The following is a 56472-nucleotide window of genomic DNA, read 5'->3' as shown; positions in this document are numbered from 1 at the left end:
GCGCCGGCACCCCGGACTACCTGCTGACCTCCGAGGTCGCCTACGGCCTCGCCGCCGGTGACCCCGACCGCGCCATCCTGGACAAGGTCACCGCCTTCCTCGCCGCCCACACCGGCGACTACGCCTACCCGAACGGCCCCGGCCAGGCCCCCGACGCCTCCGCCGCCGCCCGCCTGGCGCTCCTCGCCGAGATCACCGGGGGAGACCCGCACGCCTTTGGCGGCCACGACCTCGTCGGCGACCTCATGAAGAACGTGTGCGCGGCGGGACCCGCGTCCGGCTCGCCCACCCCCGGCTGCACCGCCGCGGGCGACTTCCACGACGCCGGATACGCCGACGGGCAGGCGCTGGCCGTGCTCGCCGTGCTGCGCGCCGGAGTGACGCCGCCCGCCGCCGCGGTGGACCGGCTCACCCAGGTGCAGTGCGCGGACGGCGGGATCACCAGCATCCTCATCGGCCCCGGCGAGTACTGCGACGGCGACCCCGCCACCACCGGTGTGGTCGCCCTGGCGCTGCACGGCGCGGGCGGGCACGAGGACGCCGTGGCCCGGGCCCGTGCGTACCTGGACACGGCGCAGCGCGCGGACGGCGCCTTCCCCGGCTACACCGGCGCCACCACCGGCAGCGTCTACGCGACGGCGTACGCCGCCCAGGCCCTGCGCGCCCTCGGTGACACCGGGCGCGCCGACGCGGCCGTCGCCTGGCTGGCCGGGCAGCAGTTCGCCGGCGGCGGCTTCGGCTTCGAGGAGGGCGTGACCGAACCGGCCCTCTACCCGACACCGGCCGCCGTCCTCGCCGGCGCGCACACCAGCCTCGCCGCCCTGACGGCGAAGCCGGCGGACCCGACCGGCAGCGCCTCCCCGAGCGGGAGCGCCCCGGCGTCCGCGTCCCCGAGCGGGAGCGCCTCCGCGTCCGCGTCCGACAGCGCGTCGCCGAGCGGGAGCGCCTCCCCGTCCGCGTCCGACAGCGCGTCGCCGACCACGAGCGCCTCCGCGACCGGCAGCGCCTCCCCGACCGGCGGCCCGTCCCCGTCCGGCGGCGCCTCCCCGAGCGGGAGCGCGAGCACGAGCGCGTCCCCCAGCTCGCCGCCCGTCACCCCCGCCCCGGGTGACGGACCCGACCTGGACAAGGGCGCCGCCTACCTCACCAGCCCCGCCAACCTCCGCCAGGGCCACTACTATCCGGTCGGTCCCGGCACCACCCGCGCCGACTTCGGCCTCACCATCGACGGGGCCTACGCGCTCGCCGCCACCGGCCGGAACACCGGCAAGCTGCGCGGCATCGTCGACTTCCTCGACCACGGCGGCAAGGACGGCGACAAACGCACCGTCAACGACTGGACCGGGATCGGCACCGCCTACGCCGGGGGCGGCTCCCTCGGCAAGACCGCGTTGCTCGCCGAGGCCGTGGGCCGCGATCCGCGCCACTTCGCCGGACACGATCTGATCGCCGCGCTCGACAAGGCGGTCTGCGCCAGGGCGAGCACCGCGCCGGACCGGTCCTGCGCGGCCGAGGGCGCCTACACCTACGCCCCGTCCGTCTTCAGCCAGGCCCTCGCCGTGATGGCCCAGCTGCGCGCGGGGGAGAAGAGCGCCGCCGCCCGCCCGATCGCCTACCTGGAGAGCCTTGAGCAGGGCAGCGGCGCCTGGCCGAGCCTGATCCCGCCCACCGGCGACCAGGACGTCGACTCCACCGCCATCGCCGCCATGGCCCTCCACCTGGCCGGCGGCGACAAGGCGGACCGGGCCGTCGGCAAGGCCCTCGCCTGGATCGCCGCCCGGCAGCTGCCGGACGGCGGCTTCCCGGGCGCGGCCGGCGACTCGGTCAACTCCGCCGCCCTCGCCGTACAGGGACTGTCGCTGGACGCGGGCAAGTACGGCAAGCAGATCGCCCGGGCCCGCGCCTTCCTCGCCGCGCAGCAGAACACCGACGGCGGCTTCAACGTCGCCAAGGACGGCCAGCGCGGCTCCGACCTGCGGGCCTCCACCCAGGCGGTGGGCGGCGCGACCGGCGTCTCCTTCGGCACGCTGACCCGCAGCCTGGCCGGCACCGCCCCGCAGCCGGACCCGACGCCGCTGCCCACGGCGAGCGCGAGCGGCGGCGCGCCCGCCATCGTCACCGCCGGGGACACCGGGGGCGACGGCGGCACGAGCCCCACCGGCGGCGGAGGCGGCGGCCACGGCGGCGCCCTGGCCGCCACCGGTGTGCAGGCCGGCGCCTTCGCGGCGATCGCCGCACTGCTGGTACTCACCGGCTTGCGCGTCACCGTATCGGCCCGCCGCCGCGCACAGGCCGGAGGCCGGCGATGATCCGCTCACGACTGCTGCCCGCGCTCGCCCGGACGGCGGCGGCGCTCGGCCTGCTGACCGCCGCCCTGGGCGCCACCGCCTCCCCGGCGGCCGCCGACCCCCAGCCGATGGGCCGCTGCACCACCACCTCCGGAGTGGTGCTCGCCGTCGACTTCAGCCACTGGGGCGGCCCGGTCTACCGCGCCTGCGGCACCACCCCCACCACCGGCTACGAACTGCTCAACCAGGGCGGCTGGCGCACCACCGGCACCGGCCACGACGGCCCGGCGTTCATCTGCCGCATCGGCTACAGCGGCTACCAGGGCGGCCGGCAGTACCCCACCCCCGCCCAGGACGACTGCGTCCTCACCCCGCCCGCCTCCGCCTACTGGTCCTACTGGCACGCCGACCCGGGTCGGAACGACTGGACGTACAGCCAGCTCGGCGCGATGCTCTACAAGCCCAAGCCCGGCAGCGTCGACCTGTGGATCTTCGGCGGCACCGACATCCAGGGCACCGAGGGCCGGCCCAAGGTCACCCCCGACCAGCTGCGCGCCCACAACACCCGGCCCCAGGGCGACGCGGGCAAGCCCGTCTCCACCGCCAAGGCGCCGCCGCTGCCGCCCGGCGTCGACACCGGCCCCGCGCCCGCACGGCAGGCCGCCGAGCCGTCCCGGCCGGCCCCGCCGAAGCCCGCGACGCCCCCGGCCGCGAGCACCTCACCGACCGCGTCCGCTGCCCCCAGCGCCACGCCGGCGCCGAGCACCACGGCAGGGGCCGCGCACACCCCGGCCGCGACCCCCGCCGCCGGCCCCCGGGTGATCGACGCCGTGCCCGCCGCCGACGCCAAGCACGACGCCGGACCGGTCATGCCCGTCGTCGCCGGAGCCTCGCTCGTCGTACTGATCGGCGGGGCCGCCGTGTTCGTCGCGCGCCGCCGCCGCGCCCGCGCCGAGTGACCGCGGTGGCCCGTACGACCGTGGAGACGTCCGCCGCCCCGGCCGGCCCCGAGCCGGACCGGGGCGGCCGCCGCCTGCCGCGCACCCTGCACCCGCTGGCCTGGTGGATCTGGGCACTCGCCCTGGCCACCGCCGTCAGCCGCACCGACAACCCGCTGCTGCTCCTCCTCGTCCTCGCCGTCCTCGGCTACGTCGTCACCGCGCGCCGCACCGAGGCGCCCTGGGCCCGCGGCTTCCCCTACTACCTGTACCTGGCCCTGACGGTCGTGACGATCCGGGTCGTCTTCCGTGCCGTGTTCGCCACCGGCATCACTCCGCACGACCACTTCCTGTTCTCCCTCCCGCACATCCCCACCCCCGACTGGTACGCGGGCATCCGCCTCGGCGGCCCGGTCTCCCTGGAGGCCCTGCTGTCCGCGGCCACCGACGGACTGCGGCTGGCGTGCATGCTGTGCTGCATCGGCGCCGCCAACACCCTGGCCAACCCCAAACGCGCCCTGAGAGTGCTGCCCGGCGCCCTGTACGAACTCGGTGTCGCCGTCACCGTCGCCATCAGCGTCGCGCCGCAACTGGTGCAGAGCGTGCAGCGCGTCTCCCGGGCCCGCAGGCTGCGGGCCGGCCGCACCCGGGGCATGAAGGCGCTGCGCGGCATCGTCGTGCCCGTCCTGGAGGACGCCCTGGAGCGCTCGCTGCGGCTGGCCGCCGCCATGGACTCCCGCGGCTACGGCCGGGCGGGCACCGCCACCCGGCGCTCCCGCCGCGTCACCGGCGCGCTGATGCTGCTCGGCATGTGCGGGCTGTGCGCCGGCGCCTACGGGCTGCTGGACGCCACCGCGCCCGCCTTCCTCGGGCTGCCCGCGATGGCCTGCGGCGCCGCGCTGTGCGTGGCCGGACTGCGCCTGGGCGGCCGCCGCGTCACCCGCACCACCTACCGTCCCGACCCCTGGCGGGCACCGGAGTGGGCCGTCGCCGGCAGCGGGGTGCTCTCCGCGGTCCTGCTCTTCAGCGACCTGGGCTACGACCCGGCCCAGCTCAACCCCACCTTCTACCCGCTGACCTGGCCCGGGCTGCCGCTGGTCCCGACCGCCGCGATCCTGCTCGCCGGCACGGCCGGATTCCTCGCGCCCGAGCCCGCCCCCGTCCGGAGAGCCCACACCCCGTGATCACCTTCGACCAGGTCACCGTCCAGTACGACGACGCCCCCCGCCCCGCGCTGCGTGACGTCGACCTGACCGTGCGGGAGGGCGAACTCTGCCTCGTCGTCGGCCACACCGGTGTCGGCAAGTCCACCCTGCTGGGCGCGGTCAACGGGCTCGTACCGCACTTCACGGGCGGCACCCTGTACGGCCGGGTCACCGTCGACGGCCGCGACACCGCCCACCACCCGCCGCGCGAACTCGCCGACGTGGTCGGGGTGGTCGGCCAGGACCCGGCCGACGGCTTCGTCACCGACACCGTCGAGGAGGAACTCGCCTACGCCATGGAGCAGCTGGCGATCCCGCCGGCCACCATGCGCAAACGCGTCGAGGAGACCCTCGACCTGCTCGGCCTGGCCGACCTGCGCCACCGCGCCCTGCACGAACTCTCCGGCGGCCAGCAGCAGCGCGTCGCCATCGGCTCCGTCCTCACCGCGCATCCGCGCGTCCTGGTGCTGGACGAACCCACCTCCGCCCTGGACCCGACCGCCGCCGAGGAGGTCCTCGCGGCCGTCACCCGGCTCGTGCACGACCTCGGCGTCACCGTCCTGATGGCCGAGCACCGCCTCGAACGCGTCGTGCAGTACGCCGACCGCGTCATCCACCTGCCGGGCGACGCCAGCGCCCGCATCGGGGCGCCCGCCGCCATCCTGCGCACCTCGGCCATCGCCCCGCCCGTCGTCGAACTGGGCCGGGCGGCGGGATGGTCACCGCTGCCGCTGTCCGTCCGCGACGCCCGCCGGGCCGCCGCGCCCCTGCGCGCCCGGCTGGCCGGCCGTGTCCCGGACCCGGTCCGGCCGGCCCCGGCCGGTGACCCGCCGCGCCTGCTCGCCGCCCGTGGTGTCACGGTCGCCTACCGGGGCGTGCCCGCCGTCCGCGAGGTGGACCTGGAACTGCGCGCGGGCGAGGTCACCGCGCTCATGGGCCGCAACGGCTCCGGCAAGTCCTCCCTGCTGTGGGCCTTGCAGGGGTCGGGTCCGCGCCGCGCCGGCACCGTCCGGGTGACCCGCGGCCAGACCGTCGCCGACCCGCACGCGGTGCCCGCCGCCGAGGCCCGCCGGCTCGTCGGACTGGTCCCGCAGACCCCCGCCGACCTGCTCTACCTGGAGAGCGTGAAACAGGAACTCGACCAGGCCGACGCCGAGTCGGGCACCCCCGGCGAGGCCCGCCGGATCCTCGACCGGCTCGCCCCCGGCATCGACGCCACCACCCACCCGCGCGACCTGTCCGAGGGCCAGAAACTCGCCCTCGTCCTCGCCATCCAGCTCTCCGCCGCCCCGCCGGTCGTCCTGCTGGACGAGCCCACCCGCGGCCTGGACTACCGGGCGAAGACGGAACTCATCGGCATCGTGGACGTGCTGGCCGCCGAGGGCCGGGCGGTCGTCATCTCCACCCACGACGTCGAGTTCGCCGCCCGCGCCGCCGACCGCGTGCTCGTCATGGCCGAGGGGGACGTGGTCGCCGACGGACCCACGGCCGAAGTCATCGTCTCCTCCCCGGTGTTCGCCCCGCAGACCGCGAAGGTCCTCGCACCCCTGCCGTTCCTCACCGTCGAACAGGTCAGGCGGGCGTCGGCGGCGGGGGAGCGGCCGTGAAGGCGGCGATCCGGCTCTCCCCGCGCGTCGGCGTCGTCATGACCCTGGCGGCCCTCCTCGGGCTCGTCGCCTTCTGCTGGCCGTTCGCCGTCGCGCCGGGCACGTTCGGCGCGAGCTACGCGCCGCCGCTCATCTTCGGCGTGCTGCTGGTGCTGGTGCTGTGCGTGGTGCTGTCGGAGATCGCCGAGGGCGGCATCGACTCCAAGGCGCTGGCGATGCTGGGCGTGCTGTCCGCCGTCAACGCCGCCCTGCGTCCCCTGGGCGCCGGCACCGCCGGGATCGAGACCGTCTTCTTCGTCCTGGTCCTGGCCGGACGCGTCTACGGCCCCGGCTTCGGCTTCGTCCTCGGCTGCACCTCCCTGTTCGCCTCCGCCCTCCTCACCGGCGGGGTCGGGCCGTGGATGCCGTACCAGATGTTCGGCTGCGCCTTCGTCGGCATGCTCGCCGGGCTCCTGCCCCGGGCCACCGGCCGCCGCGAAGTGCTGCTGCTCGCCGGTTACGGATCGCTCTCCGGCTATCTCTTCGGCTTCCTGCTCAACCTGTCCTTCTGGCCGTTCTCCCTGGACCCGAACAGCTCCATCGCCTACCTGCCCGGCCTGCCCTTCACCGAGCAGTGGCACCGCTACCTCGCCTTCGACCTGGCCACCTCGCTGGGCTGGGACACCGGCCGGGCGGTCACCAACTTCGTGTGCGTGCTGCTGGCCGGACCGGCGGTGCTGACCACCTTCCGGCGGGCCGCGCGCCGGGCCAGGTTCCGGGCCCCGGTCCGCTTCGCCGGGCCCCGGCCCGCCCCCGGCCCCGGCCCGGAGTGAGCGCGGCCCGCGCCCCCGGACCGGCGGCCCGCCCGCCATGCGGCGTGCGGGAAAGATCACGCCGGGTGCCCGCGGTCTTGGCCTCATCCCCGGCGCACGGTACCTTCGGTCCGATATCGACGAAGGCAAGACGGAAGCCGGTGCGAGTCCGGCACGGTCGCGCCACTGTGAGCGAGCGGTCCCCGCGGGGACGGTTGGTGAGTCAGACCCGTAGCCGTCGTCCAACGCACCACCGAGATGGGACGCGAGCTCCCAGAGGAGGCCCCTGCCATGGCGCAGCATGTCGCCCAGCCGACAGCCACCACCCCCGTCGTTCCCGCCAAGCTGCCGCTCAAGGCGATAGCTCCCTGGGCGGTCTTCTTCGGCGTCCTGATGCTGATCCTGCTGTACTTCGTCGGCGCCGAGCAGGGCGCCACGTCCGTGTTCAGCGGCACGGACGTCCACGAATGGGTGCACGACGCCCGCCACCTGCTCGGCTTCCCCTGCCACTGACGCGAGGGACGCCGCACACCCATGAACTCCGCAACGGTAAGAAACCTGCTCGTCCGCGGCATGCTCGCGGGGCTGGCCGCGGGCGTGCTCGCGCTGGTCGCGGCCTACCTCCTCGGTGAGCCCAATGTCGACAAGGCGATCAGCTTCGAGGACGCCCACTCCCACGAGCACGAGATGGAGGTCGTCTCCCGCTCCCTGCAGTCCACCGCCGGCCTCGCCACCGGCGTCCTGGTCTACGGGGTCGCCTTCGGCGGCATCGCGGCGCTCGCCTTCTGCTTCGCGCTCGGCCGCGTGGGCCGCTTCTCCCCGCGGGCGACCGCGCTGCTGCTGTCCGGCTGCGCGCTGCTCGCCGTGTACGTCGTGCCGTTCCTGAAGTACCCGGCCAACCCGCCCTCGGTCGGCGACCCCGACACCATCGGCAAGCGGACCACCCTGTACTTCCTGATGATGGTGCTCAGCGTCCTGCTCGCGGTCGCCGCCACCATCCTCGGCAAGCGCCTGGCGCCCGCGCTGGGCACCTGGTGGGCGACCGTGGCCGCGGTGGCCGCGTTCGCCGTCGTGATCGGGCTGGCGTACGCGTTCCTGCCGGTCATCAACGAGGTGCCGGCGGACTTCCCGGCCGCCCTGCTGTGGCGGTTCCGGCTCTCCGCGCTGGCCATCCAGGCCGTGCTGTGGGGCGGATTCGGCCTCGCCTTCGGTGAACTGGCCGAACGGCTGCTGAACCCGAAGCCCGCCGAAGCCACGTCGGGCCGCACGGTTCCGGCCGCAGGCTGACTCCTTCCGGACACCAGAGGGCCCTTCGGAACCGTCCGGGGGCCCTCTCGCGTTCTCGAAGCGGACCACAGGACGTGGAGCGGAGGACCCCCGTGGCCAGACGTCCCCAGCCGCGCCGTATCACCCTCGGCGGCCGAGAGGCGGTCGCCCTCACCGTCGAGGAGTACGAGCAGCTGATCGCCAGCCGCCGGCAGATCGGCGGCCAGAGCGCCCGGGTGCGGGTGCTCGCCCAGCAGGCCAAGCGCACCGAACACCTGCTCAAGGACCTGGAGTCGCTGGTCGGCGCCCCGGCCGAGGACTGTCCGCACGCGGCGGACGGCGGCTGCCTGCGCTGCGCGGTGGCGGTCCTGCTGCGCCGTCACCGCGACCCGGCGGCCCCCGCGCCCCCGGCCTCCCCGGTGTCCCGGGCCTCCCCGGTGCCCCCGGCCGGCTCTGCGTCCCCGGCCGGCTCTGCGTCCCCGGCCGGCTCTGCGTTTCCGGCCTGCTCCGTGTCCCCGGCGTTCCCGGCGTCCTGAGCGTCCGGTGCCGGCGGCCGGCCCAGCCGCAGGTTCCAGCGCCCGGCCCGGCCGCTCAGCTCGGTGACCGTCAGCGGCGGTACGTCCAGCCGCCAGAAGGCGTCCACCGGCAGGCCCACCGCGTGCACCACGGCCGCCCGTACGACCTCCGGTTCGACCACGGCGAGCGTCCGGCCGGCCGTCTCCGCCAGGGCCGCCAGCCGCCGCCCGACCCGGGCGCACAGGTCCCGCAGCGACTCCCCGCCGTGCGGCGCCGCCCCCGGGTCGGCCAGCCAGCGGGCCACCGCCTCCCCTTCGGCGGCACCGACCTCGTCGAGCGTGCGTCCCCGCCAGCGCCCCACGTCCCAGCCGGCCAGCTCCGGGTCGGCCTCGCCGCCGAGCCCCAGCGCCGCCGCCGTCTGGCGGCAGCGTACCGAGGGCGAGACCACGACCCGCGCGGCCCGGGGCAGCGCGCCCGCCGCGGCCCGGGCCCGGACCGCGGCGCCGGCGTCGATCGGATCGCCGTCGTCGAACCGGGCCTGCCGCAGCGAACGGCTCGTGGCCGGCGAGACGAACAGCACTCGGGCGGTCATGTCGTCAAGTCTCCTGTCTGCGCGGCGCGATCGCTCCCGGCGTGAGTCTGCCAGAGCGCCCCTCGGTGAAGCCCGGGGGGCGGGGACGGAGACGGCGGCCGGGAGTCGGGAGTCGGGGAGGGAGCGCGGCGCTCCCTCCCCGGCCCCTTTCCCTCCCGACGGCCGCGCGCGGGTCAGGACGCGGGCAGTTCCGCCCGGACCGTGCGGGCGGCGGCGACCAGGTTCTCCAGGGAGGCCCGGGTCTCCGGCCAGCCGCGGGTCTTCAGACCGCAGTCGGGGTTCACCCACAGGCGCTCCGCCGGGATGGCCTCCAGGCCGGTGCGCAGCAGGTCGGCCGCCTCCTCGGTGCCCGGGACCCGCGGGGAGTGGATGTCGTAGACGCCGGGTCCGGCCTCGCGCGGGTAGCCGTGGGCGGCGAGTTCCCGGGCGACCTGCATGTGGGAGCGGGCGGCCTCCAGGCTGATGACGTCGGCGTCGAGGTCGTCGATGGCCTGGACGATGTCACCGAACTCGGCGTAGCACATGTGGGTGTGGATCTGCGTGTCCGGGCGTACGCCGGCGGTGGTGAGGCGGAACGCCTCGGTGGCCCAGGCCAGGTAGGCGGGGCGGTCGGCGGTCCGCAGCGGCAGCGTCTCGCGCAGCGCGGGCTCGTCCACCTGGATGACCGAGGTCCCGGCCGCCTCCAGGTCGCCCACCTCGTCGCGCAGGGCGAGCGCGACCTGCCGCGCGGTGTCGCCGAGGGGCTGGTCGTCGCGGACGAACGACCAGGCCAGCATGGTGACCGGCCCGGTGAGCATGCCCTTGACCGGGCGGCCGGTGAGGGACTGGGCGTACGTCGTCCAGCGCACCGTCATCGGCTCGGGGCGGGAGATGTCGCCGGCCAGGACCGGCGGGCGGACGTAACGGGTGCCGTAGGACTGCACCCAGCCGTGCTGCGTGGCCAGGTAGCCGGTGAGCTGCTCGGCGAAGTACTGGACCATGTCGTTGCGCTCGGGCTCGCCGTGCACCAGGACGTCGATGCCGGTCTTCTCCTGGAAGGCGATGACCTCCTGGATCTCCGCCTTGATGCGCTCCTCGTAGTCGGCCGTGTCGGTTCGGCCGGACCGCAGGTCGGCGCGGGCGGCGCGCAGTTCGGAGGTCTGCGGGAACGAGCCGATGGTGGTCGTGGGCAGCAGCGGCAGGCCGAGGTGGGCGCGCTGGGCGGCGGCCCGCTCGCCGTACGGCTGGGAGCGGCGCGCGTCGGCCTCGGTGACGGCGGCGGCGCGGGCCCGGACGGCCGGGTCGTGGGTGATCGGCGAGGTGGCCCGCGAGTTGAGGTCGGCCCGGTTCGCGGCCAGTTCGGCCGCGATCGCGCCGGTGCCCTGGGCCAGGCCCTTGGCGAGGGTGACGATCTCGGCGGTCTTCTGCCGGGCGAAGGCCAGCCAGCGCTGGATCTGCGGCTCGATGTCCCGTTCCGCGGCGGCGTCCAGCGGCACGTGCAGGAGCGAGCAGGAGGCCGCCACGTCGACCCGGTCGGCCAGGCCGAGCAGGGTGCCGAGGATGGCGAGGGACTTCTCCAGGTCGTTGACCCAGATGTTGCGGCCGTTGACGACACCGGCGATCAGGCGCTTGCCGGGCAGTCCGCCCACGGTGGCGAGCGCGTCCAGGTTGGCGGCGGCCTCGGTGAAGTCCAGGGCGAGCCCGTCGACCGGGGCCTTGGCCAGGACGGGCAGGGCGTCGCCGAGCCGGTCGAAGTAGGAGGCGACCAGCAGCCGGGGCCGGTCGGTCAGGGCGCCGAGGTCGCGGTAGGCGCGCTCGGCGGCGTTCAGCTCGGCCGGGGTGCGGTCCTGCACGAGGGCGGGCTCGTCCAGCTGCACCCACTCGGCGCCGGCCGCGCGCAGGTCGGCGAGGACCTCGGCGTACACCGGCAGCAGCCGGTCGAGCAGGGTCAGCGGCTCGAAGTCGGCGGGCACGCCGGGCGCGGGCTTGGCGAGGAGGAGGTAGGTGACCGGGCCGACCAGGACCGGACGGGCGGTCAGGCCCTGGGCGAGGGCCTCCTTCAGCTCCGCCACCTGCTTGCCGGAGTCAGCGGTGAAGACGGTACCCGGGCCCAACTCGGGCACCAGATAGTGGTAGTTCGTGTCGAACCACTTGGTCATCTCCAGCGGCGCCACGTCCTGGGTGCCGCGGGCCATCGCGAAGTAGCCGTCCAGCGCGTCCGCGTCGACGGCGGCCCGGTGCCGCTCGGGGATCGCGCCGACCATGACGGTGGTGTCGAGGACGTGGTCGTAGTACGAGAAGTCGCCGGTCGGCACCTCGTGGACGCCGGTCTCGGCGAGCTGCCGCCAGTTGGCGCGGCGCAGGTCCGCGGCGGTGGCGCGCAGCGCGTCGGCGCTGACGCGGCCCTTCCAGTAGCCCTCGATCGCCTTCTTCAGTTCCCGGTTCGGGCCCTGGCGGGGGTAGCCGTGGACGGTGGCCCGCGGGGCCGGCGTCGCTGACTTCGCTGTCACGGAGATCTCCTTCGCGAGATGAATCCCTGAGATCCCGGGGACGGGACGCGAGCGCGAAGGGGTGACGGACCGGGCGGTACGCGTGCGCGGCAGGGCACGGTCGACCGCCTGGTATGTACGCCGACCCGCCCACGAGGTCACCGGGATGTCCGCGCGCGAGTGGTTCGGGCGCGGGCAGCGGGCAGGTCTTCGGACTCGCGGGCGCGTCTCGTGTCGTACGAGACTCCTAGTGGCCGTCGCTTCCCGGACCCTGACGGGCCCAGTGCGTATGACGGCGGTCGTTCCCGCTCACCGCTGCGGGGCAGTCCCGGATTCCCACCGGGTTCCCTCTTGCGACGCATCCCGCCTGGCGGACGGGGCGAACCAGCTGCGGGGGCAAGGTTACGGGGCCGTCCGGCGAGGTGGTACGTCACGTCCGCCATTCGGATGGTGACATGAGACACGCGGCGCACGGCCGGCGGCCACGGCCGCCGGCTCGTCCACAACTGCGTACGACTGCCGGGAAGTTGCTGCGGCAAGCCGGGTGACCGGCCGCCCACCTCCCCGAACGTGCGCGACGCGCTGCCCGCCTCCCCGCCCACGTTCCACGGGCGGCCGGTCAGCCCTCGGCCGTCCGCTCCGTGAGGCTCCAGGCGTACCGCAGCCAGTCGGCCGTCACGACGGCGCCCGGCCCCGCGCACCCGCGCCGAAGGCCGCCGCGAGCACGGCGTACCCCCCGCGAGAAACCCCGTCCCTACGGTCGTAGGACCGCTCTCCGGCCGCCATGGAAGCCTCCCTGCTCTCACTTCCCCGGTGCGGCGCGGCGGTCAGTGGGCGCCGGGCCCGCCGCTGCCGAACGAGCCGCTGCCGCCCTCGTCCCAGCGGGGACGTGCGGGGGCGGGGCTCGTGCGGGTCCCCAGGTTCCCGTGCGCCTTCAGCCGGTGCGGTGTCAGCCGGTCACCGCCCCGGGGGACCTCGTCGGGTGCACGCCGCTCCACGACATCGCCGACCGGGCCCGACTCGGGCAGCCGCGGCTGCTCCTCGGGGCGCGGCGGTGCGGGCTCGCGGCGGCGGATGCGCGCGCCCATCCAGAAGGCGCCGATCAGCAGGGCCACCAGGACGAGCCCCAGGACGAAGGGCCAGATGCCGATCGCGGCGCCGTGCGCCGCGGCGATGTCCACCGATGCGTTGCTCATGGGCGGCGGGTACCCCTGGCCAGTGCCGCGAAGCGGCGCCGCGCTGCGGACCCCCCGGTCGGCTCAGCCGGACCTGGCCTGCCGGGTCCGCGAACGGTTCGCCTTGCGGATCGCGTCCAGCAGCTCGTCCTTGGACAGGTGCGAGCGCCCCTCGATGCCGAGCCGCTTCGCCGTGTCGTACAGCTGCTCCTTGGGCGCGCTCTCGTCGACGCCCTCGCCGCCGCGGCCGCCCTGCCCGCGCGGCCGGGCCGACCGCGGGTCGGAGGGGCCCTTGCGGCCGCCCTCCTTGCGCTCCCAGTGATCGCCGACCTTCTCGTACATGTGCTTGAGCGCGCCGTACGCCACCCGGTGCGCCCGCTCGCCCTCGCCGCAGGTCTCGACGGCCGCGTCATGGGCCCTGATCCAGGTGCGCCGGGCCTCCCGGGGGGAGCACTCCAGCGTCGACGGCAGCTCCTGTCGTCCGGGCCCGGGAATCCACCTCCGTCAGCCGTTCGTCCAACCGTCCGACCCGGTCGTCCCACCGGGCCCGACGAGTGCCCCCGCCCCGTGACGGAAAACGGCCGCGGCCCTTGCCGGCACCGGGTTTGGCGGGTGTGGCACCGGCAACCCGGGCGAGGTGACTACGACCGATACGACACCATCGACGACTTCGCAACAGGAACTCATACGGTTCCTGGAGGACCGGTTCGCCTGCGCGCAGGCGTGCACGGCATGCGCGCGGGCCTGCGCGCTGCGCGCCAGCCTGGTCGAACCGGGCGGCGACGAGGAGACCGAGCTGCTGCGGCGCAGGGGCATCATGTGCGCGGAGGTCTGCGACGCGACCTGCCGGGTGCTGTCGGAGCAGAACACCCAGGACGAGGCCGGGATCCGCACCCAGCTGGAGTGGTGCCTGAGCGTCTGCCTGGACACCGCCCACGTCTTCGACCGGCACCCCGGCGCCGCACAGGCCGCGGACGCCTGCCGGACCTGCGCCAAGGCGTGCGGGGAATTCATCGCGACCCTGAAGTGACCCGCCTCCGCCACCGCACCGGCCCGTCGACCGGCCGCGCGGACGGCGCTAGCCTGCCTGACGTGGAGACCATACGCACGAGTGACCCCGGCCTCTTCGGGCCGTCCTCGGTGACCTGGCAGCTGCACGCGGACCCGATGATGTGGGTGGCCGGCGTCCGCGCGCTGTACCTGCAGGCCCTGCACCCTCGCGCGGTCCGCGGGGTGATGGAGAACTCCGACTTCCGGCGGGACGCCTGGGGCAGGCTGATGCGCACCGCGAACTTCGTCGGCACCACGACGTACGGCACGACCCGCGCCGCCGAGGAGGCGGGCGCCCGGGTGCGCAGGATCCACCGGCTGCTGTCCGCCACCGACCCGAGCACCGGGCAGACGTACGGCATCGACGCCCCCGACCTGCTGCTGTGGGTGCACTGCGCGGAGATCGACTCCTATCTGCACGTGCTGCGCCGCTCCGGATTCCCGCTCACCGACGCCCAGGCCGACCGCTACCTCGCCGAGCACCGCGCGAGCGCCCGCCTGGTCGGCCTCGACCCGCGCACCGTGCCCGCGAGCCGCGCCGAACTCGCCGCCTACTTCGCGGCCGTCCGGCCCGAACTCGCGGCCGGGGCGGACGCCCGCGCGGTGGACGACTTCCTCCAGCGCCCGCCGACGCCCCCACTGCTCGCCCCGGCGCGCGACCTGCTGTGGCGGCGCGTGGCCCAGCTGGCGTACGCCTCCCTGCCCCCGTACGCCCACGAGCTGTACGGCAGAGCGGCCCCGGCCCCCGCCATCGTCACCCGCCGGCTGCGCACCACCGGCACCCTGCTGCGCCGGATACCGGCCCGAGTGCGCTGGCAGCTGCCCCCCAAGCACATCCTGCGCGCCACGGCCCGGCTCGGCCCCGGCGCCCGTCCCGCCCCGCACAAGGCCGCCCCACCTGCTCGACCTGCTCGAAGCGACAGGCCCTAGCCGCGCCACGGCCCCTGGCCGCCGCCGAACCCCCCGTGCTACCAAGAGCCATGAGCGCACACGAGGCACCCGGCACCTATGACGCGGTGATCGTCGGCGGCGGGCACAACGGTCTGGTCGCCGCCGCCTACCTGGCCCGGGCCGGACGGTCGGTGCTGGTCCTGGAACGGCTCGGCCGCACCGGCGGCGCGGCCGTCTCCACCCGCCCCTTCCCCGGCGTGGACGCCCGGCTGTCCCGCTACTCCTACCTCGTCAGCCTGCTGCCCCGAAAGATCGTCCAGGACCTGGGCCTGGACTTCCGGCTGCGCACCCGCGCCATCTCCTCGTACACGCCCGCCGACCGCGACGGCCGGCCCACCGGGCTGCTCGTGGGCGGCGGCGAGGACCGTACCCGGGCGGCCTTCGCCCGCTTCACCGGCTCCGACCGCGAATGGGAGTCCTGGCAGCGCTTCTACGGCACGACCGGCCGTGCCGCCCGGCGGATCTTCCCCACCCTGACCGAGCCGCTGCCCTCCCGGGCCGGCCTGCGCCGCCGGGTGGCCGACGAGGACGCCTGGCGGATGCTGTTCGAGGAGCCCATCGGGGCCGCGATCGAGGACCGCTTCGCCGACGACCTGATCCGCGGCGTGGTCCTCACCGACGCCCTCATCGGCACCTTCGCCGACGCCCACGACCCCGCCCTGACGCAGAACCGCTGCTTCCTCTACCACGTGATCGGCGGCGGCACCGGCGCCTGGGACGTACCGGTCGGCGGCATGGGCGCCCTGACCGACGCGCTGGCCGGCGCGGCGCGCGCGGCGGGCGCCCGCCTGGCCACCGGCCACGAGGCCGTCCGGGTGGCCACCGACGGCCGCACCGCCGAGGTCACCTACCGCACCCGGGACGGCGAGGGCACCGTCGGCGCCCGGCACGTCCTGGTCAACGCCTCCCCGCAGGCGCTGGCCGCCCTGACCGGCCAGGAACCGCCCGAGCCCGCCGAGGGCGCCCAGCTGAAGGTCAACATGCTGCTCAAGCGGCTGCCCCGGCTCCGGGACCCCTCCGTCGACCCGCGCGAGGCGTTCGCCGGCACCTTCCACATCGCCGAGGGCTACCGGCAGCTGGCCGCAGCCCACGCCCGGGCCGCCGCCGGCGAACCGCCCGCCGAGCCCCCCTCCGAGATCTACTGCCACTCCCTGACCGATCCGAGCATCCTCGGCCCCGATCTCGCCGCCCGCGGCCGGCACACCCTCACCCTGTTCGGCCTGCACACCCCCGCCCGGCTCTTCGCCCGCGACCACGACGCCGTCCGGGCGGAACTGCTCAAGGCCACCCTGGCCCAGCTCGACCGCCACCTCGCCGAACCGCTCGCCGACTGCCTGGCCACCGACGCCGAGGGCAGGCCCTGCATCGAGGCGAAGAGCCCGCTGGACCTGGAACGGGAACTCGGCCTGCCCGGCGGCCACATCTTCCACCGGGCGCTGAGCTGGCCCTACGCCGAGGAAGGCGGCGGCCGTTGGGGCGTGGAGACCCCGCACGCCAACGTCCTGCTGTGCGGCGCGGGCGCGGTGCGCGGCGGCGGCGTCAGCGGCGTGCCCGGGCACAACGCGGCCATGGCCGTCCTGGAAGCCGGTCAGCGGCAGGGCGGCTGAATGCCCCCGCCGCGGCGGGGCACTCCGACAGGGCGAGGCAATGCCCGTACGACCAGGCCGCCCCGCGGCGGCCGTACCACCCCCCACGGGAGGCTCCCATGGCCGACCTCAGCCCGATCGACCTGCAGAAGGCCCTCAGCGGCGCCGACTATCCCACCGACAGGCAGCACCTGGTGGACCGCGCCCGGCGGAACAAGGCCAACGACAAGATCGTCAGCCGGCTCGACGGCCTGAAGCAGGACCACTTCGACGGACCGAACGAGGTACAGAAGGCCGTCTTCGACAAGTGACGGCCCGCTGCGCCCGCGCAGCCGTCCACGGGCCCGCCGTCCCCCAGGGAGGGCGGGCCCCGGCACGCCGGGCGAAGCCGCCGGGAAGCGGGTGCCGACCCGGTGCTTGACCTCTCCCGGCGCCGCACCCAGGATCGACTGTCATGACGCCTGGACACGGGAGCACGGTCGACGCACTCCTGCGGCGCAGCGCCCGGCGCACCCCGGCGCGGACCGCCGTCGGGTACGGCGACCGGGCCTGGACGTACGCCGCCCTCGACGACGCCGTCTCCCGCGCGGCGGGCGTCCTGCGCGGCCTGGGCCTCGCCCCCGGCGACCGGGTCGCCGCTTACGGCCACAACTCCGACGCCTATCTGATCGCCTTCCTGGCCTGCGCCCGCGCGGGCCTCGTGCATGTGCCGGTCAACCAGAACCTCACCGGCGACGACCTCGCCTACCTCCTCGCCCAGTCCGGCAGCGCGCTGGTCCTGACCGACCCGGACCTCGCCGGGCGGCTGCCCGGCGGCGTACGGCGGCTGCCGCTGCGCGACGCGGCCGGCTCGCTGCTCGCCGCGCTGGCGGACACGGCACCGTACGACGGCCCCGAGCCGCGCGCCGAGGACCTGGCGCAACTGCTCTACACCTCCGGCACCACCGCCCTGCCCAAGGGCGCGATGATGACCCACCGGGCGCTGGTGCACGCCTACCTGAGCGCCGTCACCGCCCTCGACCTGCGCGCGGACGACCATCCCGTGCACGCGCTGCCGCTCTACCACTCGGCGCAGACGCACGTGTTCCTGCTGCCCTACCTCGCCGTCGGCGCGACGAACACGATCCTGGACGCCCCCGACGGCGACCGGCTCCTCGACCTCGTCGAGGCCGGCCGTGCGGACAGCCTGTTCGCGCCGCCCACCGTCTGGATCGGCCTCGCCGGCCGCCCCGACTTCGCCACCCGCGACCTCGGCGGACTGCGCAAGGTTTACTACGGCGCCTCGGTCATGCCGGTCCCCGTCCTCGAACGGCTGCGCGCCCGAGCACCGCACCTCGCCTTCTACAACTGCTTCGGGCAGAGCGAGATCGGCCCGCTCGCCATGGTGCTGGGCCCCGACGAGCACGAGGGGCGGCTGGACTCCTGCGGCCGGCCGGTGCTCTTCGTGGAGGCACGGGTCGCCGACGAGGACGGCCGGGACGTGCCCGAGGGCACACCGGGCGAGATCCTCTACCGCTCACCGCAGCTGTGCGAGGGGTACTGGGACAAGCCCGAGGAGACCGCGGCGGCCTTCCGCGACGGCTGGTTCCGCTCCGGCGACCTCGCGGTGCGCGACGCGGACGGCTACCACACGGTTGTGGACCGGGTGAAGGACGTCATCAACTCCGGGGGCGTGCTGGTGGCGTCCCGCCAGGTCGAGGACGCCCTCTATACGCATCCGGCGGTCGCGGAGGTGGCCGTCGTCGGCCTGCCCGACCCGCGGTGGATCGAGGCCGTCACGGCGGTCGTCGTCCCGCGCGGCGAGGTCACCGAGGCCGAGCTGATCGCCCACGCCCGCCGGAACCTGCCCCACTTCAAGGCCCCCAAGCGGGTCGTCCTCACCGACGGCCTGCCGCGCAACGCCAGCGGCAAGATCCTCAAGAGGGAACTGCGCGACCGGCTCGGCGCCCGGCCCGCCGGGACCGACGCGGACCCTGGCACTGCTACGCCGACGGCGACCGCAGATCCACGATCCGCCTGATCTTGCCCACCGAGCGCTCCAGCGACTCCGGCGCCACGATCTCCACCGAGACCGACACCCCGATGCCGTCCTTCACCGCCGCCGCGATCGACCGGGCGGCGGCCTCCCGGGCCTCTGGTCCGGCGTCGGGGCGGGCCTCGGCGCGGACGGTGAGCGAGTCCAGCCGCCCCTCGCGGGTCAGCCGGAGCTGGAAGTGCGGGGCGACGCCCGCGGTGCGCAGCACGATCTCCTCGATCTGGGTCGGGAAGAGGTTCACCCCGCGCAGGATCACCAGGTCGTCGCAGCGTCCGGTGATCTTCCGCATGCGCCGGAACACCCGCGCGGTGCCGGGCAGCAGCGCCGTCAGGTCCCGGGTGCGGTAGCGGACGACCGGCATCGCCTCCTTGGTGAGCGAGGTGAACACCAGCTCGCCCTCCGCGCCCTCCGGCAGCACCTCCCCGGTCACCGGATCGACGATCTCCGGGAAGAAGTGGTCCTCCCAGATGTGCGGGCCGTCCTTGGTCTCCACGCACTCCTGCGCGACACCCGGGCCCATCACCTCCGACAGGCCGTAGATGTCGACCGCGTCGATCCCGGCCCGCTCCTCGATCTCCCGCCGCATCTCCTCGGTCCACGGCTCGGCCCCGAAGACACCGACGCGCAGCGAGCCGGCGCGCGGATCGACGCCCTGCCGCTCGAACTCGTCGAGCAGCGTGAGCATGTACGACGGCGTGACCATGATGACCCTGGGTTCCAGACCCTGGATCAGCCGGACCTGACGGGACGTCATGCCGCCCGAGGCGGGCACGACCGTGCAGCCGAGCCGCTCGGCGCCGTAATGGGCGCCCAGGCCGCCGGTGAACAGCCCGTAGCCGTACGCCACATGCACGACGTCACCGGGCCGGGTGCCGGCGGCGCGCAGCGAGCGGGCCACCAGATCCGCCCACACGGACAGATCGCCGTCGGTGTAGCCGACCACCGTGGGGCGCCCGGTGGTGCCGCTGGAGGCGTGGACGCGGCGGACGCGTTCGCGGGGCACCGCGAACATTCCGTACGGGTAGTGCGCGCGCAGGTCCGCCTTGGTGGTGAAGGGGAAGCGGGCCAGGTCGGCGAGGGAGCGGCAGTCGTCGGGGCGCACCCCGGCCCGGTCGAAGGACTCCCGGTAGAAGGGCACGTGCTCGTAGGCGTGCCGCAGGGTGGACCGCAGCCGCTCCAGTTGCAGCGCCCGCAGCCCCCGCGCGTCGAGCCGTTCCCCCGCGTCCGGCAGCAGTGCCGCATCCGCCATCGGGACCCTCCCTCATCTGCCACGACAGCAGGGTCGAACGATCGACCGATCATTCGGTCGAGGTGCTGGAGATCAGTAATCCAGGCCGTACGGCGCCAGGCAAGAGCCCCGGCCGGGATAATTCCTTGCCGGACGCCGCCCGCGTCCGCCAGGGTCGGGCCCATGCCGATCCTCGCCGCACCGGACGGAACCCGTCTCGCCTACCACCTGCGCGGTCGGGGGGAGCCCTTGGTCGTGCTGCCCGGCGGCCCCATGCGGGCCTCCGCGTACCTGGGAGACCTGGGCGGGCTGGCCGCGCACCGGCGCCTGATCCTGCTCGACCCGCGCGGCACCGGCGGCTCCGCGTGCCCCGCGGACCCGTCGACGTACCGCTGCGACCGGCAGGTGGACGACGTGGAGGCGCTCCGCGTCCACCTGGGCCTGGAGCGGATGGACCTGCTCGGGCACTCGGCGGGCGGCAGCCTCGCCACGCTCTACGCGGCCCGCCACCCCCGGCGGGTGGCCCGGCTCGCCCTGGTCACCGCCGCCCTGCGCCCGCTGGGCCTGAGCCCCACCGCGGCCGACCGGTCGGCCGCCGCCCGGCTGAGGTCCGGCGAACCCTGGTTCGAGAAGGCGTACCCGGTGCTGGCGGCCTGGCTGGCGGGGGAGGGCGAGTACCACCCCGCGCTCACCCCTTTCTTCTACGGCCGCTGGGACGAGGCCGCCGACGCGCACGCCGGGGCCGAGGAGGAACAGACCAACGAGGAGGCCGCCGACCGCTACTTCGCCGAGGCCGCCTTCGACCCCGCCGCGACCCGGGCCGCCCTGCGCGCCCTGACCGCCCCCGTCCTCGTGCTCGCCGGCGCACTCGACGGCGGCCCCACCCCCGCACTGGCCCGCCGCGCCGCCGAGGCGTTCGGGCACGCCGAGTTCGCGGTCCAGCCCGGCGCCGGCCACTACCCGTGGCTGGACGATCCGCGGTGGTTCACGCGCCGCGTCGCCGCCTTCCTCGACGGGACCGCTCTGCCCTCGGCGAAGTGACCGCGGCCCCCGCGCCGGCCGGGGATACCGTGCCCGCCATGCACACACAGCCGCAGACCCTCGACCTCGACGGCGTCACCCTCGCCTACCGCGCCTGGGGACACGAGCAGGCACCGCCCGTCGTCCTGCTGCACTGCCGCGGAGCCGACGGCGGCGACTGGACGGCGATCGCGCACCGGCTGGCGACCGGCCCGCACCCGCGCCGGGTGTACGCCCCGGACCTGCGCGGCCACGGCGGCAGCAGCCGGTTCGGCGACCGGCCCGGCGCCTACCGCCACGAGGCCCTGCGCGACGACGTCCGCGCCTTCCTCGGCGCGCTCGGCATCGCACGCGCCGACGTCGTCGGCCACTCGCTGGGCGGGACGGTCGCCTGCCTGCTCGCCCAGCAGGCGCCCGGTCTCGTACGGCGGCTGGTCCTGGAGGACGTGCCCGCGCCCCTCCCGCTCGACCCGCCCCGGCCGCCCGCGCGCCGCCCGGAGGGGGACCTGCCGTACGACTGGGCGATGATCCGCGCCACCGACGAGCAGCGCAACGCCCCCGACCCCGCGTGGTTCGCGCACCTGGACCGGATCACCGCGCCCACCCTGCTCGTCGCGGGCGGCCCGGACAGCTTCGTCCCGCAGGAGGAGATCGCGCTCCTGGCCGAGCGGATCCCCGACGCCCGCGTGGTCACCGTCGACGCGGGCCATCTGGTGCACGCGGCGCGGCCCGAGGAGTTCCTGGCCGCGGTGGAGCCCTTCCTCACGCCCTGAGCACCGGGCCCGCCGGCCGGGTCCGTCCGAGCCCGCCGGCCGGGTCCGCCGGGCCCGCGCGCCGGTCCCGGCACCCGGCGGGCCGATCACCGGACCCCGCGCACCGCTCCCCGAAAGGTCCACGGACCACTCCCGAAAGGTCCCCCTCACGTGGCCTGTCGGCCGTGCCGCACGATCGCTAGGCTGGCCCGCGGACGACGAATCGGGAGGAGCACGGACGTGGCCGAGAGCACTGTCCAGCAGCACCCGCTCGCGGGGTGGGACAAGCCGGAGCTGGACCTCAGCAACGCCGAATGGCAGTCCAGCAGCCGTGGCCTGGGCGATGTCGAGATCGCCTTTGTCGAGGGATTCATCGCGATGCGCAACAGCGGCCGCCCGGAGAGTCCCTCCCTGATCTTCACCCCCGCCGAGTGGGGTGCCTTCGTGTCGGGGGCGCGGGAAGGGGAGTTCGACCTCACCTGAGCGGACGCGCGGGACCCGTGGGACGCGCCGGACGGGACAGGGAAGTGTGACCGGGGCTTTTGCGGACACGTGACCCCTGACAGCCCCGCCGGGCCCGGGCCCCAGCCGTGCCCGACCCGGCCGGGGAGTACCGCCGTCCGGAGATGAGGAATCCCATGAGCACTGAGCCGGTCGTCGCCGCGGTGGACGGCTCCGACGACAGTCTGCGCGCCCTGGACTGGGCCCTGGACGCGGCCCGCCGGCGCGGGGCGCCGCTGCGGGTGGTCCATGTCCGGCAGTACGCGCCCTGGGGCCAGCCCGACGTCCTGGTCGCCGGGCCGCTCGACCAGGGCGACGACCCGGTGATCGGCGAGGCCCGCACGTACCTGGATAGCCGTGACCGCGAGGGGACGGCCGTCGAGTACACGGCTCTGGACGGGCTGCCGGGTGCGCTGCTGCCCGAGCTGGGCGACGCCGCGCAGCTACTGGTGCTCGGCTCCCGCGGGCGCGGCGGTTTCGCCAGCCTGCTGCTGGGCTCCAACGGCCTGGCCGCCGCCCGCGAGGCCGCGTGCCCGGTCGTCGTGGTGCCGCCGCCCGGCCGCGAGGTCCACGGCGAGGCGGCCCCGGCCGACCCCGGTCCCCGGGTGGTGGCCGGACTGCACGTGGACCACCCCGACGACGCCGCGCTGTCCTTCGCCTTCGCCGAGGCCGCCCGGCGCGGCGCCCGGGTCCAGGCGGTCGCCGCCTATCCGCCGCCGGACCAGCCCTGGGTCGCGCCCGCGGAGCTGCCCCCGCCGGTGATCGACGAGAAGGAGGTCGAGGCCGAGGTACGGACCCTGGCCGAGGGCTTCCTCGCCCCGCACCGGGCCCGGTACCCGGAGGTGGCGGCCGACGCGTACGTCGTACCCGGCGACGCGGCCGGCCATCTGGTCGCCGCCTCCCGCGACGCCGAACTGGTCGTCGTCGGCCGACACCGCCGCCGCCTGCTGGCCCCGGCCCGCATGATGGGCTCGGTCACCCAGGCCGTACTGCTGCACGCGGCCGCCCCGGTCGCGGTGGTCCCTCCGACCCCGACGGAGACGTGACGGGCGGTCCGGTCGCGGTGGCCTGCTCGCCCCTGGCGGAGTATTGACGGGCGCCCTGGTCGCGGTGGTCCCTTCGACCGTGAGGGATTCCTGACGGCCGCCCCGGTCGGGGTGGCTCCCCCCGGCCCTGGCGGAGTCCTGACCGTCATCCCGGTCGCGGTGACCCCTCCGACGCCGACGGAGACGTGATCGTCGCCCCGATCACCGTGGCCCCTCCGGCCCCGGCGGAGTCGGAGTCCTGAGACGCCCCCGGTCTCCGTGGCCCCCTTCGCCCCACCCAACGCCCCCCAACCGAATCCTGCCCGCCTCCCCGGCCCCGTGGCCCGCGGTGGGCGCGCGCGGCTTCCTACGCGCCGGCGTGCGTAACCCCGTCCCCTCCGCGCGCCCGCCTCCACCCCTCGCACGGGCGAGCCACACGCGCCGCGCCGCATGCGCCACTTGCGCACGGAGCGCCCCCGCCCGGACGGGTGCGGGGCCGTCTGCGGCGGCCGGGTCCGCGTCGGCCGCCATCACGCGTGCGACCGCGGTGGCGGGTGAGGCGGACCGGGGTGATTCCACCCCCGTTCGCGGGCCGCCCGCACGTCGCGCGGCAGGCCGGGACACGTACCATGGCGGCATGTCGTTCCTCCGTCGCCGCAGCGCCACGCCCGCCGGGCCAGACTTCGACGTACTGGCCATGGACCCGGGCGACTGGCCCGGCAATCTCGGCGCCGGACTGCTGCCCGCGCCCGACGGCACCTGCCAGGGCGTGTTCCTGCGCTACGACCTCTTCGGTGGCCGGGGCACCGCGATGATCATCGGCAATCTCCCCGAGGGCTCCCCGGCCCGCGAGGTCGCCGAGGGCGAGGTGCCCTTCGAGGTGGCCCAGCTGCTGCTGGCCCTGGAGAACGAGGAGGAGGTCACCGTCGTCGGCACCGAGGACATGCCGGTCCTGCAAGGAGACAACCTCCTGATCGTGCGCCGCCTCAAGCTCTCCGAGACCCGCGTCTCCTGTGTGCAGTTCGACCGCAGCGACGGCGTCCTGGTGACCATCGCGGCCTGGGACCGCCCGATCACCGACGATCTGTACGCCCTCCTCAAGCCGCTGCCCGCCGAGCTGTTCCAGCAGGGCTGACCCGACCGCGCGCGAAGGGCCGGCCTCCGCCAGGGAGGCCGGCCCTTCACGTACGCTCACCCGTTCACCCGCGCGAGGACCGCACCCGCACGTCCGCCGCCCGGACGAACGCCACCCGGTGGCCGAACTGGATCTCGTAGTACCGGTCCTTGCCGACCACCACGCGGTGCGAGTCGGTGGTGAAGGTGACCGAGTAGAGGTACTCGCCCGGCACCGCGTCACCGATCGCGTACTCCTGGCCCGCGAGCAGCGTGTAGGGCAGCGGCGACACCGACTGCACCGGTACGCCCGCCGGGTACGCCTCCTTCTCCGGGTAGGCCCGCCCGTACACCGGCACACTGTCCGCTCCGGTCTTCGGCGTGACCACCAGGCCGGCCGCGTTCACCGCGGTGGGACGCTCGGCCGGGTTCAGGAACCACGCCTTCTGGCCCAGGTACCAGATCGCCGTCCAGTCGCCCTGCCGGCCGGCCACCGCGTACTGCTGCCCGGTCTCCACCCGCGAGGCCACGTCGTTGACGTCGGCCGTGGAGTCGCCGCCGTCGGGCCGCAGCCCGATGTCCTTGATCAGCGGCGAGGAGGTGTCGGGCCGCGAGTACAGCCGCACCTCGCTGGAGCCGTGCGCCGCGCAGGGCGCGCCCGCGGTGGTGCAGCCGGTGTACTCCGGCTGGTTGGACGCGTAGTCGGGGCGGATCGTCACCAGCCCGCCGCCACGGCCGGCGGTGGCGCGGAAGGGGTGGTCCAGCAGCTCGAAGTAGTGCCGCCAGTCCCAGTACGGCCCCGGGTCGGTGTGCATGCCGGGGATGGTCCCGGTGGTCGGCCCCGGCACCGTGTCGTGGCCCAGGATGTGCTGCCGGTCCAGCGGGATGTCGTACTTCCCGGCCAGGTACTTCACCAGCCGCGCCGAGGAACGGTACATCGCCTCCGTGTACCAGGCGTCCGGCGCGGCGAGGAAGCCCTCGTGCTCCAGGCCGATCGAGGTGGCGTTCATGTACCAGTTGCCCGCGTGCCAGGCCACGTCCTTGGCCTTCACATGCTGGGCGATGTGCCCGTCGGTGGAGCGCAGCGTGTAGTTCCACGACACGTACGTGGGATCCTGGACGAGGTTGATGACACCGTCCCAGCTGCCCTCGGTGTCATGGATGACGATGTACCGGATGCGCTCCGACCTCGGCCGGTCGCCCACGTCGTGGTTGCCGTAGTCGTCGGTGCCGAACTGCTGGTAGGGCGCCGGGATCCACTCGCAGGACACGGATGCCGGGCACTCCGTGCCGGACCGGGAGACCTGCCGCAGTCCGGTGCGGGCCAGTTGCGCGGTGTCCGGCGCCAGGCCCGGGCGGGCGGCCAGCACCATCCGCTGCCCGGCGTCCGTGGTGCGCCGCTCACCGGAGCGGATCACGTCGTACACGTCGTTCGCGTACGCCGCCGCCGTCGCGCTGTCGTCGGCGCCGGAGAACCGCGCCACCGCCCCGTACCAGTCGGCGGGGTCCGCGCTCAGCGGCTCGCCGAGCCGCCGCTGCGCCGCGGCCAGCAGGGCCGCGCCGCCCGCGACGTTGGCCGCCGCGTCCGCGCGCAGCCGCTCGGCCGGCAGGCCGGTCAGCCCGGCCGCCTCGGGCAGCGTCTTCAGCCGGCCGGGCAGCGCGGAGTCGGCCGGCACCCCGGCGGACGCGTCGGGCGCGGCGGGACGCAGGGCGGGCCGGGCGCCGTCGCCGCGCGGGTCCTCGGTGCCCTCGCTGTGGTGCGAGGCGCGGGCCAGCGCGGTGTGCGCGTCGGTCAGGTGCATCGGGCCGTAGCCGCCGCTCACGCTCGGGGCGCCGCCGTGCCCGTCCCAGCGGGACTGCAGATAGGAGACACCGAGGAGCACACTGAGCGGCACGTGGTACTGGGCGGACGCGCTGGTGAACGCCTGCTGGAGCCGGCCGGAGCCGCCTGCCGCCGCTGCTTTGGCGGGCGGCGCGGCACCCAGCAGCGGCAGCAGCAGCGCCGCGCAGGCGGCGGCACCGGCCGCCGTGCGCGCCCGTCCGCGGCCCGGCGTGGACATGGGTTCGGTGGCGGATCCTGGCACTGCGGCCTCCTGGAGCACTCGGGCGTGACGGAGCGTGCGGGACCGGCGTGCATCAGTGGTACCGGCTGTCCGACGATCCGTCAATCATGCGCGCAAGGAGGCGATTCCCCACGTCAAGCGGGGTCCCGGCGAGTTTCGCGGTGACGGCCCGGCCGCCTGCGGCGCGTCAGTGGAGTACACCAATGGCCGCCGCGCCGGCACCCGGGGAACCGGTGCCGGCGCGACGGCCGCGCTGGTGACGTCCCGTCACCCCTCGTCAGCGGGTGCCGACCGCCGCGCGCACGGCCCGCCGGGCCAGCTGGCAGTCGTCGTGCAGCCGCCGCAGCAGCAGCCGCTGCTCCTCACCGGAGGACAGGGCGCCCGCGGGGGCCGAGCCCGGTACGGCCGGGGCCGCCTCCTGCATCGAACGCTGCACGGCCGTCTCGTAGGTACGGATCTCCCGGGTCAGCACGAGCATCAGATTCACCAGGAACGCGTCCCGGGCCGCCGGGCCCGCCGCCTGGGCGAGCTGGCTGATCTGCCGCCGCGCCACCGGGGCGTCCCCGAGCACCGACCACAGCGTCGCCAGGTCGTAGCCCGGCAGGTACCAGCCCGCGTGCTCCCAGTCCACCAGCACCGGACCGGCCGGCGAGAGCAGGATGTTGGCGAGCAGCGCGTCGCCGTGGCAGAACTGGCCCATGCCCTGCCGGCCCGCCGCGTGCGCGATGCCGTGCAGCAGCTTCTGCAGGTCGCCCATGTCGCGGTCGGTCAGCAGCCCCAGCTCGTGGTCGCGGGCGATACGGGCCGCGTAGTTGAGCGGGGCGTCGAAGGTGCCCGCCGGAGGACGCCAGGCGTTGAGCCGGCAGATCGCGCCGAGCGCGGCCCTGATGTCCGCCCGCGGCGGGGTCTCCACCGGGTGCCGCTGGAGCGCGGCCACCCGGCCCGGGGCACGCTCGACGACCAGGGTGCAGTTGTCCGGGTCCGCCGCGATCAGCCGGGGCACACGGACCGGGGGCCGGTGCCGGACGAACGAGCGGTATGCCGCTATTTCGTGCCGGTACCGCTCGGCCCAGGCCGGCGAGTGGTCCAGTAAGCACTTGGCCACGGCCGTGCTGCGCCCGGTGGTGCCGACCAGGAGGACGGACCGCCCGCTCCTGCGGAGCACCTGCACCGGCGCGAACTCCGGGCAGATGCGCTGCACCGAGGCGAGCGCCGAGCGCAGTTGGCTTCCTTGCGGGCCGGACAGGTCCAGCCGCCCGCTGAGCGCCGGCGCGCCGAGACCCGGGGCGCGCCGCGGCCGGCCCACACCGAGGACGGCCGGCGCCGGACGCCCGGGGTCGAGGTAGGGGCCGCCGGCGCCCTGGCGGGGACGCAGCGGCCGGGGCGGGGCGGACACGGAGGACGATGCTGCGTACATGGGCGAGACAGATCCCTTCGTGTGCCTGCTGCTGAAGCGCGCTGCCCGGCCCGGTCACCCGGGTGCACCCTGGGGAATGTCCCTCGGCGACCGGGGCGGGGTGGCGCATTCCTACCTGACACCCGTGGCCCCGTGGCACACCATCTGGCGCACCCTGGCGAACCCTGGCGAATAGTCGCCCGGCAACTCTCACCGGGTCTACTGTCAACTCAGCCGAGTACCTGGGGGCTTGACGTGACAGGACAACCCAACACCCGTCTCGCGGACCTGTTCGGCCTGGCCGGCTGGTCCAAGGGGGAACTCGCGAGGCTGGTCAACCGGCAGGCGGCGGCCATGGGCCACCCCCAGCTGGCGACCGACACCTCCCGGGTCCGGCGTTGGATCGACAGGGGAGAGATCCCGCGCGATCCCGTGCCCCGGGTGCTGGCGGCCCTGTTCACCGAGCGTCTCGGCCGTGTCGTGACCATCGAGGACCTCGGTCTGGTACGGCAAGGGCGTACAGGGAAACGGCAGGGCGACGGGAACGTGGAACATCCCGACGGAGTGCCCTGGGCGCCCGAGCGGACCGCCGCGGTCCTCACCGAATTCACGGGAATGGACCTCATGCTCAACCGACGCGGCTTGGTGGGCGCGGGCGCCGCGCTCACCGCGGGATCCGCACTCAGCGGCGCCATGCACGACTGGCTGCACACCGATCCGACACTCAAGGCCGACGCCCCCCGGCTCGACCACCCCCTGCACGCCGACCCCGCCGGGTTCGACCGCTACGACGCCGCTCCCATCGGCTCGCAGGAGGTCGCGGAACTGGAACGCTCGGTGGAGGTGTTCCGGGCGTGGGACGCGGCCCGCGGCGGCGGCCTGCAGCGCAAGGCGGTGGTCGGCCAGCTCAACGAGGTGGGCGGCATGCTCGCCTACCACCACCCGCCCCATCTCCAGCGGCGCCTGTGGGGGGTCGCGGCCAACCTCGCCGTGCTGGCGGGCTGGATGTCCCACGACGTCGGCCTGGAGGAGACCGCGCAGAAGTACTTCGTCATCGCCGCGCACGCCGCGCGCGAGGGCGGCGACCGGCCCCGCGCGGGGGAGGCGCTGTCGCGGGCGGCCCGCCAGATGGTGCACCTGGGCCGGCCCGACGACGCGCTGGACCTGATGAAGCTCGCCCAGTCCGGCTCCGGGGACCGGCTCCAACCGCGTACCAAGGCGATGTTCCACACCATCGAGGCCTGGGCGCAGGCGTCCATGGGCAAGGGCCAGGCGATGCGCCGCACCCTCGGGCAGGCGGAGGAGCTGTTCGTCGCCGACAAGGGCGAGGGGGAGCCGCTGCCCTGGATGCAGACCTTCAAGGACGAGGACCTGTACGGGATGTCGGCCCTCGCCTACCGCACCCTGGCGGAGTTCCACCCGGACGCCGCCCCGCACGCCCAGCACTTCGCGGAGAAGGCCCTGGCCCTGCGGGTGGACGGACGCGAGCGGTCGAAGATCTTCGACCATCTCTCCATGGCCTCCGCCTGCTTCATCGCGGACGACCCCGAACAGGCGGTGCGGTACGCGCGCCTGGCCCTGATGTCGATGGGCTCGAACTCCTCCCGCCGCACCTGGGACCGGCTGCTCCAGATGTACCGGCTCACCGCCGAGTACGCCGGCTACCCCAAGATCCACGAACTGCGCGAGGAGATCCGGGTCGCCCTGCCCAAGCCACGCGGCAAGGCCGCCGGGAGCGCACCGGCGTAGAGGGAACGGCTGGCGTCGGCCTCCGTACCGTCGCGGACCAGCAGCGGGGCGGGGCGGCCTGCGCGTTCCGCACCGCTGAATCGGCGCGCCCGCGCTTGCGGGGCGCCGGTCAGGGCGCGGGAGCGGCCATGACGACTCTCGCACAGTGGGCGACAGCGCGTAAGGGTTTCGGCGATATCCGGGAGGATGGTGCTTCTGGCATGTGCCGGCGTCCCCGCGGGACGGCCCGGCTGCGTCTTTCGCGTACGCGCGCCTCCGGCCGGGGAGTAGGCGCGGTACGTGATCTGACGGGGGGCCGGGGATTTCGCGCGTAGCTCGGGAGTGTGTTCGACGGTCCGGCGCTCCCGGCCGCCCGGTCCGTGGGAGGCTGCGCACGCGAAAGTGATGCAGGTCACATCAATTGCCGGGCCTTCAGGCGTAATGCGAACGGCCCCTGCGAGCTCCTACATACACACGGCAGAACCGGCCGACCTCCGACCCGCAGGGGAGACCGACCATGGACATCGTCCTGGAGCAGCCCGCCCGCGCCCGCCTGATCACCGCGGACGGACAGGAACTCCCCGTGCCCGCCACGCTCCGCTACGCCTGTGCGGACCCGCTGGCCGTGCACCTGGACTTCCCGCCCGAGGCGTCCCTCGACGGCGAGGAGGTCACCTGGACCTTCTCCCGCGCCCTGCTGGACGAAGGGCTCGGCCGGCCCGCCGGGGAGGGGGACGTGCACTTCTGGCCCTGCGGCGACTCCCGTACGGCGGTGGAACTGCACTCGCGGTCGGGCATGGCCCTCCTGCAGTTCGACACCCCTGCCCTGCGCCGCTTCCTGCAACGCACCTACGCCGTGGTGGCGGCCGGGCAGGAGGACGTCGGCGCGGCCGTCGACCGGGGGCTGACCGCGCTGTTCGGCACGGTCTGAGCACGGCCGGGACCCGCCCACCGGACTCAGCGGCCGGACTCCCCGTACAGGGCCGGGCGCGGGGCGAGGGCGACCGGCACCCGGCCACCGTCCTCCAGCGAGCGGACCCCGGCCTCGGCGACGGCGGAGGCGGCGTAACCGTCCCACGCGCCGGGCCCGGTGACCCGCCCCCGCCGGGCCGCGTCGGCCCAGGCCTGCACCTCGCGGTCGTAGGCGTCGGCGAACCGCACGAGATAGTCCAGCGGCACCTCGGCGCACGCGCCGCCGCGCTCGGTGACGACCATCCCGTGCTCGTCGCCGATCCGGGCGCTGCCCCGCTCGCCCACCACCTCGCAGCGGACCTGATAGCCGAAACCGCAGTTGACGAACGCCTCCACGTCCACCAGGGCGCCCCGGTCGGTCTCGAAGACCACGAACTGCGGGTCCTGGAGCCCCGGCGGCGCCCCCGGGGAGGGCGCGGGCCGCAGCACGGTCACCGCGGTCAGCTCCTGCCCGAGCAGCCAGCGGGCCGCGTCGATCTCGTGCGACACGGAGCTGTCGATCAGCATGGCGCTGGTGAAGTGCGGCGGGGAGGAGACGTTGCGGTGCGTGCAGTGCAGCATCAGCGGCCGCCCCAGCCGGCCGCCGTCCAGCAGGGTCTTCAGGCGGAGGTATCCGGCGTCGTAGCGCCGCATGAAGCCGATCTGCGCCAGCCGTCGGCCGAGCCGCGCCTCCGCCTCCACCACGCGCAGCGCCCCGGCCGCGTCCGGCACCATCGGCTTCTCGCAGAGCACCGGCAGCCCCCGGGCGAAGGCCGCGAGCAGCGCCTCCTCGTGCGCGGGCGCGGGCGAGGCGATCAGCACCGCGCCGACACCGGGGGCGTCGAGGGCGGCCACCGCGTCCGCGTGCACCGAGGCGCCGTCGATACCGGCCAGGGCCTCCTGCGCCCGCGCGGTGTCGGGGTCGGCCACCGCGGCCACCCTGGCGCCGCTGACCACTCCATCGAGCCGTCGTATGTGATCGGCCCCCATGTGCCCGGCACCCAGCACGGCCACGCCCAGCAGCTCACCCACGTACGCACTCCCTCTCCGCCGACGCCGTCGAGCCGTAGCGTAGACGCCGGCGGAGAGCCGTCAGGAGTGCCTCAGTAGCGGAGCACCCCGGCCATGCCCTGTTCCTCCTCCAGGGTGCCGTCCGGGACGAAGCGGACCTCTGCCCCGGTCTCCAGGCACTGTTCGACGATCTCGTCCACGATGTCCTCGCGGGCGTCCAGGTCGCCGCTCCCGGCCGGGACGAGATGGCCGCCGAAGGCGTCGCGCACGGTCACCCGGTAGTTCTCCTCGACCGCCAGCAGCCGGATGCGGCCCTCCCGGGCGCTGCGCCACAGCTCGTCGACGCCCGCCGCGAACTCCTTGCGGCCGCGGGCCGCCTCCAGTTCCCGGCTGACGCCGTCCGTGTCCTGGCGGGCCCGGGCCTCCCGCACCGGCGCGACGGCCCGCCACACCGCCTCCGGGGTGCCGTGCGCCAGCCCGCCGTGCGGCACCTGCACCGCGCGCCTGGCGACCACCCCGCCGCACTCCTGCACGACCGACAGCGCGCCCGGCTCGCCCGTGACGTACAGCGGGCGCGGGTGCTCGCGCATGACCTTGCCCATCGCCGTGTCCGCCTCGCGCAGGAACTGGCGGGTGCGCTCGTCGCGGAACGTGCTCGGCGCGTCGCCGATCTGCTCCTGCCGCTCGGCGTCGAAGTTCTCGTCGAGGTCCCGGACCAGCGGGAAACCGCCGGTGCGGTCCTCGGTGACCCGGCCCCCGCCGCCGCTCCACAGCGTCATGCGGTCCGCGGAGAGCGACAGCACCCAGAAGGGGCGCTCGGCGGCGTTCGCGGAGACCAGATTGCGGGTGAGGAAGGTGTCGGAGAGCACCACCCGCTCCGGCACGCTGCGCCCGAGCGACCACACCTGGTGCTCGCCCGGCGCGGCGAAGATCAGCAGGCCGTCCTCGGCGTATGTCAGGTCCACCTCGGCGAGGGCCTGGTCGAGCTGGCGTTCGACGTCGTAGCGGCGGTCGCGGCTCACCGCCGGATCGGTCTCCAGCTGCTTCTTGGCCTCGGCCACGGCATTGCGCAGCCGGACCCGGTCCTGGGCGTTGTCGGGCTCGCGGCGGTGTGTCGGCGTCAGCACGGACACCGCGGGATAGCTGCGCGGGCGCCGCAGCTCGGCGAGGGTCGCGGGACTCAGATCGTGCTCCATGACAGCACCATAGGGCCGATTCCCATATCGGGCATTTGGAGTAATCGGCGCCTCGATGCGGGGTAGTCGGCCGCGAGGGCCCCAGTCGCCCCGGGGTTGTGTCCCGGCCGGGAGGTTGGCGAAGAATTTGCCCGTGGCCGATACCCGACGGGGGTGTGCCGGTGCGGGGCGGCTGTCCGTGGCTTTCCGCGGCCTCCCGGGTTTCGCGGAAGCAAAGCGCGGCCGAAAGCGCGAGGGTCGCGCGGTCGTTCGAGGAAGGGCCGCGTTGACCGGTCCGCCGCGGTGGCACACGCTCGTCATATACATGCTTGATACAACTGGTTCATCCGGAGGTAGCACATGTGCGGTATCACCGGCTGGGTCTCCTTCGACCGCGACCTGCGCGCCGAGACCGCCACACTCCAGGCGATGACGGAGACGATGGCCTGCCGCGGCCCCGACGACCGGGGCACCTGGGCCGAGGGACCGGCCGCGCTCGGACACCGCCGGCTCGCGATCATCGACCTGCCCGGCGGCCGGCAGCCCATGACCGCCGACACCCCGGACGGCACGGTCGCGATGGTCTACTCGGGCGAGGCGTACAACTTCACCGAACTGCGCGGCGACCTCGCCGCGCGCGGCCACCGCTTCCTCACCGACTCCGACACCGAGGTGGTGCTGCGCGGCTACCTCGAATGGGGCGACGCCGTCGCCGAGCGGCTCAACGGCATGTACGCCTTCGCCGTGTGGGACGGCCGCCACGACAAGCTCGTCATGATCCGCGACCGCATGGGCATCAAGCCCTTCTACTACCACCCGACCCCCGACGGCGTCCTCTTCGGCTCCGAGCCCAAGGCGATCCTCGCCAACCCGCTGGTCCACCGCCGGGTGACCCTGGACGGCCTGCGCGAACTGTTCACGTTCGTCAAGACCCCGGGGCACGCCGTCTGGGACGGCATGCGCGAGGTCGAGCCCGGCACCGTCGTCACCGTCGACCGCGACGGCGCGCGCACCCGCGTCTACTGGCAGCTGGAGACCCGGCCGCACCCCGACGACCGGGACACCACCATCGCCACCGTCCGCGGCCTGCTCGACGACATCGTGCGCCGCCAGCTCGTCGCCGACGTCCCCCGCTGCACCCTGCTCTCCGGCGGCCTGGACTCCTCCGCGATGACCGCGCTGGCCGCCCGCCAGCTCGCCGAGCACGGCGAGAAGGTACGCAGCTTCGCCGTGGACTTCGTCGGCCAGACCGACCGCTTCGTCGCCGACGACCTGCGCGCCACCCCGGACACCCCGTTCGTGCACGACGTGGCCCGCGCCTCGGACACCGAGCACCAGGACATCGTGCTCGACGCGCAGACCCTCGCCGACCCGGAGATCCGGGCCCGCGTCCTGCGCGCCCGCGACCTGCCGATGGGCTTCGGCGACATGGACGCCTCGCTGTACCTGCTGTTCCGCAGCATCCGCGACCACTCCACCGTCGCCCTGTCCGGCGAGTCCGCCGACGAGGTCTTCGGCGGCTACCTCCAGTTCTTCGACGAGGAGGCCCGCCGCGCCGACACCTTCCCGTGGCTGGTGCGGTTCGGACGCGACTTCGGCGAGGACGGCGACATCCTGCGCCCCGACTTCACCCGGGCCCTGGACCTGCCGTCCTACGTCGCCGAGAGCTACCGCACCGCCGTCTGCGGCATCCGGCGCCTGGAGGGCGAGAGCGACTTCGAGTACCGGATGCGGCGGATCTGCTACCTGCACCTGACCCGCTTCGTGCGGGTGCTGCTCGACCGCAAGGACCGGATGAGCATGGCGGTCGGCCTGGAGGTCCGCGTGCCCTTCTGCGACCACCGGCTCGTGGAGTACGTCTACAACACGCCCTGGTCGCTGAAGTCGTTCGACGGCCGGGAGAAGAGCCTGCTCCGGGAGGCCACCGCGGACCTGCTGCCGCAGTCCGTGTACGACAGGGTCAAGAGCCCCTACCCGTCCACCCAGGACCCCAAGTACGCGCTCGCCCTCCAGGAGCACGCCAAGGACCTGCTCGCCCGCCCCGACCACCCGGTGTTCCAACTGGTCGACCGGGAGCGGCTGCGCCAGGCGGCCCACCGCGACACCCCCGTCATCGCGCAGGCGGCCCGGCGCGGCCTGGAGAAGTCCCTGGACCTGGCGGTCTGGATGGACCTCTACCAGCCCGAGATCGTCATCGGCTGAACCGGACCGCGCGCACGGGCCCGGTGGACCAGGAGTCCGCCGGGCTCAGCCGGTGGCGTCCGGCTGCGAGTCGGGCGAGCAGGAGCTGCCGTCGGGCGGCAGGGAGCCGTAGAGCAGGAAGTCGTCCACCTTGCGGTGCACGCACCGGGAGGACCCGTACCCGGTGTGGCCGTCCCCCCGGTTGTCGAGCACCACGGCCGACGGGCCGAGCCGGCGCGCGGTCTCCACGGTCCAGCGGTACGGGGTCGCCGGGTCGCCCCGGGTGCCCACGAGGAGCATCTTCGCCGTGTCGACGTCCTTGACGTGGTCGCGGATGTATGTGGTGCCCTTGGGGCGGCCGTAGCACATCAGCAGCGCGTTGAGCCGGTACCGGCCGAAGACGGGGGAGGCCTGCCGGTACTCGGCGCTGAGCCGCCCGAGGTCCCCGGTGAGCCGCGCGGCGTCCGGCCGGTCCGGGTCGTCCGCGCAGTCGACCGCCATCAGCGCGGCCGTCATGTTGTCCGGCGGCACGTCCCCGGTGGCGACCAGGCCGCCGCCGCCCGCGCGCCGCGCCGCGCCCGGCCGGACCGGCCCTCCGGGCAGGGACACGCCACCGGAGGAGAAGGACTGGATCGCGTGCGCGTCGCCGTCCTGGGTCAGCGCGGCGACCGCCCGCTCCAGCGAGGGCCACATCGCCTTGCTGTACAGCGCCTGGCCGATCGCGCCCACCAGCTGCTGGCCGCTCAGGCTGCCGCCGAGCCCGGTCGGCAACGGGTTCTCGTCCAGCGACCGGACCAGCTGGACCACCTGATCGTCGGCCTGGCGCCGGTCCTGCCCGAACGGGCAGGCGACGTCCTGCACACACCAGTCGAGGAAGTCCTCCAGCGCCGTCTGCTGCCCCTCGGCCGCGACCAGGCCCTGCTCGGCCAGCGGCTCGGTCAGCGTGTCCACCCCGTCCAGGGCCACGCGCCCCACCTTGCCGGGGAACTCGGCGGCGTACACCGCGCCCAGCCGGGTGCCGTAGGAGAAGCCCAGGTAGTTGAGCTGCCTGTCGCCGAGGGCCTGGCGGATGACGTCCAGGTCGCGGGCCGCGTCCACGGTGCCCATGTGGGCCAGGAGCGGATTGGAGTGCCGCGCGCACTCGTCGGCGACCTTCTTCCACTCCGCGAGCGCCTTGCGGGCGGCCGTCGCGTCACCGAGGTCGGCGCCCTCGCCGTCCGGGCCCGAGCCGGCGCCCGAGGAGTCCCCGTCGCCCAGGCCGCAGCTGACCGGGGAGGACCTGCCGACTCCGCGGGGATCGAAGCTCACCACGTCGTAGCCGTTGGTCAGGTCCAGGAACTGCTTGCCGGAGGACGCGAGCCCCGCGACGCCCGCGCCGCCGGGGCCGCCGAAGTTCAGCACCACCGAGCCGCGCGACGGACCGGTGGCCCGGTAGCGGGCCACCGCCAGATCGAGGGTGCCCGCGCCCGGCCGGGCGTAATCGACGGGGACGGTGACCTTCCCGCACTGCAGGTCCGCGGGCGAGCCGGCCTCGCACGCCGCCCAGGTCACCTTCTGCCGGTAGAACCGGTCCAGGCCCGGCTGGTTCCCGCTCGCCGCCGCGGGCAGGCCCGCGCCGAGCAGCGCCAGCGTGACGGCCCCGACACCCGCACAGCGCCGGACCGCGACTCGCGTCCCCAGCTTGGCCAGCATCGATGCCTCCAGAGGCGCTCCGCCGCGGACCGGGACAACGCCCTCGCCCACGATAAGCGGCCCCCGCGTGGCGCGCCTGTCGGCCGGGAGACGGGGGACAGGGCGCCGCCGCGAACGGCCCTTCGAACAGCGGGCCGCTCGAAGGGGTGAAAGAGCGATGAGCCATAACTCGGATGGTCCGCCCGCGTTCTACCGGGTGCGGGCGAGTGCCCGCGCCCCATGTCTGGAAGGCACAGGACCTATGAAACGGGTTACCCGAAACGGCGTGCTCGCCGTCGCCGCCTCCGGCGCGATGGCGATGACGGTTCCGGTGTCCGCCGCGTTCGCCGCCGACGGCGGTGCCACCGCGGCCGGCGCGGCGGCCGGCTCGCCCGGGCTGATCTCCGGCAACACCATTCAGCTCCCGGTGGACGTCCCGGTGAACGTGTGCGGCAACACGGTCAACGTGGTGGGCCTGCTCAACCCCGCGGCGGGCAACAGCTGCGCCAACGAGTCCGCCGGCGGCGACCGGGCGCCCTCGGGCGGTGCGCACGCCCGGGGCGGCGAGAAGGGCTCCCCGGGAGTGATCTCCGGCAACGGCATCCAGCTGCCCGTGCACCTCCCGGTGAACGTCACCGGCAACAGCGTGAACGTCGTGGGCGTCGGCAACCCGGCCACCGGCAACTCCTCGACGAACGGCGAGCGCCCCGCGCCCCAGCCGGTCACGCCGCCCACGCGGACCGCGCCGCAGCCCAAGCCCCTCCCGCACCCGGTGCCGCACCCCGCGGCCACCCCGCGCACGCAGGCGTCCCTCGCGCACACCGGCGCGGACGGCACCGTGCCCGCCGTCGCCGCCGGCGCGGCACTGCTGCTCGGCGGCGCCGCCCTGTACCGGCGCTTCCGGCCGGGCGCGACCCGCTGAGCCGGTCCCGCTGCGAAGCCGCTTCCGGGCAGCAGCGCTCAGGTCCCACCGGCCCGGGCCACGACCGGTGGGACCAGACGACCGGTGGGACCAGCTGCGGAGGAGACGCGGCGCGGGCACGGAACCGACCCGCGGCACGGACTCAGCCCAGTTCCTCCCGGAGAACGCTGTAGCGCACCGCGTCCCGCCACCGCCCGTCCCGGAAGGCGACGCTGCGCAGCACACCCTCCCGGGTGAACCCGGCCTTCTCCAGGGCGCGTTGCTCGGCGAGATTGCCCGGCTCGGTGTCCGCCTCGATCCGCGTCACGGTGCTGTGGGCGAACAGATAGCGGACCAACTGCCGCTGCGCCTCGGTCCCGACGCCCTGCCCACGGGCCTGCGGCAGCAGCGCGATGCCCATGTTCCAGTAGGACGACAGCGGCGCCGACACGACCCGGCGCCAGGTGACGATCCCCAGCCGCTCCGCCCCGCGCACCACCATGAGATGACCGGCGTCCTCGGTGAGAGGGCTGTTCTCCGCCCACAGCCGGCGCCAGCGGCCCAGGTCCCGCCAGCCGTACCACTGCAACGACGTCGCCGCCTCCGGGTCGCGGAGGAAGCGTTCCATGACGGGCAGGTCCGGCTCGTCCACCGGGCGCAGGGCTGTCTCGGCCGAAGTGATACGGGGCACCCTACGAGGTCAAGCCCTCAGCGGCCGAAAGGGGTTGGCCGACGCCGCACGGATCGATCCCCCCCCCCGTGGCGCGCCCGCGTCCGATCCGCGAGGATGCTGCGCGCACCGCCTTACGGAACGGAATGGAGCGTATCGATGGTCCTGGAGGCCCCCGCAGACCTCGTCGTCACCCGGGCGACCCTCGACGACTGGCCGGTGATCCATGGCTGGGCCGCCGACGAGGGATGGAATCCCGGCGACTGTGACGGCCCGGCCTTCTTCGCCCAGGACCCGGACGGCTTCTTCCTGGGCCGGATCGGCGGCGAACCGGTCAGCGCTGTCTCGGTGGTCCGCCACGGCCCCGACTTCGCCTTCCTCGGCTGCTATCTCGTCCGGCCCGACCTGCGCGGCCGGGGGTACGGGCTGACCACCTGGAAGACCGCCCTCGCGCACGCGGGCACCCGGACCGTCGGCCTCGACGGCGTCGTCGCCCAGCAGGACAACTACCGGCAGTCCGGCTTCGAACCGGCCCACCGCACCGTGCGGTTCACCGGCCGGGCGCCCGCCGCCGGGGCACCCGCCGACGTCCGTCCGGCCGGCCCCGGGGACCTGGCGGACATCACCGCGTACGACGCGGCCTGCCACCCGGCCGAGCGCCCGCGGTTCGTCGCCGCCTGGCTGACCACGCCGGGGCACCGCGCCTTCGTCCGCCGCACCGAGGGCCGCGTCACCGGCTACGGCGTCCTGCGCCCGGCCCGTGACGGACAGCGCGTCGGCCCCCTGTTCGCCGACACCCCCGAGGACGCCACTGCCGTGTTCGCGGCCCTCGGCGCCGCCGCCGGGGGAGCGGAGATCTCCGTCGACGTGCCCGAGACCAACACGGCCGCCGTCGCCCTCGTCTCCGGCGCCGGCCTGGCCCCGTCCTTCGAGACCGCCCGCATGTACACGGGACCGGTGCGGCCGTACGCCCGGGACCGGGTCTTCGGGGTCACGACCCTCGAACTCGGGTAGCCGGGGGACGGTCGGCTCGCCCCGGCCGTAATCCCGTTGCCGTGACGCGCCCCGTCTGGTGGAGTCCGGCGCATGGATCACGCAGCCGTACTCGCCCTCTACGACCGGGAACTGCGCCAGGACGCCGGTCCCGACGGCCCCGGCGCGCGCGTGGAGCGCGCCGGGACCGTCGTGCGCCAGGTCGGTGCCTCGGCACAGGACTGGAACGGCGTGCTGTGGTCCGCGCTGGACGACCGGGGGGCCGACGCGGCGATCGCGGAGCAGATCGCCCGGTTCCGTGCGCTGGGCCACCCCTTCGAGTGGAAGCTGTACGGGCACGACGGGCCGGCGGACCTCGGGCGGCGGCTGCGGGCCGCCGGGTTCGTGCCCGAGCCCGCCGAGACGCTGATGGCCGGGGAGATCGGCGCCCTGGCCCTGGACGCCGGGCTGCCGCCTGGCGTGCGGCTGAGCACCGTCACCGACGAGGCAGGGGTGGACCTCATGGTCCGGGCGCACGAGCGGGCGTTCGGCCGGGACGGCTCGGCCCTGCGCCACCGCGTCCTCGACCGGCTCACCGCCGCCCCGGACACGCTCGTCGCCGTCGTCGCCCTCGCCGGCGGCGAACCGGTCAGCGCGGCCCGGATGGAACTGCTGCCCGGCACCCGGTTCGCCGGGCTGTGGGGCGGCGGCACCGTCGAGGGCTGGCGCGGGCGCGGGATCTACCGCGCGCTGGTCGCCCACCGCACCCGGATCGCCGCCGCGCGCGGCTACCGCTACGTCCACGTAGACGCCTCCGACCAGAGCCGCCCCATCCTCGAACGCCTCGGTCTCGTCCCGCTGACCACGACGACGCCGTACCTCTACGAGCCGTAGGCGTGGCACCAGACAGGCGGCCGTGGCCGCAGTGAGCCGCACCCCGCCGAGACAGCAGCAGGGCCGGTCGCTCCACCCGACGGCGGTGCGACCGGCCCTGCGGTGCCGCTTCGCGGCTCGGGGCGGTCCGGCTCAGCGGCTCGCCTTGGCCCGGTCCAGCGCGGCGACCCCCACGGCCGCGAGCGCGATCTGGATGAGCCACTCGATCCAGTCGACGCCCTTGGTGTGCGCCACGCCGAGCGCGTTCGCGATCGCCGCGCCGATCAACGCCGCCACGATGCCGATGAGAATCGTCCAGATGATGCCGATGTGCTGACGTCCGGGAATGACCAGGCGCCCCAGGACACCGATGATGATGCCGATGACGATCGCACTGATGATGCCGCTGATCTCCATCTTCGCCCCTTCGTGTCGTGGCTTCCGCGCTGTTCGAATGCCCGCTGTGCACGGAGCCACTCGTTCGGGTTGTCGGCCGGGATTTTCTGTTCACCGTTCAGCCATGCCATGTACCTTTCAATCAGTTGACGCGTGTAGAACGCTTGCCCCGTTCCCCACGCGCGGCGTCGGCGCCGCACCGCCCCTTCTCCCCGCACGGAGGTACGCCGGATGCCCGGAACCAGCAGGTCCCGCCGCACACTCGCCGCCGCTCTGACCGGACTCGGGCTGCTCGCCGCCTCGGCGGCCCTGCAGTCCCCGGCCGGAGCCGCCCCCGCCGCCCCCGCCGCTCCTGAGCCGGCGGCCGCCCCCCACCGCGTCCTGTTCGACAACGCCCACGCCGAGACGGCCGGCAACGCCGACTGGATCATCTCCACCAGCCAGCCCGACCCGCTCGCCCAGAACCCCGCGCCGAAGTCCGAGACCTCCTGGACCGGCGCCCTGTCCTCCTGGGGCGTGGCCCTGCAGAAGACCGGCGACTACAGCCTCAAGACCCTGCCCGCCGGGTCGGCCCTCTCCTACGGCGGCTCGTCCGCGACCGACCTGTCCCGCTTCGACACCCTCGTCCTGCCGGAGCCGAACACGCTGTTCACGGCGGCCGAGAAGACCGCCGTCATGAACTTCGTCGAGAACGGCGGCGGCCTGTTCATGATCAGCGACCACACCGGTTCGGACCGGAACAACGACGGCAAGGACGCGGTGCAGATCCTCAACGATCTGATGAGCGCCAACAGCGTCGACTCCGCTGACCCGTTCGGCTTCTCCATCGACTCGCTGAACATCGCCTCCGGGAATCCGGCCGCCATCGCCGACAGCGGCGACCCGGTGCTGCACGGCCCCTTCGGCACGGTCACCAAGAGCCTGATCGCCAACGGCACCACGGCCACGCTCAAGCCGTCCGACAACTCCTCCGTCAAGGGCCTGCTCCATCGCAGCGGGTACTCCGGGAACACCGGCGCCTTCTTCGTCACCAGCACCTTCGGCAAGGGCCGGGTCGCCTTCTGGGGCGACAGCTCGCCCGTCGACGACGGCACCGGCCAGTCCGGCAACAAGCTCTACGACGGCTGGAACGACCCGAGCGCCACCAACGCCGCGCTCGCCCTGAACGCCACCGCCTGGCTCGCCGGCCAGGCCACCAACGGGGCGGCACCCGCCGGGAAGTGACACTGCGGGAGACACCCCGGACACCCCGGACACCCCGATACCCCGGGGGCGGTCACTGCGCCGGGACCGTCCGCTCGGGGGTGTTCCAGCCGGAGACCCGCAGCCGCGGCGCCGCGCCGCGCAGGTCCGCCTCCCGGTAGGTGGCGGTCAGCGTCACCGACTCGCCCGGCCACAGGCTGACCTCGTTGTCCGACCACCGCACCGGCAGCACCGGACGGCCCCGCCCGTCGACCAGATGCACGTCGGTGAGCAGCGCGGGCGCCGTCCCGCCGCCGGTGCGGCGCAGCGTCACCCTGGTCGTCGCCGTGCCGCCGGAGCGGACCGTGGACGCCGTCGCCGACACCGCCGCCCGCGTCATCGAGGCGAGGCCGGTCAGGTCGGCGTAGCCCGTCGTCGGCGTGTGGTACCAGTCGGTGCGGCTCCAGTCGAGGGTGTCCGGCCGGGTGGAGAGCCAGTACACGTTCCGGCTGACCTCCTTGCCCGAGGGCCCGGTCAGGGTCAGGCGCAGCAGGTATGTGGCGGGCAGCCCCGGCACGGAGTCCGGCAGCCTCAGCACGTCCCGGTGGGCGCCGTCACCGCCCACGCCGACCCCGCGCACCGTCCGGTCGTAGCGCTGCCCGCCGTCGGTGCCGAACAGGGTGGCCCGCACGGTCAGCCCGGACGCGGGCGCGTGCCGGTTGCCGACCACGACCACCGAGCCGTCGTCGTAGGAGTACTGCACGTGCAGCGGCTCGTTCGCCTTCTTCGCGCCGAAGTAGGCGCCGCCCTGGTCGAGGTAGCGGTCCGTCAGCTGCCAGTGCAGGGACGTCCAGCCGCTGTTGAGCATCCAGTGGACCACCCCGGTGGCGGGCCGGGAGGCGTCGGTGGCGTTGCGCCCGTACGCCTCGAACTGCGCGCGCACGTTCTCGTACTGCGCGAGCTGTGCCTTGCGCACGTAGTCGGTCAGCCCGGTGGGGGCGCCGTAGCGGCCGGTCAGGGCGTCGTCGTAGATCCTGAGCGTGCGGAAGGCCGGGGACGGGGAGCGGTGGTACTGCGGGGCGTCCGGATCCTTCCAGAGGGTGTCGAGTTCGCCCGGTGTCATCATGCGGCGCAGCGTGTCGAGCGTCGGGATGTCGGGCCCCGCGCCCGTCTCGGCGTTGAAGCCGGTCGCCCCGCCCTCGCGCTTGGCGTACCAGTAGTCCGGCGGGACCCAGTCGTAGGGCCCCGTCATCTTCATCCCGGACCTGCCGAGCAGCGGGGAGGAGGAGTCCTCGGTCGCGGAGGACACGACGGGGACGGGCCAGTCGGCGGCCCGCAGGGCGTCCAGGTACTCGCTCTCGGTCTCGGCGTCGGGCGCGAAGTCGCTGCCGACCAGGAAGGAGATCACACTGGGGTGGCCGCGCAGCCGGGCGGCCTCGGCGGCCATCGACGCCTTGGCGACCGCGTGGTCGGCGGCGCTCCACGGCTCCCCGTGCTCACCGCCGTTGACCTCGCCCTCCCATTTGCCGCAGCACTCCCAGCCCGGCAGCGTCAGGATGCCGTGCCGGTCGGCCAGGTCGAAGAACTCGTCGGGTTCGAGGTGCCCCTCCAGCCGGACGGTGTTCAGGCCCAGGTCGAGTGCGTACTTGAGGCGGTCCTCCACGTACGTCCGGTCCCAGCGCAGGAACTCGTCCGGCGCCCAGCCGGCGCCCTTGATCAGCAGCTTGCGTCCGTTGACGTAGTACTGCCGGGCGCCGTCCGCGTCCAGCGGCGCCCGTACGTCACGGATGCCGAAGGACTGGTGCGCGGTGTCGGAGACCGTGCCGTCCACGGAGGCCGTCAGGTCCAGGGCGTACAGCGGCTGCCCGCCCATGCCCGCGGGCCACCACACCCGTGGCGCTCTCAGGCGCAGGCCGTGCACTCCGGCGGGGGTGAAGGCGACGGTACGGGTCTCGTGCGCCGCGAGGGTGAGGGTCTTCGTGAACCGCGTCGCGCCGACGGTGCCGGTCACCGTGGTGGTCACCGGGGCGCCGGAGTCGTTGCGCGCCCGCGCCCGGACGGTGAGGTCGGCCGAGGCGAGCGAGGGCACGTCGAGCGCGGTCACCACGTGCGCGTCGCGCAGCGCGACCGGGCCGCCGCGGCGCACCAGGACGTCCCGGACGAGGCCCATGTTCCGGTCGGCGGGCGGCGGGAGCCAGTCGAGCCAGCCCGTGGTGAGGTGCTCGGCCGGGTCGTTGGGCCGGACCAGGAAGGCGACGGTGTTGGTCCCGGCGCGCACCCGGGAGGTGACGTCCAGCTCGTGGTGGGTGTAGAGGCCGGTGACGTCCTTGGCCGCGGCGATGCGCCGCCCGTTGACGTACACGTCGGCGGCCGAGACGACACCGCTGAAGTCCAGGTAGGTGCGCTGCGCGGTCCCGGTCACGAAGAAGTCCGCGCGGTACCACCAGGGGACCTCGAAGGGCGCCCGGGGGATCCGCCGCTGGTTGGTGGAGCGGAACGGGTCGGGGTGGACGCCGTGCGCGAGCAGGGCGGCGAGGACCGTGGAGCGGGGCCCGGTCCGGTACCAGCCGGTGGCCGGGTAGCCGGGGGAGGAGACGTCCTTCGCCGGGTCCTTGACCTCGGCCGCCGACCGGATGGCGTAACCGGTCAGCGGGGTGCTGCCGCCGGGCCGTACGGAGACGTGGGCGACCGTGGCGGGCGGTCCGGACCGGTACCCCTCGATCACGGCCCAGGCGCACGCCGAGAGCGTGCCGAGCAGACCGAGGACGACGGCGGCCACGGCGAACCGGCGCCCGGGAACGGGGCGGTGGAACAAGGGCACTCCCCAACGGCATCGTGGACGTCTTCGTGGATCAAGAGTCCAAGGGATCAAGAGTCCAAGGGATCAAGGGATCAAGAGGTCAAGAGGTCAAGAGGTCAAGAGGTCAAGAGAACGGTGGATCGGCGGATCGGTGGTTCGGCGGATCAGGAGATCGGGACACAGCTCCCTACCCGCTCCGCGCTCCCGCGGCCCGCCACCCCCGCGTCCGTCACCGGCGCAGCCGAGCGAATGGGCCGGGACGGAGCCGCCCGCCACGGTTTGCCTCGCGGTCCGGCACCTGCGTGACTGGGAGGACGCGGCCCCGGGCGGCCGCGCGCCACGACGAGCCGAGGAAGCCATGACCGACCTGCCGCGCTTCGCGTACGTCCTCTACATCGGGAGCACCCCCGAGGCGGTGTGGGACGCCCTCACGGACGCCGACCTGACCGCCGCCTACTGGGGCCACAGCAACATCTCGGACTGGAGAGCGGGCTCCCGCTGGGAGCACGTCCGCACGGACGGTTCCGGCGTCGCCGACGTGACCGGGACCGTCGTCGAGGCCGACCGCCCCACCCGGCTGGTCACCACCTGGGACCCGCCCGGGGACGCGGCGCACCCGGAGCAGCCCTCCCGGGTCACCTTCGGCATCCGGGCGTACGGCGACATCGTCCGGCTGACCGTCACCCACGAGGACCTGGCCGACGAGGCGGCGCTCGCCGGGGCGTCGAGCGGCTGGCCCGCGGTCCTGTCCAACCTCAAGTCCCTCATCGAGACCGGCAGTCCGCTCCCGCAGGCGCCCTGGCTGATGCCGGACCGCTGATCCGTCCGGGGCAAAGGGCACATGACCGGGACCGCAGCGGGCAGGCGAAGGGAGACGGGGCACACGGTGACCGCCCCGCCGACGGGTGAGTTCGGAGGTGTGGGCGGTATGGGCGCGAAGGTGCTGGAACGGTTCCCGGCGGGTGCCCCGCGCGGCTCGTGGCCCGCGGAGGAGTACGCGGCGCGCCGCAGGGCCGAGGGGCAGCCCGCCACGGTCGTGATGGACCTGAAGGCGGACGCCTTCCTCGTGGTGGTCCCGGCCCGCGACGAGGACGGCGCCGGCGACCGCGCCGCGGGACAGGGCGCCGCAACCGCGTGACGTGCGAGAAGTCGCGGGAAGGCGACGGTCCGTCATACGAGACCGCCGGTGGTTTCCTTGACGGTCCCCGCACCTGCTGTCAGGATCGTCGTATGACCATGCGACTGGACCTCACGCGGCGACGCCATGTCGACCTCGCCCGCGTCTCCAGCGCCTCCTGTCGCCCGGCTGCCTGATCAGCGCCGCCTGATCAGCCGCCCGCCGTCGCATCGCCGTTGAGCGGACGACGGCCCGGAGCGCGCGTCCCTCACGGCCGGTTCTGCCTCCGGCCGCAGCGGTGACCGTCCGCGCCCGCCTCTCCTGCGCGACCGCCGGGGCCCGTACCGCCGCGGCGCGTCCTCCGCAGCCACCACCCGTCCCGGAGCCGACCGGTCCCGCCCACCCCCGCGGGCCGGCCGGTGAGCGCCGGGTGCCCACGGGCACCGCCCGGTCCGCGCCCGCGCTCTGACCGCTCCCACCGGATCGCCCGGCCCCTTGCCGCGCGCTCCCGGGCTCCCAGAAAGAGATCCCATGGCCACCGTCCTGTCCGTGTCCGGCAGCCCCTCCGTCTCCTCCCGCACCAACCGCCTGCTGCGCCACCTCGACCAGCGGCTGATCGCCCTGGGGCACGAGGTGATCCCGCTCGACGTCCGCACCGTCCCGGCCGAGGCCCTGCTCGGCGCGGACTTCCGCCACCCGGCGATAGTGGCGGCCACCGAACTGTTCGCCCGCGCCGACGGGGTCGTGGTGGGCACCCCCGTCTACAAGGCGTCGTACTCCGGCGTCCTCAAGGCGCTGCTGGACCTGCTCCCGCAGTACGCGCTCACCGGCAAGACCGTGCTGCCGCTGGCCACCGGCGGCTCCACCGCCCATGTCCTGGCCATCGACTACGCGCTGCGGCCCGTCCTCAGCTCCATGGGCGCGGCGCACATCGTGCAGGGCTGGTTCACCCTGGACCAGGACATCACGGTCCGCGAGGACGGCACCCTGGCCGTGGCACCGGCCGCGAGCGAGGCGCTGGCCCAGGTGGTCGACCAGTTCGCCGCGGCCCTCGGCCGCACACCGCTGCTGGCCGCGGCGAGCTGACCGCCGCCGCACTGCCACAGCCGTACGGCCGTAGCCGCACCTGTCCGGCCGCACCCGCCGCCACCTTGCCGACCGGCCTGCCACGGACCCTCGCGAACGGAGACCCCGTGTCCCTCACCTTCCACTGGTTCCTGCCCACCAACGGCGACAGCCGGCATGTGGTCGGCGGCGGCCACGGCGCTCCGGCCGGCATCGCCGGGCGGGACCGGCCGCCCACGGTCGCCTATCTGGGCCAGATCGCCCGCGCCGCCGAGGACCTGGGCTTCACCGGCGCGCTCACGCCCACCGGCGCCTGGTGCGAGGACGCCTGGCTGACCACCGCCATGGTGAGCCAGCGGACCGAACGGCTGAAGTTCCTGGTCGCCTTCCGGCCCGGCTTCGTCTCCCCGACGCTCGCCGCGCAGATGGCGTCCACCTTCCAGCGGCAGACCGGCGGACGGCTGCTCCTGAACGTCGTCACGGGCGGCGAGAGCCACGAGCAGCGGGCCTACGGCGACTTCCTCGACAAGGACGGCCGCTACCGCCGCACCGGCGAATTCCTGCACATCGTAAGGGAGTTGTGGGACGGCAGGACCGTGGACCTGCACGGCGGACACCTCCGGGTCGAGGACGCCGCGCTGACCCGGCTGCCCGATCCGGTCCCCGAGGTGTACTTCGGCGGCTCCTCACCGATCGCGGGCGAGATCGCGGCCCGGCACGCCGACGTCTACCTCACCTGGGGCGAGCCGCCCGCGCAGGTCGCCGAGAAGATCGCCTGGATCAGGGAACTGGCCGCCGGGCACGGACGCACCCTCCGCTTCGGCATCCGGCTGCACGTCATCACCCGGGACACCGCCGCCCAGGCGTGGGCCGAGGCGGACCGGCTGCTGGCCGGCTTCGATCCGGAAACCGTGCGGTCCGTGCAGGCCGGGCTGGCCCGCAGCGAGTCGGAGGGCCAGCGGCGCATGCTGGCGCTGCACGGCGGCGGCCGGGACGGACTGGAGATCCACCCCAATCTGTGGGCCGGCATCGGACTGGTGCGCGGCGGCGCGGGCACGGCCCTGGTCGGCAGCCACGAGGAGGTCGCGGAGCGGATCAGGGAGTACCACGCCCTGGGCATCGACGAGTTCGTGCTGTCCGGCTATCCGCACCTGGAGGAGGCGTACTGGTTCGGCGAGGGCGTACTGCCGCGGCTCGCCGCCGAGGGCCTGTGGCGGCATCCGGCCGGACGGCCGGAGTCCTCCGCGCGGGTGCCCCTGGTGAGCTGACCGCGCAGGTTCGCCCCCTGCGGCCGGGCGAGGCGCCGGGCCGGGCGTGCGCCGCTGGTGTAGGAGGGAGGCGACGGCACGACGCCAAGGAGAACGCCATGACGTACTACCTGCTCAGCGTGGTCCAGCCGAGCGAGGGCGAGCCGCCTTCCGCCGAGGCCCTGGCCCAGATCGTGGGCAGCCTGGAGACCTTCCACCAAGAGCTGCGCGCGGCCGGGGCATGGGTCTTCGCGGGCGGCCTGGACGGGCCGGAGTCCGCGGCCGTGCTGCGCCCGCGCGGCGCGGACGTACAGGTCACCGAGGGCCCGTACGCGCGGGGCACGGAGTACGTGGGGGGCCTGTGCCTGCTCAAGGCGCCCGACCGGGCGGCGGCCCTGGAGTGGGGCCGCAGGGCGAGCCTGGCCACCACCCTGCCCATCGAGGTACGGCCCTTCCTGCACCCGACCGAGGACTGACCCGCAGGGCACGCGCTCCGCTCCCGCAGGGGCTCGCCCCGCCGGCCGCTCGCCCCCCGTCCCTCGCGCCGTCGCGGCCGCAGGCCGATCCCGGCCCCGCCCCTCGTTGACTACCATGGGGCAGACGGTCTACTGGACTGTAGACGAAGACGGGGTGAGGGACGTTCTCATGGCCGACGCGAAGGACGAACGCAGACCGGCGGGCGAGCTGGAATCCAGCGTCATGGCCGTGCTGTGGGCCGCCGACGCGCCCCGCACCCCGGGTCAGGTCCAGCTGGGCCTGGGAACCGGCCTGGCCCGCACCACGGTGACCACGATCCTGACCCGGCTGCACGGCAAGGGCGTGGTCGAGCGCCACCGCCAGGGCCGCGGTTACGCCTACTACCCCGTCCAGGACGCGCACGGCCTGACCGCCCGCCGCATGCACGTCGAACTCGACCGCGACACCGACCGCGAGACGGTCCTCGCCCGTTTCGTCGCCCAGCTCACCCCCGAGGACGAGCGCGTCCTGCGCGGCCTGCTCGAAACGGGGGAGCGCTGACCGCGCTGTAGCTGGTCACCGTCCCGGCGAAGCCCCCGCTGACCCGCCGTCCCGACCCCTGTCCCGGCCCCCGTCCCGACCCCTGTCCCGGCCCCGGCGCGAGGCCCGCCGGAACCGACTGGCGCGCCGGAGGTTTTACGTATAACCTCACCCGTCAATCGCCCGACCGGAAAGGCCCCGATGAGACGTATCGCCCTGGTCACCCTCGTCGTCGACGACTACGACGAGGCGATCCGCTTCTACACCGAGGCCCTCGGGTTCCACCTCGTGGAGGACGCCCCGCGCCCGGACGGCTCGCGCTGGGTCGTCGTCGCCACGGACCCCGACGGCCACGGCGGCGCGCTGCTGCTCGCCCGGGCCAAGGGGGAGGGCCAGCGGGCCCGGATCGGCGACCAGACCGGCGGCCGCGTCGGGTTCTTCCTGCACACCGACGACTTCGCCCGCGACCGGGCCCGGATGCGGGCGGCGGGCGTGACCTTCCTGGAAGAGCCGCGCCAGGAGCCGTACGGGACCGTCGCCGTCTTCCAGGACCTGTACGGCAACCGCTGGGACCTGCTCCAGCCCGCCACCCCGTGACCACACCCCCCGTTGACCCGCCCACCCGCTGAGGAAAGACCGCACATGACCGCCCCGCGCATCGACACCGACACCCTCCGCCGGCTCCCCAAGGCCGTGCTGCACGACCACCTCGACGGCGGACTGCGCCCCGCCACCGTCGTGGAACTCGCGGAAGCGGTCGGCCACACGCTGCCCACCACCGACCCGGACGAGCTGGCCGCCTGGTACTTCGAGGCCGCCAACTCCGGCGATCTGGTCCGCTACATAGCCACCTTCGAGCACACCCTCGCCGTGATGCAGACCCGCGAGGGCCTGCTGCGCACCGCCGAGGAGTACGTGCTCGACCTGGCCGCCGACGGTGTCGTCTACGCCGAGGTCCGCTACGCCCCCGAGCTGAACACCAACGGCGGGCTGAGCCTGCGCGAGGTCGTGGAGGCCGTGCAGGAGGGCCTCGCCGCCGGCATGGCGAAGGCGGCCGCCGCAGGGACGCCCGTCCGGGTCGGCACCCTGCTGTGTGGCATGCGCATGTTCGACCGGGTCCGCGAGGCCGCCGACCTGGCCGTCGCCTACCGCGACGCGGGCGTGGTCGGCTTCGACATCGCCGGCGCCGAGGACGGCTTCCCGCCCGCCGACCACCTGGCCGCCTTCGAGCACCTGCGCCGCGAGAGCGTGCCGTTCACCATCCACGCCGGCGAGGCCCACGGCCTGCCCAGCATCCACCAGGCCCTCCAGGTGTGCGGCGCCCAGCGCATCGGCCACGGCGTGCGCCTCACCGAGGACATCGTCGACGGCAAGCTCGGCCGGCTGGCCGGCTGGGTGCGCGACCGCCGGATCGCCCTGGAGATGTGCCCGACCTCCAACCTGCAGACCGGCGCCGCCACCTCGATCGCCGAGCACCCCATCACCGCGCTCAAGGACCTCGGCTTCCGGGTCACCCTCAACACCGACAACCGGCTGGTGTCCGGCACCACGATGACCCGGGAGATGTCCCTCCTGGTCGAGGAGGCCGGCTGGGGCGTCGAGGACCTGCGCACGGTCACGGTGAACGCGGTCAAGAGCGCGTTCATCCCGTTCGACGAGCGCAGGGCCCTCATCGAGGACGTGATCCTGCCCGGTTACGCGTCCGCGCTCTGAACGAGCCCCCGGACATAGGCGGCCTGTCCGACGTGCTGGAGATCGTCGGACAGGACGCTGACCAGGCGCACGCCCAGGGTGACCGGCGGGTCCCAGCCCTCGTCGACCACCCGTTCGAGGTCCTTGGCGGCCAGCGCGCGCAGCGCCGCCAGGGTCTGCTCGTGCACGGCGTCGTAGTACCCGGTCAGCAGGTCGGGTGACTCCACCCGCACCTTGGCGACCTTCGCCGAGCTGTGCCCGTAGCCGGTGTCGTCGCGGGGCAGGCCGAGGCCGAAGCGCTTCTCCCAGTCCTGGGCGAGCCACACCTGCTCCAGGCCGAACGCGTCCGCGAGATGGTCGTCCTGGACCCGGGTGAGGTGCCAGACCAGCCAGGCGATCGAGTTGGCGTCGTCGGCGGGCCGCGTGTTCAGCCGCTCGGCCGGCAGGCCGTCGACGACGGCGTGGACTTCGTCCCGGATGCGGTCGTAGCCCTCGATGAGGATGTCCTTCGCGTGCATACGTCCACCATCGCGCATCGGGCGGCCTCACGCGTCCGGAATCCAGCTCCCGTGGAAGCCCAGCGGCACCCGCCCCGGCAGGTGCACCCGGGCCACCGGCTCCCCGGTGAAATCCTGCGCGGCGAGGATCACCAGGTCGGCGGCGCCGCGGTCCGGGTTGTGCACGTAGGCGAGCGCGTACCCGTCGTCCTCGGCGGCCCGGTCATCGCCCGCGTCGCGCGGCACGAACACCGCCTCGCCGGCCGCCGCGCCCTTCGGCAGCCGGTGCACCTGGGTCCGGCCGCGCAGCAGGTCGTGCTTGATGAGCGCGTTGGTGAAGGCCCGGTCGGGCGGGGTGCCGTCCACGGTCTGGTACGCCAGGGTCATCTCGGCGGCGGCCGCCGAGTAGCCGTAGCGGTGGCGCCGGGACACCAGGGACTCGTTCACGCGGGGGAACTCCTGCGGCCGGTCGTCGACCGTCGTCCGGTGGACGCTGCCGCGCCGGGAGTCGATCGTCCAGCGCTCCAGGGACGGGGTGCCCGCCCCGTACGGCCCGTCCGCGCCGCGCCCGGCGACGTAGAACGGCGCCGGGTAGGTGGTCAGGTCGACGACCACCCGCGAGCCCTCGTCGTACGCGTTGAGCGTGTGCGAGTAGAACACCGGGTCCACCTCGGTCCAGCGGACCCGGCCGCCCGCCCGCGGCAGCAGCCCCACCCGCATGGGGTGCTTCCGGTTCCAGACGTAGGGCACCGGGTCGCCGCGCTCGGCGCCCGCCGGGTCGAAGGTGACCGGGGCGTCGATGATGACGACGTACTTCTCGGTGAGCGCGAAGTCGTGCAGCATCGGCGCGTCCGCCACCGGGACCCGGGTGGTGCGCGCGACCCGGCCCGCCGGGTCCACGACGAGGTGGCGCACATGGTCCCAGGTGGGGTAGTACGCGATCGCGTGCAGCTCCCCGGCGTGCGCGTCGAACTTGGTGTGCGCCGCGAACGCGCCCTCCAGGGTGCCGCGGAAGTCGTACGTCCCCACGGTGTTCAGCTCGCCGTCCAGCTCGTACGGCAGCGGCCCGCTCTCCTGGAGCGCGAGGATCCGCCCCCGGTGCGGGATCACATGCGTGTTGCAGGCGAAGTCGTCCGGCGGCACCGGGCCCGGGCAGGACTCGCCGAGCTTGCGCGCCACCTGGGAGGAGCGCACCCACCGGTTGCGGTACCACTCCGCCCGGCCGTCGCGCAGCCGGACCCCGTGCACCATGCCGTCACCGAGCATCCAGTGGTGCGCCCGCGGGTCCTCCAGGCCCAGCACATTGGGGCCGTTGCGCAGCAGACGGCCGTTCAGCTCGTGCGGGACGCGGCCGGTGACCGGCAGGTCGAAGGCCGTCAGCTCCTCGGTGACCGGCTTGAACGCGCCCTCCAGGAAGGGAAAGCACCGGGCCCGCGCCCGCTGCGGGGCGGCGCTCGCCGCGAGCTGTCCCGGACCGCCGGGGAAGCCGGCCGCCGCCGCGGCCGCAGCTGTGCCGCGCAGCACGTTCCGCCGTGTGTGTTCCGCCATCGTCCTTGCTCCTGACCGTCGTTGCCGTGAACGGGACGGTCCTGAGTCTGCGGCGGCGCGACGGCCGGGTCAGGAGGGCTGGACGCCCTCCTGGGGTGGTGCCAGGTCCACCGTGCCGAGCAGGGCGAGCAGCGCGCGGGCCGCGGGGCCCGTGGCCTGTTCGGACGGGAGCAGGGCGACCGTCTCGTACCGGGTCGCGTCCACGCCCTGGAACGGGAGCGCGGTGAGCGAGGGCCGCTTGTGCCGGAAGTGCCGGGGGACGACCGCGATGCCCAGGTTCTCGTCGACCAGGTCCAGCAGGCTGTGCACGTCGTTGACCTCCAGGGCCACCGTGCGCGTGACGCCCGCCGCCGCGAAGGCCGCGTCCGTGGTGCGGCGCGGGCCCCAGTCCGGGTGGAAGTCGACGAAGACCTCGCCGCTCAGGTCCCGCGCGCCGAGCGCCGCGCCCGCCGCCGCGCACCGGTGACCCGGATGGCACAGCACGGTCATCGGCTCGCCCGCCAGGGCCACCGAGCGCAGCTGGTCGGTGTCCGGCCGGGTGCGGTAGGCGAACGCCAGGTCCAGCCGGCCGGCCGCGACCTCCTCCGCCAGCGCGCCCGAGCCCGCCTGCCGCAGCCGCACCTCCACGTCCGGGTGGCGCCGCCGGAACGCGGCGAGCAGCCCCGCCACGCGCACCCCGGCGATGCACTGCTCGGTGCCCAGCGACAGGGTGCCGCGCAGCACCCCCTGCACCGCGGCCACCGCCTCGTGCGCCGACCGCACCTGCGCGAGGATCCGCTCCGCCTCGCCCAGCAGCGCGCGCCCCGCCTCGGTCAGGGTCACCCGGCGCGTGGTGCGCACGAACAGCGGCGCCCGCAGCTCCCGCTCCAGCGCCCGGATCGACGCCGACAGACCCGACTGCGAGACCATCAGCCGGTCCGCCGCGCGGGTGAAGTGCTGGTCCTCGGCGACGGCGACGAAGTGCCGGAGATGACGCAGTTCCATGATTGAGCAGCCTAGTCGCTCAATCCCATCGGATTCTTCTGTTGGACCACTGCCCGCGGGCCGCGCGAGAGTGGGGGAGCGGTTCCCGCCCCGGCGGAACCGGGTCATTCCCGCGCCAACCCCTCATGGAGTCGCGTTGTACACCGCCCACCCCGACCGCTACGCCGACATGGCCTACCGGCGCACCGGACGCAGCGGACTGAAGCTCCCCGCGCTGTCGCTCGGCCTGTGGCACAACTTCGGCCCCGACCGCCCGGCCGAGGTCCAGCGGGCCATCCTGCGCCGCGCCTTCGACCTGGGCGTCACCCACTTCGACCTGGCCAACAACTACGGCCCGCCGCCCGGGGCCGCCGAGTCCGCGCTCGGCGCGGCCCTGCGCGCCGACTTCGCGCCGTACCGCGACGAACTGGTGATCTCCACCAAGGCCGGCTATCTGATGTGGCCGGGTCCCTACGGCGAGTGGGGCTCCCGCAAGTACCTGCTGTCCTCGCTCGACCAGAGCCTGGCGCGCATGGGCCTGGAGTACGTCGACGTCTTCTACTCGCACCGCTTCGACCCGGAGACTCCGCTGGAGGAGACGATGGGCGCGCTGCACTCGGCGGTGGTGCAGGGCAAGGCGCTCTACGTGGGTGTGTCCAACTACTCCGCGGAGCAGACCCGCGAGGCCGCCCGCATCCTCGCTGAGCTGGGCACCCCGCTGCTGATCCACCAGCCCCGCTACTCGATGCTCGACCGGCGCCCCGAGCGGGAGGGCCTGCTCGACGCCCTCGGTGAACTCCAGGTCGGCTCCATCGCGTACTCCCCGCTGGAACAGGGCCTGCTCACCGGCCGCTACCTCGACGGCATCCCCGAGGACTCCCGGGCGGCGGGCGACAGCCCCTTCCTCAAGTCCGACGCGGTGACCGGGGAACTCGTGGGCCGGCTGCGCGCCCTGAACGAGATCGCCGGGTCCCGCGGCCAGACCCTGGCCCAGATGGCGCTGGCCTGGGTGCTGCGCGGCGGCCGGGTGACGTCCGCCCTGGTCGGCGCGAGCAGTCCGCGGCAGCTTGAGGACAGCGTCGCGGCCATCCGCGACCTCGACTTCGACGCGGAGGAGCTGGCCCGGATCGACGCTCTCGTCCAGCCGTGACCACCGCGCACCCGAAGCGGCCGTCCACCCCCCGGAGGTGGACGGCCGCTCGTCGTGGGCCGGACGAGCCGCAGGCCCCGGCCGGTGCCCGGTCCAGGCTCAGGCCCCGGCCGGCACCCGGTCCAGGAAGCCCAGCACGGTCTTGATCCGGCCCTCGCCGTCCAGGGTGATCACATCGAACCCGGCGACCGGCGCGGACCCGTCCGCCTCGCTCACCAGCTCCCAGGAGAACCGGGCGGTGTCGTGGTGCCCGTCGACCCCGCCGTTGAGCCGGAAGGCGAACCCGGGGAACTGCTCGTGCGCGCCGGTGATCAGGGCCGCGATCTCCTCGTGCCCGGTGACCTCGGCGAGCGGGTCGGTGTAGCTGCCGTCCGGGGTCCAGGCGGCGGCCACCGCCTTGGCCAGGGCCTCCGGCCCGCTCGCGTTCCAGGCCTCCAGGTAGCGGGCGACGGCGGTCTCGTAACGGTCGGTCTGTGCGGACATGGGAAATCAGCCTCCATCAAGGGCGTCGGTTCTGGTCGTGATCCGGATCTCCGTGCCCGGTGATCCGATGGCTCCACCTTGCCCGGGCTGGGCCGCCCGGGTCGATTACCGCCGAGGTAATGGCGGGACGACCTCGGGCCCGCGCGGTTTCGGCCATACGGCGCCCGGAATATGCCAACAGACTGGCCGGAAAGTCATGGTGACTATGTTTCAGGAGTCAACATACTCGAACGTCAGGGACGCATCACCGCACAGGAGCCGCACGAAGAACAGGCACGAACAGCACGGCCGAACACCCGACGGGGGAGGAGCAGTGCACGACGAATTCCTGTGCCATGTCACCGCGTACGGAGTGTGCGACGGCCGCCGTATCGGCGTACCGCTCGGCACCTACCGGGCGCCCACCCTGGCGCTGGCCCTGTGGTGGCTGCGCGACCGGGCCTCCTGGATCGCCGAGCGGCTCGACCCCGGCCCCGACACCCCGTACGTCCCGCCCGGCGCCCTCGTCCCCGTGCCGGAGACCGCGCCCGACGTGCCCCGCGTCCTGCGCGCCTGGTGCGCCGACCCGGTCCGGCAGGAACACGTGGCCGACGAGCTGGCCGGCGGCCGCCTGGTACGGATCGCCGCGGGCGACGAGACCACCGAGTACGAGCTGCTCGCCGAGTCGGTGGACGCCCTGCGCATGCAGCGCACCCTGCCGGCACTCCTGCTGCCGATGGCATGAGCGCGGGGACGGTCCCGAGCGCGGCGTCAGTGGTCTTCGGCGGGCGCCTTGGGCGGGCCGGCCGGGCCGGCCCCTCCGGGCCGTTCCGTCCCTTCCGCCGGGCCCGTGCCCCGGTGCCGTGCCCGGCCGGCCGCCAGCGCCCCCAGGAAGCCGGTGACCAGGCCCCACAGCGCGGCCAGGCCGAGCGCGCTCCACAGTCCCGCCCGCAGCAGCACCTCGCCGGACAGGCCGCCGCCCACGTCCCCGATGCCCAGCAGGGACAGCCCGTAGTGAGCGGAGATCCGGCCCACCAGGCAGATCGTCAGCACCGTCAGCACCAGCGCCACGGCCATGCGCAGGGCGTGCTGCCACAGGCGCAACCGGGCCGGGGTCAGAGCCGCCGCCAGGAACGCCGCGCCGAGCAGCAGCACCGCGTCGACGACCACCAGCCACCAGACGCGGCCGTCGTGGCCGGCGAGCGTGCCCAGGTCGAGCGTGGACACGTCCGGGGTGCGCAGCACCTCGTCGAGCAGGCGCGGCACCGGCAGCCCGAACGGGCCGTCCACCCGGCCCTTCCAGGTCGCGCCCAGGCCGATGGTGAGGACCGGCCACACCAGATTCGGCAGCCCGAGCAGGATCAGGGCGAACGTCTGCGCAGGACGACCGCGCGTGCCGGCCGCCACCAGTGCGACGGCCAGGCCCACGGCGACGGACGCGAGGAGCAGGGCCACCATGGCGTACGCCCCCGGACGCACCCAGGTCGCGAACCACGGCGCACGCGCCGGGCGGGGCGCGGTCCGGGCCGCGAGGAGGGCCAGAGCCAGCACCCCCGCCAGCCACAGCAGCCCGAAGCCCACGGTCAGCGGCACATGCGTGGTGAAACCGACCTCCGGCTCGGCGCCGAACAGGTCACCGATCGTGCCGAGCACCCCGT

At 74.5% G+C, this 56472-nt stretch carries 51 protein-coding genes, 2 pseudogenes and 2 riboswitches (2 of these 55 only partly in view); of the genes and pseudogenes, 35 read left to right on the top strand and 18 right to left on the bottom strand.

Annotated features, from left to right (window positions below; translation table 11 throughout):
• From ABZ858_RS08135 to ABZ858_RS08105, 7 genes are all read left to right on the top strand, one after another.
• A protein-coding gene (locus tag ABZ858_RS08135) for a prenyltransferase/squalene oxidase repeat-containing protein (protein ID WP_361374507.1) crosses the window boundary here: on the top strand, positions 1 to 2309 show its 3' portion. 607 nt of this gene lie to the left of the window's left edge; only the last 2309 of its 2916 coding nucleotides appear in the window; the start codon falls outside the window, past its left edge; it ends in the stop codon at positions 2307 to 2309.
• Positions 2306 to 3247, top strand: coding sequence for a hypothetical protein (locus tag ABZ858_RS08130; RefSeq protein ID WP_361373891.1), 942 nt, complete (start codon positions 2306 to 2308; stop codon positions 3245 to 3247). The genes ABZ858_RS08135 and ABZ858_RS08130 overlap by 4 nt, the downstream gene beginning before the upstream one ends.
• Entirely contained in the window at positions 3244 to 4410 is a 1167-nt protein-coding gene (locus ABZ858_RS08125; protein WP_361373889.1) for an energy-coupling factor transporter transmembrane component T, read from the top strand. Before ABZ858_RS08130 ends, ABZ858_RS08125 begins: the two co-directional genes overlap by 4 nt.
• A complete protein-coding gene (locus ABZ858_RS08120) occupies positions 4407 to 6038 on the top strand; it encodes an ATP-binding cassette domain-containing protein (RefSeq protein WP_361373887.1) in 1632 nt (543 codons plus the stop codon). Before ABZ858_RS08125 ends, ABZ858_RS08120 begins: the two co-directional genes overlap by 4 nt.
• A 38-nt stretch (positions 6039 to 6076) precedes the next feature.
• Positions 6077 to 6850: an ECF transporter S component gene (locus ABZ858_RS08115; protein ID WP_361374505.1), complete on the top strand. Its 774-nt coding sequence runs from the start codon at positions 6077 to 6079 to the stop codon at positions 6848 to 6850.
• 80 nt (positions 6851 to 6930) lie between these two features.
• Positions 6931 to 7084, top strand: a riboswitch (cobalamin riboswitch).
• Positions 7085 to 7120: 36 nt separating this feature from the next.
• Positions 7121 to 7342, top strand: a complete 222-nt coding sequence (locus tag ABZ858_RS08110; protein ID WP_361373885.1) for a CbtB-domain containing protein — start codon at positions 7121 to 7123, stop codon at positions 7340 to 7342.
• Positions 7343 to 7363: 21 nt separating this feature from the next.
• A complete protein-coding gene (locus ABZ858_RS08105) occupies positions 7364 to 8116 on the top strand; it encodes a CbtA family protein (RefSeq protein ID WP_361373883.1) in 753 nt (250 codons plus the stop codon).
• Between the two features lie 529 nt (positions 8117 to 8645).
• Here the strand turns inward: ABZ858_RS08105 and ABZ858_RS08100 are convergent.
• The 4 genes and pseudogenes from ABZ858_RS08100 to ABZ858_RS08085 form a co-directional block, all read right to left on the bottom strand.
• Positions 8646 to 9203, bottom strand: a pseudogene (locus ABZ858_RS08100) (histidine phosphatase family protein); the annotation flags it as partial.
• A gap of 173 nt (positions 9204 to 9376) precedes the next feature.
• Positions 9377 to 11692, bottom strand: a complete 2316-nt coding sequence (gene metE / locus ABZ858_RS08095) for a 5-methyltetrahydropteroyltriglutamate--homocysteine S-methyltransferase (RefSeq protein WP_361373881.1) — start codon at positions 11690 to 11692, stop codon at positions 9377 to 9379.
• A gap of 162 nt (positions 11693 to 11854) precedes the next feature.
• A riboswitch (cobalamin riboswitch) is annotated at positions 11855 to 12075 on the bottom strand.
• Between the two features lie 423 nt (positions 12076 to 12498).
• A complete protein-coding gene (locus ABZ858_RS08090) occupies positions 12499 to 12867 on the bottom strand; it encodes a DUF6479 family protein (protein WP_361373879.1) in 369 nt (122 codons plus the stop codon).
• Between the two features lie 63 nt (positions 12868 to 12930).
• Positions 12931 to 13317, bottom strand: a complete 387-nt coding sequence (locus ABZ858_RS08085; RefSeq protein ID WP_361374503.1) for a ChaB family protein — start codon at positions 13315 to 13317, stop codon at positions 12931 to 12933.
• Between the two features lie 166 nt (positions 13318 to 13483).
• Between ABZ858_RS08085 and ABZ858_RS08080 the strand changes: the two genes are divergently transcribed.
• The 5 genes from ABZ858_RS08080 to ABZ858_RS08060 all read left to right on the top strand — a co-directional run bounded on the left by ABZ858_RS08080 (position 13484) and on the right by ABZ858_RS08060 (position 18453).
• Complete coding sequence (locus ABZ858_RS08080; RefSeq protein WP_361373877.1) at positions 13484 to 13876, top strand: ferredoxin; 393 nt, start codon at positions 13484 to 13486, stop codon at positions 13874 to 13876.
• A 62-nt stretch (positions 13877 to 13938) separates the two neighbouring features.
• Positions 13939 to 14826: an oxygenase MpaB family protein gene (locus tag ABZ858_RS08075; RefSeq protein WP_361373875.1), complete on the top strand. Its 888-nt coding sequence runs from the start codon at positions 13939 to 13941 to the stop codon at positions 14824 to 14826.
• A 50-nt stretch (positions 14827 to 14876) separates the two neighbouring features.
• Entirely contained in the window at positions 14877 to 16454 is a 1578-nt protein-coding gene (locus ABZ858_RS08070; protein WP_361373873.1) for an NAD(P)/FAD-dependent oxidoreductase, read from the top strand.
• Between the two features lie 98 nt (positions 16455 to 16552).
• Entirely contained in the window at positions 16553 to 16744 is a 192-nt protein-coding gene (locus ABZ858_RS08065) for a DUF2795 domain-containing protein (RefSeq protein ID WP_361373871.1), read from the top strand.
• 143 nt (positions 16745 to 16887) lie between these two features.
• Complete coding sequence (locus ABZ858_RS08060) at positions 16888 to 18453, top strand: fatty acyl-CoA synthetase (protein ID WP_361373869.1); 1566 nt, start codon at positions 16888 to 16890, stop codon at positions 18451 to 18453.
• Here ABZ858_RS08060 and paaK read toward each other — a convergent pair.
• Positions 18416 to 19717, bottom strand: coding sequence for a phenylacetate--CoA ligase PaaK (gene paaK, locus ABZ858_RS08055; protein ID WP_361373867.1), 1302 nt, complete (start codon positions 19715 to 19717; stop codon positions 18416 to 18418). The two genes, ABZ858_RS08060 and paaK, sit on opposite strands and share 38 nt — an antisense overlap.
• Positions 19718 to 19879: 162 nt before the next feature.
• On the opposite strand from paaK, the gene ABZ858_RS08050 reads away from it, so the two are divergent.
• The 5 genes from ABZ858_RS08050 to ABZ858_RS08030 all read left to right on the top strand — a co-directional run bounded on the left by ABZ858_RS08050 (position 19880) and on the right by ABZ858_RS08030 (position 24129).
• Positions 19880 to 20737 (top strand): alpha/beta hydrolase, encoded by an 858-nt coding sequence (locus ABZ858_RS08050; RefSeq protein WP_361373865.1) that lies wholly within the window; start codon positions 19880 to 19882, stop codon positions 20735 to 20737.
• A gap of 38 nt (positions 20738 to 20775) precedes the next feature.
• Positions 20776 to 21489 (top strand): alpha/beta fold hydrolase, encoded by a 714-nt coding sequence (locus ABZ858_RS08045; RefSeq protein WP_361373863.1) that lies wholly within the window; start codon positions 20776 to 20778, stop codon positions 21487 to 21489.
• A 219-nt stretch (positions 21490 to 21708) separates the two neighbouring features.
• Positions 21709 to 21951 carry a DUF397 domain-containing protein gene (locus tag ABZ858_RS08040; protein WP_361373861.1) on the top strand — a complete coding sequence of 81 codons (243 nt, stop codon included), beginning with the start codon at positions 21709 to 21711 and terminating at the stop codon, positions 21949 to 21951.
• Between the two features lie 155 nt (positions 21952 to 22106).
• Entirely contained in the window at positions 22107 to 23015 is a 909-nt protein-coding gene (locus ABZ858_RS08035; RefSeq protein ID WP_361373859.1) for a universal stress protein, read from the top strand.
• A 616-nt stretch (positions 23016 to 23631) separates the two neighbouring features.
• Complete coding sequence (locus tag ABZ858_RS08030; protein WP_361373857.1) at positions 23632 to 24129, top strand: hypothetical protein; 498 nt, start codon at positions 23632 to 23634, stop codon at positions 24127 to 24129.
• Between the two features lie 64 nt (positions 24130 to 24193).
• On the opposite strand, the gene ABZ858_RS08025 is transcribed toward ABZ858_RS08030, so the two are convergent.
• Positions 24194 to 26191, bottom strand: a complete 1998-nt coding sequence (locus ABZ858_RS08025; protein ID WP_361373855.1) for an N-acetylmuramoyl-L-alanine amidase — start codon at positions 26189 to 26191, stop codon at positions 24194 to 24196.
• Positions 26192 to 26447: 256 nt separating this feature from the next.
• Complete coding sequence (locus ABZ858_RS08020; RefSeq protein ID WP_361373853.1) at positions 26448 to 27587, bottom strand: aminoglycoside phosphotransferase family protein; 1140 nt, start codon at positions 27585 to 27587, stop codon at positions 26448 to 26450.
• 234 nt (positions 27588 to 27821) lie between these two features.
• On the opposite strand from ABZ858_RS08020, the gene ABZ858_RS08015 reads away from it, so the two are divergent.
• Both ABZ858_RS08015 and ABZ858_RS08010 read left to right on the top strand, forming a co-directional pair.
• A complete protein-coding gene (locus tag ABZ858_RS08015; RefSeq protein ID WP_361373851.1) occupies positions 27822 to 29315 on the top strand; it encodes a hypothetical protein in 1494 nt (497 codons plus the stop codon).
• 496 nt (positions 29316 to 29811) lie between these two features.
• On the top strand, positions 29812 to 30225 hold the full coding sequence (locus ABZ858_RS08010; protein ID WP_361373849.1) for an SsgA family sporulation/cell division regulator: 414 nt from the start codon (positions 29812 to 29814) through the stop codon (positions 30223 to 30225).
• Between the two features lie 26 nt (positions 30226 to 30251).
• On the opposite strand, the gene ABZ858_RS08005 is transcribed toward ABZ858_RS08010, so the two are convergent.
• Together ABZ858_RS08005 and ABZ858_RS08000 are read right to left on the bottom strand one after the other, a co-directional pair.
• Positions 30252 to 31277 (bottom strand): Gfo/Idh/MocA family oxidoreductase, encoded by a 1026-nt coding sequence (locus ABZ858_RS08005; RefSeq protein ID WP_361373847.1) that lies wholly within the window; start codon positions 31275 to 31277, stop codon positions 30252 to 30254.
• 71 nt (positions 31278 to 31348) lie between these two features.
• Complete coding sequence (locus tag ABZ858_RS08000; RefSeq protein WP_361373845.1) at positions 31349 to 32452, bottom strand: chemotaxis protein; 1104 nt, start codon at positions 32450 to 32452, stop codon at positions 31349 to 31351.
• Positions 32453 to 32791: 339 nt separating this feature from the next.
• Here ABZ858_RS08000 and asnB point away from each other — a divergent pair, with 339 nt between their 5' ends.
• The gene (gene asnB, locus ABZ858_RS07995; RefSeq protein ID WP_361373843.1) at positions 32792 to 34633 is read left to right on the top strand and encodes an asparagine synthase (glutamine-hydrolyzing); all 1842 of its coding nucleotides are present in this window, start codon (positions 32792 to 32794) and stop codon (positions 34631 to 34633) included.
• 45 nt (positions 34634 to 34678) lie between these two features.
• On the opposite strand, the gene ABZ858_RS07990 is transcribed toward asnB, so the two are convergent.
• A complete protein-coding gene (locus ABZ858_RS07990) occupies positions 34679 to 36304 on the bottom strand; it encodes an alpha/beta hydrolase (protein ID WP_361373841.1) in 1626 nt (541 codons plus the stop codon).
• Between the two features lie 241 nt (positions 36305 to 36545).
• On the opposite strand from ABZ858_RS07990, the gene ABZ858_RS07985 reads away from it, so the two are divergent.
• A complete protein-coding gene (locus ABZ858_RS07985; protein WP_361373839.1) occupies positions 36546 to 37205 on the top strand; it encodes a chaplin in 660 nt (219 codons plus the stop codon).
• 142 nt (positions 37206 to 37347) lie between these two features.
• Here the strand turns inward: ABZ858_RS07985 and ABZ858_RS07980 are convergent, their stop codons facing one another.
• Positions 37348 to 37875 (bottom strand): GNAT family protein, encoded by a 528-nt coding sequence (locus ABZ858_RS07980; RefSeq protein ID WP_361373837.1) that lies wholly within the window; start codon positions 37873 to 37875, stop codon positions 37348 to 37350.
• Positions 37876 to 38013: 138 nt separating this feature from the next.
• Between ABZ858_RS07980 and ABZ858_RS07975 the strand changes: the two genes are divergently transcribed.
• Complete coding sequence (locus tag ABZ858_RS07975; protein ID WP_361373835.1) at positions 38014 to 38868, top strand: GNAT family N-acetyltransferase; 855 nt, start codon at positions 38014 to 38016, stop codon at positions 38866 to 38868.
• A 72-nt stretch (positions 38869 to 38940) separates the two neighbouring features.
• The gene (locus ABZ858_RS07970; RefSeq protein ID WP_361373833.1) at positions 38941 to 39720 is read left to right on the top strand and encodes a GNAT family N-acetyltransferase; all 780 of its coding nucleotides are present in this window, start codon (positions 38941 to 38943) and stop codon (positions 39718 to 39720) included.
• Between the two features lie 132 nt (positions 39721 to 39852).
• Here the strand turns inward: ABZ858_RS07970 and ABZ858_RS07965 are convergent, their stop codons facing one another.
• On the bottom strand, positions 39853 to 40116 hold the full coding sequence (locus ABZ858_RS07965) for a GlsB/YeaQ/YmgE family stress response membrane protein (protein ID WP_361373831.1): 264 nt from the start codon (positions 40114 to 40116) through the stop codon (positions 39853 to 39855).
• Positions 40117 to 40326: 210 nt separating this feature from the next.
• On the opposite strand from ABZ858_RS07965, the pseudogene ABZ858_RS07960 reads away from it, so the two are divergent.
• Positions 40327 to 41283: pseudogene (locus ABZ858_RS07960) on the top strand (hydrolase); the annotation flags it as partial.
• Between the two features lie 88 nt (positions 41284 to 41371).
• On the opposite strand, the gene ABZ858_RS07955 reads toward ABZ858_RS07960, so the two are convergent.
• On the bottom strand, positions 41372 to 44092 hold the full coding sequence (locus ABZ858_RS07955; protein WP_361374501.1) for an exo-beta-D-glucosaminidase: 2721 nt from the start codon (positions 44090 to 44092) through the stop codon (positions 41372 to 41374).
• Positions 44093 to 44435: 343 nt separating this feature from the next.
• Here ABZ858_RS07955 and ABZ858_RS07950 point away from each other — a divergent pair, with 343 nt between their 5' ends.
• From ABZ858_RS07950 to ABZ858_RS07910, 9 genes are all read left to right on the top strand, one after another.
• Complete coding sequence (locus ABZ858_RS07950) at positions 44436 to 44897, top strand: SRPBCC family protein (RefSeq protein ID WP_361373829.1); 462 nt, start codon at positions 44436 to 44438, stop codon at positions 44895 to 44897.
• Positions 44898 to 45005: 108 nt separating this feature from the next.
• Positions 45006 to 45215: a hypothetical protein gene (locus ABZ858_RS07945; RefSeq protein ID WP_361373827.1), complete on the top strand. Its 210-nt coding sequence runs from the start codon at positions 45006 to 45008 to the stop codon at positions 45213 to 45215.
• Positions 45216 to 45307: 92 nt separating this feature from the next.
• On the top strand, positions 45308 to 45391 hold the full coding sequence (locus tag ABZ858_RS07940) for a putative leader peptide (RefSeq protein ID WP_361374499.1): 84 nt from the start codon (positions 45308 to 45310) through the stop codon (positions 45389 to 45391).
• Between the two features lie 334 nt (positions 45392 to 45725).
• Positions 45726 to 46280: an NADPH-dependent FMN reductase gene (gene ssuE, locus ABZ858_RS07935; RefSeq protein WP_361373825.1), complete on the top strand. Its 555-nt coding sequence runs from the start codon at positions 45726 to 45728 to the stop codon at positions 46278 to 46280.
• Positions 46281 to 46387: 107 nt separating this feature from the next.
• On the top strand, positions 46388 to 47527 hold the full coding sequence (locus tag ABZ858_RS07930; RefSeq protein ID WP_361373823.1) for an LLM class flavin-dependent oxidoreductase: 1140 nt from the start codon (positions 46388 to 46390) through the stop codon (positions 47525 to 47527).
• A 98-nt stretch (positions 47528 to 47625) separates the two neighbouring features.
• Positions 47626 to 47982, top strand: coding sequence for a YciI family protein (locus tag ABZ858_RS07925; protein WP_361373821.1), 357 nt, complete (start codon positions 47626 to 47628; stop codon positions 47980 to 47982).
• Positions 47983 to 48151: 169 nt separating this feature from the next.
• Positions 48152 to 48523 (top strand): BlaI/MecI/CopY family transcriptional regulator, encoded by a 372-nt coding sequence (locus ABZ858_RS07920; protein WP_361373819.1) that lies wholly within the window; start codon positions 48152 to 48154, stop codon positions 48521 to 48523.
• A 180-nt stretch (positions 48524 to 48703) separates the two neighbouring features.
• Complete coding sequence (locus tag ABZ858_RS07915) at positions 48704 to 49099, top strand: VOC family protein (protein WP_361373817.1); 396 nt, start codon at positions 48704 to 48706, stop codon at positions 49097 to 49099.
• 45 nt (positions 49100 to 49144) lie between these two features.
• Positions 49145 to 50215, top strand: coding sequence for an adenosine deaminase (locus ABZ858_RS07910; protein ID WP_361373815.1), 1071 nt, complete (start codon positions 49145 to 49147; stop codon positions 50213 to 50215).
• Here the strand turns inward: ABZ858_RS07910 and ABZ858_RS07905 are convergent.
• The 3 genes from ABZ858_RS07905 to ABZ858_RS07895 all read right to left on the bottom strand — a co-directional run bounded on the left by ABZ858_RS07905 (position 50197) and on the right by ABZ858_RS07895 (position 53223).
• Complete coding sequence (locus ABZ858_RS07905; RefSeq protein ID WP_361373813.1) at positions 50197 to 50712, bottom strand: DinB family protein; 516 nt, start codon at positions 50710 to 50712, stop codon at positions 50197 to 50199. The genes ABZ858_RS07910 and ABZ858_RS07905 overlap by 19 nt on opposite strands.
• 27 nt (positions 50713 to 50739) lie before the next feature.
• Positions 50740 to 52239, bottom strand: coding sequence for a carotenoid oxygenase family protein (locus ABZ858_RS07900; protein WP_361373811.1), 1500 nt, complete (start codon positions 52237 to 52239; stop codon positions 50740 to 50742).
• A gap of 69 nt (positions 52240 to 52308) precedes the next feature.
• Positions 52309 to 53223 (bottom strand): LysR substrate-binding domain-containing protein, encoded by a 915-nt coding sequence (locus ABZ858_RS07895; RefSeq protein ID WP_361373809.1) that lies wholly within the window; start codon positions 53221 to 53223, stop codon positions 52309 to 52311.
• Between the two features lie 136 nt (positions 53224 to 53359).
• Between ABZ858_RS07895 and mgrA the strand changes: the two genes are divergently transcribed.
• Entirely contained in the window at positions 53360 to 54352 is a 993-nt protein-coding gene (gene mgrA / locus ABZ858_RS07890; protein ID WP_361373807.1) for an L-glyceraldehyde 3-phosphate reductase, read from the top strand.
• A gap of 99 nt (positions 54353 to 54451) precedes the next feature.
• Here mgrA and ABZ858_RS07885 read toward each other — a convergent pair whose 3' ends face one another.
• Complete coding sequence (locus ABZ858_RS07885; protein WP_361373805.1) at positions 54452 to 54835, bottom strand: nuclear transport factor 2 family protein; 384 nt, start codon at positions 54833 to 54835, stop codon at positions 54452 to 54454.
• Between the two features lie 313 nt (positions 54836 to 55148).
• Here ABZ858_RS07885 and ABZ858_RS07880 point away from each other — a divergent pair, with 313 nt between their 5' ends.
• Positions 55149 to 55559: a hypothetical protein gene (locus tag ABZ858_RS07880; RefSeq protein WP_361373803.1), complete on the top strand. Its 411-nt coding sequence runs from the start codon at positions 55149 to 55151 to the stop codon at positions 55557 to 55559.
• A 26-nt stretch (positions 55560 to 55585) separates the two neighbouring features.
• Here the strand turns inward: ABZ858_RS07880 and ABZ858_RS07875 are convergent, their stop codons facing one another.
• Positions 55586 to 56472 carry the 3' portion of a streptophobe family protein gene (locus ABZ858_RS07875; RefSeq protein WP_361374497.1) on the bottom strand. It continues 358 nt past the right edge of the window, so 887 of the gene's 1245 nt are visible here — the last part of the coding sequence; its start codon lies beyond the right edge, outside the window; its stop codon occupies positions 55586 to 55588.

It is taken from the genome of Streptomyces sp. NPDC047017 (assembly GCF_040644175.1).
In the GTDB taxonomy this organism is placed as follows: Bacteria; Actinomycetota; Actinomycetes; order Streptomycetales; family Streptomycetaceae; genus Streptomyces.
Note: the sequence above shows the minus strand (reverse complement) of the source record. Positions and strands in the feature narration are given on the sequence as shown.

Bases quoted from the DNA above. Each gene is read 5' to 3' on its own strand.
- ABZ858_RS08130 (WP_361373891.1), top strand. From the start codon at position 2,306: ATGATCCGCTCACGACTGCTGCCCGCGCTCGCCCGGACGGCGGCGGCG.
- ABZ858_RS08115 (WP_361374505.1), top strand. From the start codon at position 6,077: ATGACCCTGGCGGCCCTCCTCGGGCTCGTCGCCTTCTGCTGGCCGTTC.
- ABZ858_RS08110 (WP_361373885.1), top strand. From the start codon at position 7,121: ATGGCGCAGCATGTCGCCCAGCCGACAGCCACCACCCCCGTCGTTCCC.
- ABZ858_RS08105 (WP_361373883.1), top strand. From the start codon at position 7,364: ATGAACTCCGCAACGGTAAGAAACCTGCTCGTCCGCGGCATGCTCGCG.
- ABZ858_RS08090 (WP_361373879.1), bottom strand. From the start codon at position 12,867: ATGAGCAACGCATCGGTGGACATCGCCGCGGCGCACGGCGCCGCGATC.
- ABZ858_RS08070 (WP_361373873.1), top strand. From the start codon at position 14,877: ATGAGCGCACACGAGGCACCCGGCACCTATGACGCGGTGATCGTCGGC.
- ABZ858_RS08065 (WP_361373871.1), top strand. From the start codon at position 16,553: ATGGCCGACCTCAGCCCGATCGACCTGCAGAAGGCCCTCAGCGGCGCC.
- ABZ858_RS08060 (WP_361373869.1), top strand. From the start codon at position 16,888: ATGACGCCTGGACACGGGAGCACGGTCGACGCACTCCTGCGGCGCAGC.
- paaK (WP_361373867.1), bottom strand. From the start codon at position 19,717: ATGGCGGATGCGGCACTGCTGCCGGACGCGGGGGAACGGCTCGACGCG.
- ABZ858_RS08050 (WP_361373865.1), top strand. From the start codon at position 19,880: ATGCCGATCCTCGCCGCACCGGACGGAACCCGTCTCGCCTACCACCTG.
- ABZ858_RS08045 (WP_361373863.1), top strand. From the start codon at position 20,776: ATGCACACACAGCCGCAGACCCTCGACCTCGACGGCGTCACCCTCGCC.
- ABZ858_RS08035 (WP_361373859.1), top strand. From the start codon at position 22,107: ATGAGCACTGAGCCGGTCGTCGCCGCGGTGGACGGCTCCGACGACAGT.
- ABZ858_RS08030 (WP_361373857.1), top strand. From the start codon at position 23,632: ATGTCGTTCCTCCGTCGCCGCAGCGCCACGCCCGCCGGGCCAGACTTC.
- ABZ858_RS08020 (WP_361373853.1), bottom strand. From the start codon at position 27,587: ATGTACGCAGCATCGTCCTCCGTGTCCGCCCCGCCCCGGCCGCTGCGT.
- ABZ858_RS08010 (WP_361373849.1), top strand. From the start codon at position 29,812: ATGGACATCGTCCTGGAGCAGCCCGCCCGCGCCCGCCTGATCACCGCG.
- ABZ858_RS08000 (WP_361373845.1), bottom strand. From the start codon at position 32,452: ATGGAGCACGATCTGAGTCCCGCGACCCTCGCCGAGCTGCGGCGCCCG.
- asnB (WP_361373843.1), top strand. From the start codon at position 32,792: ATGTGCGGTATCACCGGCTGGGTCTCCTTCGACCGCGACCTGCGCGCC.
- ABZ858_RS07990 (WP_361373841.1), bottom strand. From the start codon at position 36,304: ATGCTGGCCAAGCTGGGGACGCGAGTCGCGGTCCGGCGCTGTGCGGGT.
- ABZ858_RS07985 (WP_361373839.1), top strand. From the start codon at position 36,546: ATGAAACGGGTTACCCGAAACGGCGTGCTCGCCGTCGCCGCCTCCGGC.
- ABZ858_RS07975 (WP_361373835.1), top strand. From the start codon at position 38,014: ATGGTCCTGGAGGCCCCCGCAGACCTCGTCGTCACCCGGGCGACCCTC.
- ABZ858_RS07970 (WP_361373833.1), top strand. From the start codon at position 38,941: ATGGATCACGCAGCCGTACTCGCCCTCTACGACCGGGAACTGCGCCAG.
- ABZ858_RS07965 (WP_361373831.1), bottom strand. From the start codon at position 40,116: ATGGAGATCAGCGGCATCATCAGTGCGATCGTCATCGGCATCATCATC.
- ABZ858_RS07950 (WP_361373829.1), top strand. From the start codon at position 44,436: ATGACCGACCTGCCGCGCTTCGCGTACGTCCTCTACATCGGGAGCACC.
- ABZ858_RS07945 (WP_361373827.1), top strand. From the start codon at position 45,006: ATGGGCGCGAAGGTGCTGGAACGGTTCCCGGCGGGTGCCCCGCGCGGC.
- ABZ858_RS07940 (WP_361374499.1), top strand. From the start codon at position 45,308: ATGACCATGCGACTGGACCTCACGCGGCGACGCCATGTCGACCTCGCC.
- ssuE (WP_361373825.1), top strand. From the start codon at position 45,726: ATGGCCACCGTCCTGTCCGTGTCCGGCAGCCCCTCCGTCTCCTCCCGC.
- ABZ858_RS07925 (WP_361373821.1), top strand. From the start codon at position 47,626: ATGACGTACTACCTGCTCAGCGTGGTCCAGCCGAGCGAGGGCGAGCCG.
- ABZ858_RS07920 (WP_361373819.1), top strand. From the start codon at position 48,152: ATGGCCGACGCGAAGGACGAACGCAGACCGGCGGGCGAGCTGGAATCC.
- ABZ858_RS07915 (WP_361373817.1), top strand. From the start codon at position 48,704: ATGAGACGTATCGCCCTGGTCACCCTCGTCGTCGACGACTACGACGAG.
- ABZ858_RS07910 (WP_361373815.1), top strand. From the start codon at position 49,145: ATGACCGCCCCGCGCATCGACACCGACACCCTCCGCCGGCTCCCCAAG.
- ABZ858_RS07905 (WP_361373813.1), bottom strand. From the start codon at position 50,712: ATGCACGCGAAGGACATCCTCATCGAGGGCTACGACCGCATCCGGGAC.
- ABZ858_RS07900 (WP_361373811.1), bottom strand. From the start codon at position 52,239: ATGGCGGAACACACACGGCGGAACGTGCTGCGCGGCACAGCTGCGGCC.
- ABZ858_RS07895 (WP_361373809.1), bottom strand. From the start codon at position 53,223: ATGGAACTGCGTCATCTCCGGCACTTCGTCGCCGTCGCCGAGGACCAG.
- ABZ858_RS07885 (WP_361373805.1), bottom strand. From the start codon at position 54,835: ATGTCCGCACAGACCGACCGTTACGAGACCGCCGTCGCCCGCTACCTG.